The organism is Aeromonas sp. 3P, from assembly GCF_051919745.1.
Classification (GTDB): domain Bacteria; phylum Pseudomonadota; class Gammaproteobacteria; order Enterobacterales; family Aeromonadaceae; genus Aeromonas; species Aeromonas veronii.
Window position 1 is genome coordinate 3,362,501 of record NZ_JBQBED010000001.1, and the last position, 56,373, is coordinate 3,418,873.

Sequence of the window (56,373 nt, forward strand, 5' to 3'; positions counted from 1 at the left end):
GAAGGTTGAGTAACATCAACTGGAGGACCGAACCCACTAACGTTGCAAAGTTAGGGGATGACCTGTGGCTGGGGGTGAAAGGCCAATCAAACTCGGAGATAGCTGGTTCTCCCCGAAAGCTATTTAGGTAGCGCCTCGGACGAATACTACTGGGGGTAGAGCACTGTTTGGGCTAGGGGGTCATCCCGACTTACCAACCCCATGCAAACTCCGAATACCAGTAAGTAATATCCGGGAGACACACGGCGGGTGCTAACGTCCGTCGTGAAGAGGGAAACAACCCAGACCGCCGGCTAAGGTCCCAAAGTTCTGGTTAAGTGGGAAACGATGTGGGAAGGCTCAGACAGCTAGGATGTTGGCTTAGAAGCAGCCATCATTTAAAGAAAGCGTAATAGCTCACTAGTCGAGTCGGCCTGCGCGGAAGATGTAACGGGGCTCAAACCAGGCACCGAAGCCGCGGATTCACACTTATGTGTGAGTGGTAGGGGAGCGTTCTGTAAGTCTGCGAAGGTGTATCGAGAGGTATGCTGGAGATATCAGAAGTGCGAATGCTGACGTAAGTAACGATAAAGGGGGTGAAAAGCCTCCTCGCCGGAAGACCAAGGGTTCCTGTCCAACGTTAATCGGGGCAGGGTGAGTCGACCCCTAAGGCGAGGCCGAAAGGCGTAGTCGATGGGAAGCAGGTTAATATTCCTGCACGACTTGTAATTGCGATGGGGGGACGGAGAAGGCTAGGTGGGCCAGGCGACGGTTGTCCTGGTGAAAGTGCGTAGGTGGTGTTTCTAGGCAAATCCGGAGACACAACACTGAGACACGAGACGAACACACTACGGTGTGGAAGCCATTGATGCCCTGCTTCCAGGAAAAGCCTCTAAGCTTCAGATTACAAGTCATCGTACCCCAAACCGACACAGGTGGTCGGGTAGAGAATACCAAGGCGCTTGAGAGAACTCGGGTGAAGGAACTAGGCAAAATAGAACCGTAACTTCGGGAGAAGGTTCGCTCTTGACAGTGAAGTCCCTTGCGGATGGAGCAGTTGGGAGTCGCAGTGACCAGATGGCTGGGACTGTTTATCAAAAACACAGCACTCTGCAAACACGAAAGTGGACGTATAGGGTGTGACACCTGCCCGGTGCCGGAAGGTTAATTGATGGGGTTAGCGCAAGCGAAGCTCTTGATCGAAGCCCCGGTAAACGGCGGCCGTAACTATAACGGTCCTAAGGTAGCGAAATTCCTTGTCGGGTAAGTTCCGACCTGCACGAATGGTGTAACCATGGCCATGCTGTCTCCACCCGAGACTCAGTGAAATCGAATTCGCCGTGAAGATGCGGTGTACCCGCGGCTAGACGGAAAGACCCCGTGAACCTTTACTACAGCTTGGCACTGAACATTGAACCTACATGTGTAGGATAGGTGGGAGGCTTTGAAGGCGTGACGCCAGTTGCGCTGGAGCCGTCCTTGAAATACCACCCTTGTATGTTTGATGTTCTAACGCAGGGCCCTGAATCGGGCTCGCGGACAGTGCCTGGTGGGTAGTTTGACTGGGGCGGTCTCCTCCCAAAGAGTAACGGAGGAGCACGAAGGTTGGCTAATCCTGGTCGGACATCAGGAGGTTAGTGCAATGGCATAAGCCAGCTTAACTGCGAGACGGACAGGTCGAGCAGGTACGAAAGTAGGTCATAGTGATCCGGTGGTTCTGAATGGAAGGGCCATCGCTCAACGGATAAAAGGTACTCCGGGGATAACAGGCTGATACCGCCCAAGAGTTCATATCGACGGCGGTGTTTGGCACCTCGATGTCGGCTCATCACATCCTGGGGCTGAAGTCGGTCCCAAGGGTATGGCTGTTCGCCATTTAAAGTGGTACGCGAGCTGGGTTCAGAACGTCGTGAGACAGTTCGGTCCCTATCTGCCGTGGGCGTTGGATGATTGAAGGGAGTTGCTCCTAGTACGAGAGGACCGGAGTGAACGAACCTCTGGTGTTCGGGTTGTCACGCCAGTGGCACTGCCCGGTAGCTAAGTTCGGAATCGATAACCGCTGAAAGCATCTAAGCGGGAAGCGAGCCCTGAGATGAGTCATCCCTGACCCCTTGAGGGTCCTAAAGGGCCGTTGGAGACCACAACGTTGATAGGTGGGGTGTGTAAGCGCGGCGACGTGTTGAGCTAACCCATACTAATTACCCGTGAGGCTTAACCATACAACACCCAAGAAGTGTTCTAAGGCTTGTAGCAAATAGAACGAACTACTCAAATTCAGTGATAGTGACAAGCCAAGCGCAACATCACTACTCACGTCAGCTTTCTAGATTAAGAATTTGCCTGGCGGCCATAGCGCCGTGGAACCACCTGATCCCATGCCGAACTCAGAAGTGAAACGCGGTAGCGCCGATGGTAGTGTGGCATTCGCCATGCGAGAGTAGGACACTGCCAGGCACCCAATTAAACAGCGATGTGAAGAATCACGTCACTGGCTGCGAGGATGACACCTCAGAAGAAGCAGCAGAAAATTTAGCGAAAGCTAACCGAATGCGGAGCGGTAGTTCAGTCGGTTAGAATACCGGCCTGTCACGCCGGGGGTCGCGGGTTCGAGTCCCGTCCGCTCCGCCACTAATTTGAAGGCCTTCCCTGATGGGAAGGCCTTTTTGCTATGGGTGGTTTTGCTCATAAGACCTACATATTTGCACATCGGAACCAATACAAAGCCCGGCTTCACGACCGGGCTTTTGGATTTTTAGCGTGTTAAACAGCCAGTGTTAGCATTTATCTGCAGGAAGAGAACTAAAAAGCCTGTCATCTCCTCCATTTTCTATCTATATCAAGCTCTTATCTGATGGATTACTGGCCATTTTAACTGGTTTACTTTTGGCCAAACTCTGTTCATGGCGCGCGATTAGGGTTGTATCTCGCTTATAACTCGGTAGAGTAAGGACATCTTGAGTTTGCCTGTCCCGCGCCTAGCTTGCCGGGTTCCAGGTGTAACTTGGCCAGCTTTTATCAACCTTAAGTCAGTGGTATCGATATGGAACAAGTAAACAAGTCCACCTTCAGCGATGTACTGGAATATGTGCGTATGTCCCGTCGCCAGAACAAACTCAAGCGTGAAATTGCGGATAACGAGAAGAAGATCCGTGACAACCAGAAGCGCGTGCTGCTGCTCGACAACCTGAGCGACTATATCAAGCCGGGTATGAGCATTGATGATGTGCAGGCGATCATCGCCAACATGCGTGCCGACTATGAAGAGCGCGTGGATGATCACATCATCAAGAACGCCGAGCTCTCCAAAGAGCGTAAAGAGCTGAGCACCAAACTGAAGGGCATGAGCTCTCACAAATAAGCGTTGCGCTTTCGCTTAAGAGACACCGGCCACTGGCCGGTGTTTTGTTATCAGCTCGGATCTCTGCCACTCCTGCAACAATCGGCTCCCCTTTTTAGAATTGCCCTGTTACCATCACCACAAAGCGGTCAATAGTTTCAAGCCATTGACTTGAAAAGACTAAGCTTGAGTGAAACACAATAAATTGCGCAACCATGGTGGGGCTGATATGGCCGCATCAGAACAGACGGATTTGACACAAGTGGCATCTCAAGATTCATCTGTCCAGACCTCGGACGGGAACCCAAAGCGCAAGCGCCGTCCCTGGTGGCGTTGGCTGTTCTGTTTTCTCTTTTTATTGTGCCTGGGGGCGGTGATCGCTCTGGTTGGCTATGAGATGAAAACCTCTAAGCTGCAATCTCAGGAGATCTCCCGCTATGCCGCCAAGCTCACCTATCAGGTCGAGCCAGGCCAGAGCAAGCAGATCGCTTTCCCTGAGGATGGCCCGTTCGACAAGCGGCTCGGCTATGTGCAACTGCCGATGATGCAGGAGCGCCTGCTGCAGCGGGGCTATGAAGTCAGCAAGCAGGTGCATTTCTCCGACGCGCTCTATGACTACGCCAGTCGTGGCTTCTTCGTGCCCTATACCGAGAAGGTGCAGGCTGGCCTGACGTTGCACGATTGCCGCGCAGAACCTTTCTATCAATTCAAGTATCCGACCCATCACTATCCGGATTTTGACTCCATTCCGCCGCTCGTCATCCAGTCGCTGCTGTTTATCGAGAACCGCGACTTGCTGAGCAATGAAGAGCCGTTGGCCAACCCGGCGGTCGACTGGCCCCGTTTTGCCAAGGCGGCGCTCTCTCAGGTGGGCAAGGCGCTCGATATGCAGGATCAATCTGCCGGTGGCAGTACCTTGGCGACCCAGGTGGAGAAGTATCGCCACTCGCCGGATGGCCTGACCCTGTCGCCGACCGAGAAGATCCGTCAGATGGCCTCTGCCAGCGTGCGGGCTTATCGTCTCGGGCCGGAAACCCTCGAAGCGCGCAAACTGGTCGCCTGGGCCTACCTCAACTCGGTACCGCTCTCGGCTGCGCCGGGATATGGTGAAGTGCATGGTCTGGGAGATGGTCTCTGGGTCTGGTTTGGTGCCAATGTCGATGACGTGAACCGTCTGCTGGACCCCGCCCGCAACCAGAACGCACCACTGGCCGAGCAGGGGCTTGCCCTGCGTCAGGTTGTCTCTTTGATGATTGCGCACCGCCGTCCCTCTTACTATCTGGCTCAGGGGCGAGAGGCATTGGCTACCCTGACCGACAGCTACCTGCGCCTGTTTGTGCAGGAGGGAATGATCACGCCACCTCTGATGGAGGCGGCGCTCAAGGCCAAGATTACGTTCCGTGACTTCCTGCAGTCCCCGGCTATCACCCGGGTGAACAACAACAAGGGGTTGCAGGTTGCCCGTACTCGCCTGAGCCGTCAGCTCGGGGTGCAGCTCTATGACCTCGACCGGATGGATCTGACGGCCGATACCAGCCTCAACATGCCGCTGCAAAATGAAGTATCCCGTTATCTGCAGCAGTTGGCCGATCCGGCGTTTGCCGCCCAGGTAGGGCTGTTTGGCGAGCGCCTGCTCTCGCCTGAGAAGACGGGCGATGTGCGCTACAGCTTCACCCTGTTCGAGAAATCGCCGGAAGGGTTCAAGGTGCGGGTGCAGACCGACAACACCGATCAGCCGTTCGATATCAACGAAGGCTCCAAGCTGGAGTTGGGCTCAACCGCCAAGTTGCGGGTGCTGACCACCTATCTGGAGATCGTGGCCGAGTTGCACGACAACTATGCCGGGATGCCGGTCGAAAACCTGCGCAAGCTGGCTGCTGTCTCTCAGGACAACCTTAGCCGCTGGGCCATCTCCTATTTGATCACGGCTCAGGACAAGAGCCTGCCGGTCATGCTGGAAGCTGCGCTGGATCGCAAATACTCCGCCAGCCCCAACGAGGGGTTCTTTACCGGTGGCGGCATGCACACCTTCAACAACTTCCGTCGCGAGGATAACGGGCGTATTCCCCCCATCCGAGATGCGCTGCGCGAGTCCATCAACCTGCCCTTTGTGCGGCTGATGCGCGACATCGTGCGCTACAGCCTTTACAAGGAGGGTAACCGTGCCCAGTTGCTCAAGGATGACAAGGATCCCCGTCGTCAGGAGTATCTGGCCAAATTTGCTGACAAAGAGGGGCAGACCTATCTGCTGCGCTTCTGGCGCAAATATCGCGGCAAGACTCCAGAAGAGCAGCTCGACACCTTCCTCGATGGCCTCAAGCCGAGCGCTGTACGTTTGGCAGCGGTGCATCGCTATCTGATGCCGGAAGCAGATGAAGCGGCATTTGCTGCCTTCCTGGCCGAGCGGTTGCCGCGAGAGAAGCTGAGCGCGAAGCGGATCAACCAGCTCTATGTCAGTTATGGCCCGGGCAAGTATTCACTGCCGGATCAGGGCTACATTGCCCGGGTTCACCCGCTGGAGCTGTGGCTGTTGGCCTATCTCAAGGAGTTTGACAAGGCAACCTTTGCCGATGCCGTTGCTGCCAGCCGTGACGAACGCCAGGAGGTCTACAGCTGGTTGTTCAAGACCCGTCATCGCAGTGCTCGTGATAGCCGGATCCGCACCATGCTGGAGGTGGAAGCGTTTCTCGATATTCATCAGCGCTGGGCCAAGCTTGGTTATCCGTTCGACCATCTGGTGCCGTCCTTGGCGACCGCCTTGGGGAGCTCCGGTGATCGTCCGGCTGCACTGGCCGAGCTGATGGGCATAATCCAGAATGGTGGCATCCGTTCGCCGACCCTGCGGATCGAGCACCTCTCGTTTGCCAAGGGGACTCCCTTCGAGACCGAGTTTGAGCCACAACACACCGAGGGAACCCGAGTGATGCCGGCAGAGGTGGCGGCAGCCCTGCGCAGTGCGCTCTCCAAGGTGGTGGAAGGGGGCACAGCAAGACGTATCGCCGGTGCTTTTACTCTGCAGGACGGCACTGTGTTGCAGATGGGGGGCAAGACCGGCACCGGTGATAACCGGATTGAAACAGTAGGCCGTTATGGCAATGTGACCAGCTCGCTGGCGCGCAACCGAACCGCGACCTTCGTTTTCTATCTGGGGGATGATCACTTCGGTACCCTGACCGCCTATGTACCGGGTAGCCAGTCCGACAAGTTCCGCTTCACATCTGCACTGCCGGTGCAGGTGCTCAAGGGCATGGCTCCCCTGCTGATGCCTTACCTGCAACCAGGTTCCCATACCCAGTGTCTGGCGAACCAGTGATACGAGCGAATTACCGCTCATCACGCAGATAACTGACCAGAAAAAACGGGGAGGCTGACAGCCTCCCCGTTTTTATTTCCTTATCGAGCGCAGCAGCGCTCGATTGCGATCAGGCGTTCAGTACGAACTGCTCGATCACTTGAGCCACGCCATCTTCATCGTTGCGGGCAGTGGTGTGCTGGGCGAGAGCCTTGATCTCGTCGGTGGCATTGCCCATCGCAACCCCGAGGCCTGCGTATTCGATCATGTGGCGATCGTTGCCCGCATCCCCGACGCAGATCACCTGAGCGGCGGTCAGGCCAAGGTGCTCGGCCAGTGCGGCCACGCCGGTTCCCTTGTTGCTCTGTTTGTTCATGAACTCGAGGAAGAAGGGGGCACTCTGTACCACGGTATAGCGCTCATAGAGCTCTGCAGGCAGTCGCTCGATGGCGCGGGAGAGCTGGGGCGGCTCGTCGATCATCATCACCTTCATGATCTGCTCGTCGGCAGGCAGGGTGGCGAAGTCGATCAGATTGATCGGCATGCCGATCAGGCGAGATTCGTGCTCGGTGTAGGTGCTGACACGGGGACTGATGAGGCCCTGGGTGACCGAGAAACCGTGAACGTTCACCTCCAGCTCGTCAGCCAGTTTGGCGACGGCGCTGGCGTCACTGCCGGTCAGCAGTTGGCTGCGGATGATCCGCTGATCGGCCACCTGTTGCACCAGGGCGCCGTTGTAGCAGATGACGTAGTCATGCTCTGTGGTGAGGCCGAGCTCTTCCAGATAGCGGCTCATCCCTTCCAGCGGGCGGCCGGAGGCCAGCACAACGGTTACCCCTTTGGCGCGCGCAGCGCTGATGGCGGCGTGGGTGCGGGGAGTAATCTGGCCCTGCGGGTTGAGCAGGGTGCCATCCATATCCAATGCGATCAGCTTGTACATCTCTCACTACCTGAGTCTGGGTGGCCCGCCCGGTGGGGCCAAGGAAGTGGCGAGTGTAGCGAAAATCGGCGGCGGGATCACGGCCGGTTCAGCGATGGGGCCGTGCCGCTTGAGCTATTTGTGCCCCTCGTAAGGGGTCATCTCCAGGGTTTCATCATGGATGGTCAGGCGGGTAGGGCCTCGGGTGATGGTAACCTTGCGTTTGAAGCTGGCCATCTCGACCTCGATGCCGGAGTAGAGGTGTTGGGTGGCAATGACCTCCATCTGAGCCATCAAGTTTCGCAGCTCCTCCTGGTTGGCGGTGAACTGCTCATCGAGCTGGGCCAGTTCGGCCAGCTGATGGTCCCGGATCGGTTTGAGCTTGCGCAGGGTATCCGGATTGCGCTTGTCGCCGGGTAGTTGCAGCAACTTCATGACCAGCTCCTTGATTTTCTCCAGCTGTGCCTGACACGCCTGCTGGCGCAGCTTGAGCTGGTGTTCCTGCTCCTTGTGGGTGAAGTAGCCGCCGAGGATCTGCAGTCGGGTATGGTTGGCGGCCTCGGCCCCCAGGCTGGGGGCCATGATCAGGCGATTGGCAATGCTGGTGCCCCCCAGCAGTGTGCCTTTGCGCATGTTGCTATCGCCCACCTTGATATCTTGTCCGCTGCGGGAGTAGCAGTGGCTGAGCTGGCTCTGGATCTGGATATCCCCCCCGCTTCCAGCTGGGCATACTGGGCGTAGCTGGCGTGGATCTCCCCTTGCGCATTGAGCTGGCAAAGGTATTCCCCCTGCTCGTTGCGGCGGCCAATGATGCCGTGGCGTACCGTGATGCTGCCCCCTGCCTCGATCCAGCCCCCTTCGATAAAGCCGCCAATCACGATGTCACCGCTGACCCGGATCTTCATACCCGGGTTGACGTCGCCGCTGACGATTAAGCCCCCTTCAAAATCAATATGGCCGTGGCGGGCATCCACCTGTTTGACGCTGAGCACCTCGTCCACCTTCATGCCCGCTTTCTCCTGACAGGGCAGGCCCGCCCGACCGGCAATCAGCAGGTCGGGATCGTCGGGGGAGATAAAGGTGCCCTCGCCAGCACTCATCGGGCTGTCTTTGCCATCCTTGGCGGGCAGATCCTGACCGGTCACGGTAAAACCGGGCACCCCGACGGTGGCTGGATGACGGCGCATCAGCGGAGCGCCGGCCTTGACGGTGACGATGGAGCCGAGATCCCGCAGGTCGACCTTGCCATGCCCCAACTCCTGTGGTTTGAGGATCCGTTCGGCCGGGGTCTCCACCAGCCGCTCATAGCGAGTGTCCTGACCATTGACGGCAGGCTGGCCGTTGGCAATCACCAGCTTGAGCTGACTGCCGGGGGCGGCCTCCTTGGCTGACTGGATGGCAGCGGTGAGCAGTTGCTCACTCACCCCCTGTTTGATTTCGCTGATGGCGATCGCCTCTTTCAACTGTTCCAGCGTCACATACTTGCCACCCCAGTCGGCAGTGATCTGGGCGATGGCGCTCATGCGATCCTTCTCCACTATTACGGCGAGTCGGGCATCCTGACGCTTGCCGACAGGGATGGGGTTGGCGGGAACGGGGGCGGCAGGGTTGGTGAGCAGGGTATTAAGCAGGCTGATAGCCTGTTTGATCCCCTCGGGCAGCGGCTGATAGCGGCGACAGTTGGAAGCGAGCAGCAGAGCCTGCACATCCTGTTCCGTGACAGGTTTGGTGAGACCGGCGGCAATCCGCAGGCAGACCAGTTCCATATCGCTTGATAGCAGCAACCACTCTTTGCTTAACACCGCATCTCCTTGCTGGATGAAAACGGAGCGATCGGCTCGCTCCTCTACTGTCATTTAATCTCTCAATGATTAATAAAGCGAGTCACCAACCCTGAGAGTGGGCAGTATTCAGATATTTCCTCTGAATGGTCAATGAATTGAAGTCAAATCGGTGATGGCGGCCAGATAAATGTGGGCGCTGTTTGGAAACGGAGTGAAAAGACGGATCGCAGCGCCAGCGACATAGGGTCGCTGGCAGGGGAATGGCCTTATCAGCTGCGCAGGGCTGTTCTGACCAGGGTGAGGTAATCGCCGAGCACCGGCTCACCCAGCATATGGCGGCGCAGCATGTCGAGGGCGGCAAAGGCGAGGATCTTGCGGCGACTCTCCGGGTCGGGGTGGCTGACCTTGACCGTCTGACCGATGTGCATGCCATCGGCGCTGAGCAGCAGTGGTACCCCCTCTGTGCCCTCTCGCCCTATGGTTAGTTGCAGGCCCGCATCGGTTGTCGGCAGTTGCGCCAGCTCATCGGCCAGTTGCGTACTGAAGTTGGCCTCCAGCCGGGGATGGCCGTGACAAAGCGTCAGCAGCGTGCCGCCACTCTCCCCCTCCAGCAGAGCGAGCGGTTTGCCTTGCAGCAGCGCCAGGATCTGCTGCGCCGGTTCCGTATCTCCGCTGCCAACCAGCCAGGGCTGGATCGTATCCAGCAGTCGGCGCTCTGCACTCTCCATGTCCGCGGTACTGGCGCCGTGGCCGATCAGTTTCAGCTCGATAAGGGGCATGGAGGAGCGGTAACCCAGCTCGATACCAGCTGGCCAGGGTTCGGCATCCAGCATATCGCTGAGCGCCGACTCCGAGACGCCGAAGGTGTAAAAGCGACGCAGCTCGGTGTCGATCTGTGCCCCGGCCAGCTGTTTGAGGCGCGGCAGAATTTGCTCACGCACCATCTGTTTGAACTCGAACGGCACGCCTGGGGTGAAGAAGAGCTGGCTCTGGCCACTTCGCACCACAAAGCCGCAGGCGGTGCCGACCGGGTTGTCGAGGATTGCGCTCCCCTGCGGCAACCAGGCCTGTTTGGCATTGCTTTGTGCCATGGGGCGGCCACGGCTGGCGTAGCGCGCTTCGATGGTAGCGAGCCAGTCGGGGAAGAGGGTGAGCGGTTGGTCAAAGGCCTCGGCGGCGGCCTGAGCGGTGAGGTCGTCGGCAGTGGGCCCGAGCCCGCCACACACCAGCACCACCTCGGCGCGGCTGGCACTCTCTTGCAGCACCGTTTTCAGGTCGGCGAGGTTGTCCCCTACCGTCAGGCGACGGCGCACCTGCCACCCCTGTTCCAGCAGCAGAGCACTGAGCCAGGCCGCGTTGGTATCCACCACCAGACCCGTCACTATTTCGTCTCCGGTACTGATGATCTCGATACGCATGGCAGGCTCCTTGGATTAAACGGGTGGCAGCGGTTGGCCTCGGGCCAACACAATCAGGCTTTGTTGTGCTCGAAGTAGTAGCTGATCCGGGTACGCGGATTGAGGTACTCGAACACGGCGGGCGGCAGCCGTTTGGGGTGGATCACCTTGGCGATCGACAGTTCGGCTTGCTGCAGGTCGATGATGGCCGCTTCCTGACGGGGAATGCGCGGATCGTAGACCAGCACCGAGGGGTAGAGCAGGCGGGAAGCGTTGACCGACATTACCAGCCCCACCTGACCGTTGGAGAGTTGCACCACGCTGCCGGGGGGATAGATCCCCATCAACCGGATCAGCATGCTGAGGTACTCCGGATTGAACTGCGCCTTGCGCTGCTTGTAGAGGCCGCTCAGGGCCGAGTAGGGCACCTTGGCCTGCATGTGGCAGAGGTTATCGTACTCGTTGATCAGCGACACCATCTGGGTCAGCGGATCGAGCTGGCCACCCTTGAGCCCTTCCGGCCCGCTGCCATCGAGATATTCGTGGTGATGTAGCACGATCCCCTTCGCCTCGGCCGGGAAATCCTTGGCCAGATTGAGCAGATCCAGCCCGTAGCGCGGGTGCTGGGCCATCAGGTTCTGCTCCGGCTTGGTCAGCGGCTCGGTCTTGCGCAGGATCTGGCTCGGGATCTTCAACTTGCCGATATCGTGGAACAGCGCCCCCATGCCGACCTGACGGATCTCGTCGGCCGTCATGCAGCACTCCTTGGCCAGCAGCATGCTGAGCACGCTCACATTGAGGGAGTGGAAGTAGAGGTTGTTGCCATCCTCGCTGTCGGAGACCAGATGGAGCACCATCTCGTCTACCGAGAGCAGCTGTTCTGTCATGGCGTTGACCAGCTCCTGCGCCTCGCCGATGGCATTGAGGGGGCGGGACTGGATCTTGCTCATCACGCTGCGCACCTGCGCCAGCGACTGTTGGAACTGTTTCTCGCACTGCTGCAGGTTGCGGCGATAGAGTTGCAACTGCTCGATGCGGCGATCCTTCTCCTGCTGCATCTGGGCCTGGCGCTGGGCGGCGTCTGCGCTCTCTTGTTGCTGAGGCTGTACCTGATTGAGAGGCTTGGGCGGAACGTCGCTCTTGTCGGGAATGATGGTGACCAGTTTCAGGCCGAGACGGCGGATCAGCTCGATCTCTTCTTCACTTTTGATCTTGAAGCTGGAAAACAGGAACGGGTGTTCGCGCCACCCCAGTGGCAGGGATACATAGTTGCCGACTTGCAGTCGATCTACGGAAATCTTGATACCGGTCATTATCTTGGAAGCAGGAGACACACTGAGCCGTATGCTAGTCAAAGGCGGGGGTGAATACAAAAGGTATCTGATGACAGGGCTGGAGCTTTATTATAGGCTTCTGGATGTCCAGACATATTTACTGATGCAGTACAGGGAGTAAGCATGCCGATCAAGATCCCGGATCAGTTACCCGCCGCCGAAGTGCTGGGGCAGGAGAACATCTTCGTGATGACGGAATCCCGGGCCGTCACCCAGAACATCCGCCCGCTGCGGGTGCTCATCCTCAACCTGATGCCAAAGAAGATTGAGACCGAGATCCAGCTGATGCGGATGCTCTCCAACTCGCCGCTGCAGGTGGATGTGGATCTGCTGCGCATTGATGACAGGGAGTCAAAGAACACGCCGCAGGCCCATCTGGAGAACTTCTATCACGACTTCGAGCAGGTGCGTGGCAATAACTACGACGGCATGATCATTACCGGGGCGCCGCTCGGGCTGGTGGAGTTCGAGGAGGTGGTCTACTGGCCGCGCATCGTCGAGATCATCGAGTGGTCCCATCAGCATGTCACCTCCACCCTGTTCCTCTGCTGGGCGGTGCAGGCGGCGCTGAAAGCCTTGTATGGCATGGAGAAGCAGACCCACGGCGAGAAGCTCTCCGGGGTTTATCGCCACCATCGTCTCGATGAGCACGAGCCGCTGCTGCGCGGTTTCGATGACGAGTTCGTCGCCCCCCACTCCCGCTACGCGGCGTTTGATGGCGATCTGATCCGTGCCCAGACCGACTTGCAGATTTTTGCCGAGTCAGAAGAGGCGGGAGTCTATCTGGCGGCCACCAAGGATTGTCGTCAGGTGTTTGTCACCGGCCACCCGGAGTACGATGCCCTGACGCTGGACGGGGAGTATCAGCGGGATCTGGCGGCAGGGCTCGACCCGGCCATTCCGGTCAACTACTACCCGAATAATGATCCGGGCAAGACCCCGCGCGCCAGCTGGCGCAGCCACGGTCATCTGCTGTTTGCCAACTGGCTCAACTACTACGTTTATCAGCTCACCAGTTATCGGGTGGAGGATATCGGCAAGGTCTTCACCTACGACCAGGGGGGCAAGTAGTCAGTCGCCCTGCTCCAGCCGCTCGGCCAGCTGGTCGAGCCATTGGCGGTGGCAGGCTAACGCGAATGCCTTGGGTCTGTGGGCCTTGATGGCGGCCATCGCTTCTTGCTGCGGCTGGCCGAGGGTCATCAGTAGCGCGGCGGCGACCAGCCCGGTACGACCGCTGCCCCCTTTGCAATGGATGACCAGATGCTTGCCATCCCCCAGCAGCTCGCGCAGCTGTGGCAGCGCCTGTTGCCAGGCAGCTTCGAAGGCGGCATCGGGGGCCAGATCATCCTCGATGGGCAGATGGAACCAGCGCATCCCTTCGTGCTCGACCTGCTGGCCGAGCTGCGCCAGTTCGAGTCGGATTAACTCGGCGCTTGTCATCAGGGTCACCACTCCGTGGGCACCGGCCAACCGCAGTTGATCGAGCGCCAGAGTCAGCGGCACCTGCTGGGTGCCGGGGCAGGGGGTCAGCAGCAGCTGACCGTCGACACGGGGAACTTCAAGGCTCCAGAAGGGGTGATACGGGTGCATGGCGGATCCTCGCGTGGTGGCCGCAGGGTTGCGGCCGGTGAATGGCGCCAAGGATAGGCGGGGCAGGGGGGATGTCAATGGCCGTTGTGTTTGCCCCGGTTTACGGGCAGAGTCTAAAAAATTGAGCGGTTCAAGGAGTTAAGATGAGAAACCTGGATCAACTGGATTTGGATATCCTGGCCCATCTGTTTCGGGATGCGGGCATGACCAACAAGGATCTGGCCGCGCTGGTGGGCGTTGCCCCCTCCACCTGTCTGGAGCGGGTGCGTAAGTTGCAGCAGGATGGCGTGCTCAAGGGAGCGCACTGTGAAGTGGATTATCAGGCCCTCGGGGGTCACATTCAGGCAATGGTCTCCCTGCAGCTGGCCCGCCACAGCCGCCAGATCATCGATGCTTTCCGCGATGCCATTCTGGCGCTGCCCGAAGTGATCAGCCTGTTCCACATGGGGGGCAAGGATGATTTTCTGGTGCACCTCTGTGTCTCCGATACCGAGCACCTGCGCAACTTCGTCTTCGATCACTTCACCTCCCGCGAAGAGGTGGTGCACCTCGAAACCTCGCTGGTATTCGAGCACAAGTTCAGCCGCTCCCTGCCCTGCTTTCCCCAGCCATAACGGCCTGTGGGCCGACGGTATGGATAGATGGAAAAAACCGCCAGCTGGCGGTTTTTTCTATTCTGCTATGGGTTGAAGCAGCACGAGCGGCTCAATTGGCGGCGGTGCGTTCATCCTTGGCCGTCTGATAGAGGCTCTTCTGATAGGCCATGCTGCCCCACAGGGCAAGACCGAGAGCATCCTCCTTCAAGGCGTCCGGCTGCGCCGCCAGAGTCAGCTTCTCGCTGGCATTGTCGTAGACATAGCCCTCTGCTGCCCGTTCCGGTTGCAGGATCACCACATCCTTGCCGCGCATCAGGGCGAAGTTCTTGTCGTACTGCATGATGGCGCGCCCCGGCCAGTCGGCGGGCATGCGCGTCAGATCCTTGCCGAGCATGGGGTAGTCGGCACTGATCCCCATCAGGGAGAGCAGGGTCGGCGCCATGTCGATCTGGCTGACGATTCGCGGATCCTTCCTCGGTGCAATGCCGTCACCCACAATGACGCCGGGGATATGGAAGCGGGGAATGGGCACCAGACTGGCGCCACCGACCCGGCTGTCGTGATCGGCGATGACCAGGAACAGGGTGTCCTTCCAGTATTCGGACTGTTTCGCCCTCTTGAAGAACTCGCCGATGGCGTAATCCGCATACTTGGCCGCGTTGTTGCGGGTCTGCTTGGGCTGCTCGAAGAGTTCGATGCGGTTGTCTGGGAATTCAAACGGATCGTGATTGCTGGAGCTGAACACCAGACTGAAGAAGGGTTTGCCCTCCTTGTGCAGCGCCTTGAAGGTCTCGTCGGCCTTGGCCATCAGATCCTCGTCGGAGGCGCCCCAGGAGCCCTTGAACACCGGATTGTCGAAATCCTTCTGTTCGACGATGGTGGTGAAGCCGTTGCCGAGGAAGAAACTGCGCATGTTGTCGAAGTGGCTCTCGCCGCCATAAATAAAGCTGGTGTCGTAACCCCGCTGCTTAAGCAGATCCGCGATGGTGAAGAAGTTGGTCTGGCTCTTGCCGAGTTTGACCACCGACTGTGCCGGGGTTGGCGTGAAGCCGGTCAGTACCGCCTCGATACCGCGCACCGAGCGGGTGCCAGTGGCGTAGAGCTGCTCGAAGGCCCAACCCTGCTGCGACAGGGCGTCGATGTTGGGGGTAAGCGGCAGGCCGCCGAGGGAGCCGACAAACTGGGCGCCCAGACTCTCCTGCAGCAGGATCACCAGATTCTTCGGTTTACCCTGGAAACTCGCCTCATTGAAGGTCTGGCTGGGCAGCAGCTCGGAGTTGAAATCACTGGCCGGACGGCCACTCTCCTTGCGCATGACCTCGAGCACCTTCTGCTCCGTCATCTCGCCGTAAAACTGGCCAGCATCCTCCTCGGCGCCCATCTGCTTGATGGCAAAGAAGAGGGAGTAGGCGGAGTTGACGGTGAGCGAGTTGACCAGCGGATCTTCGGCAAAGGCGACCATGGCCGGGTTCAGGGCGCGGTGGCCGAGACTGGAGCGGGCACCGAGAAAACCTATGGTCAGAATGAGCAGGGCGAAGGCCGGACGCAGATACCAGCGGGGGAAGCCGATGCCACGCACCAGACGGCCGCTCAACCACCAACCGCCGGTCAGCACGGCGCCACTGAAGAGTACAGCCAGCAGCAGTTCGGCTTTGCGGCCGCCCACAGCATAGCGAACACCTCTTTTGGATAGATGAGGTACTCCACATAGAGACGATTGGGGCGTAATCCGTACTCATTGATAAAGGAGGGGGTGGAGATTTCGAGAAACAGCATCAGCCAGAGTCCGACGGTCAGCCACACTCGCATCAGTTGCAGCCAGCCCCGGCCGATGGCATGTCGGCCTGCCAGCAGCAGAGTGAGCATGGCGGGGACACCCCAGACCCAGCAGAGGGTCGCAAAGTCGACCCGGATCCCTTGCAGCAGCATCTCCTGCCAACCGGCCACGGCATCCACCCGTTCCAGTTGCCAGAGACCGAGGGCGATTCGGCTGAAAGAGAGAGAGAAAAGCGCGAGCGCGCAGAAGACGGCGAAGGGCCAGAACGGGCCGAGTCGCTGTTTTAGATTTGTCATGTTTGTTCCTGAATGAGACTGTAAGCGCCTGTCCACAGACGTTTTTTACTTGTTGTGAGGTTATGACAGATCGAACTGGTTAAGGTTGCATTCAATTTTGTTAAAAGCAGGAATTAACACATTTATCATCTAAAAATGTGATGTCGCGCGCTTAATGAGCACAGCATAACCTGCTGGATAAAATGTGAGCCACAGCGCGTATGGATGGGGGATGGGTGTTTATAATTGCCGCGAATTATCTCAATCGGAGCCGAAGGGATGCCGGTCTTTATCGATGTCGAGTATGTGCGGGGATGGCGCCTGTTTCTGGTGTTATCGGATGGCACCACGGGGGTGCTGGATCTGACCCCCTGGCGAACCCAGCCGCTATTTGCAAAGCTGGAGAGCGAGCGTCATTGCGCCCGGGTCTTCATCAACCGTCACCACCAGCTGGAGTGGCCCGTCGGATGTACCTTGTCAGCCCATGAGGTCTATCACCTCATCTCTCCCATCGATGAGCGGGAAGCCTTTAGCTAATCCCCATTTTTTGTGAGCCAACGCCAGATTCCTGTTGCTGTAATGTTTGTCCGTTTGCCTTTCTGAGCCAACTTGGGTAAAACCTGCGCAACATTTTGCCAACTTGCCTTCGCTTCACCTGACAGAGGCTTGCCGCTTTCGCGCCGCAGGCCTTTTTTGCGGCCTGATGGCAAACCTTTCCCTTGCTGAAAGGTTTGGTTGGTTGAATGAAAATAACAAAATAAACAAATACATAAGGAAAATGTATGGCTTGTCATATGCGCACACCCCTTGCCCTGCTGGTGGGCGGGCTCGCCTGTCACGGCGCTGCCGGTCAGGAATCGGTGCAACAGCTGGATCCCATGGTGGTGGTGGCAACCCGCCCCGCCAGCACCCTGGAGGTGACACTGGATCCCAAGAAGCCCGGTTCCCCCATGCCCGCTGCCGACGGCGCCGGTTATCTGAAGAATGTCACCGGCATGAGCATGGTGCGCAAAGGGGGGCTCGGTGGCGACCCTGTGCTGCGGGGGATGGGGATGTCCCGCCTCAACGTGCAGATGGATGGCGGCATGCTGGCCGGTGGGTGTGGCGGCCGGATGGACCCGCCCACCGCCTATGTGTTCCCCCAATCCTTTGACCGGATCCGGGTGCTGAAGGGGCCGCAATCCCTCGAGCAGGGTGCCACCCTGGCGGGAACCGTACTGTTCGAGCGGGACAGGCCCGAGTTCACCGCACCGGGCCTCAAGGCCGATGCCTCGGCCCTCTATGGCAGCTTTGGCCGTGATGATCAGATGGTGGATATGACGGCGGGCTCGACCGACGGCTATCTGCGCGGTCAGTTCACCCACTCCGATAGCGACGATTACCGCGATGGTCACGGTAACAAGGTGCGATCTTTCTATCGCCGCGAGAACGGCACCGCCCAGCTGGGCTGGACGCCGAGGGAGCACACCTGGCTGGAACTGACCGCCGAGCGCAGCAACGCCCGCGCCGCCTATGCGGACCGCACCATGGATGGCCCCATGTTTGATCGCGAATCCTTCGGGCTGAAGCTCAAGCAGGAGCAGGTCACCACTCACTGGCAGCGCAGTGAGCTGACCCTGTGGGACAACTACATAGACCACATCATGGACAACTTCAGCCTGCGGCAAAACAGCGGCATGAAGATGCTCTCCAACCCGGATCGCCGCAATACCGGCGGGCGCTGGGCCAACGATATCGCCCTGCCTGCAGACTGGCTGCTGACCGCCGGGCTCGACAGCAACCGGGATCAGCACCGCAGTCGGAGTGGGGTCGACTATGCCACCAAGGATCGCCAGCGCACCCTGCGTTTCGAGCAGCAGGGCGGCTTCGCCGAACTGGGTCGTCAGCAGGGGGCTCACAGCTACAAGGGCGGTTACCGTCAGGATAGGGTCGAGACCACCCGCTATGGCGCCGGTGAACAGACCCTCTACAGCGATACCCTGAGTCTGAACAGCGGGTTTGGCCGCTACGAATATCAGTGGTCGCCACGCTGGTCCAGCTATCTGGCCTGGGGGCAGGCAGAGCGTGCGCCGGACTACTGGGAGCGCAGCAAGGACAGTACCCCGTTCACCCTCAACCCGGAGCGCAGTCGCCAGTGGGATGCTGGGTTGGCCCTGCGCAGTCGCGAGCTGGACCTGACCCTCTCCCTCTTTAGCGCCGATATCAAGGACTACCTGCTCTACAACAGCAAGTCGAACAAGGTGCGCAATATCGATGCCCAGACCCGGGGTGGCGAGCTGGAGGGGCGCTGGCAGTTTGCCGAGCAGTGGCGTCTCGATGGTGGTCTGGCGGTGGTCTACGGCGAAAACCAGAGCGACAACAAACCGCTGGCCCAGATGCCACCGCTCGATGGCAAACTGGCGCTGGGCTGGCAGCCGGACGAAGCGCTGAGTTTCACCCTGCTGGGCCGCGCCGTGGCGGCGCAGGATCGGGTAGACCTCTGGTCCGGTACCGTTGCAGGTCAGGATCAGGGGGAGACCCCGGGCTTCTTCACCATGAACCTGAGCGGCGCCTGGCAGTTTGCCAAGGGGTGGCAACTCTCGGCCGGGGTAGACAACCTGTTCGACACCTTCTACTACGAGCACCTCTCCAAGTCGGTGCACGCCAGTCAGGCCGGGCTTGGCTATGAGCAGAGCGGCCGCATCCCCGAGCCGGGTCGCTCGTACTGGCTCTCGGTCAACTACCGTTTTGCCTCGGCGGGAGCAATTTAAAAAATAGATTTTTACGAGTCGGCAGGAGGGATAGATCCTGCTTGCCATGCGAGAGAGGGCCCCATCGCGGGGCCCTCTCTGTCATTGTGGGCGACAAAGTCATGGCGGGGTTATGCCGCGCTCTGCCCCCGGTTTTCCAGCCGCTGGCGGAAGGCCCGGGCGAGGCGCTCGTAGAGGTCCTTTGCCTCTCTGTCCTCAATATCGCCACGTATCCAGGGATTGTCGATGATTTCCAGCAGCACGCAGTCACGCCCCTGCTGACGCAGGTCGACCCCGAACAGGCCGTTACCGAGCTGATGCACCGCACGGCGGGCGGTCTGCAGCACCCGTTCCGGCACCTCGTTGAGCGGCAGCGCCTCGATGCGGCTCATGTCGAGAGGGTGCTTGCGGCGGCGGATGCGGTTGCCGGGCTCGGGGCGGAAGCGGCGGCAGGCAAACAGCGGCGAGCCGTCGAGAAAGCCGATGCGCCAGTCGAACTCGGCGGGGATCCGGCTCTGCACCAGCAGCAGGGCGGAGCGGGCCAGCCCCTCATCCAGCAGGCGGGCCAGCTGCTGCTCGTCGCTGGCCATAGCGAGGTCGCGCCCCTGTGCCCCGTCGGGCACCTTCACCATCAGCGGCAGGCCGAGCCGCTGCACCAGTTCATCCACGTGGTGGCGGCCGCGGCGGGTCACCACCATGGTGAGCGGCATGGGCACGCCGCTGCGCACCATCAGCTCGTAGAGGTAGAGCTTGTTGCTGCAGGCGAGAATGGCGCGGGAGCTGTCGATCACCGGCATCTTGAGCTGCTCGGCGCGGCGGGCAAATTCGAAGGTGTAGTGGCCGACCGCCGTCTCGGAGCGCAGCCAGAGGGTGTCGAACTCCGGCAGCCGCTCGATGGCGGACGGCGCCAGGATCTCGGCCCGGATCCCCTGGGCGGCGGCAGCTCGGATAAAGCGTTCCAGTGCCAGCCCATCACTGCTGGCGCGGCCGTCATCGGGATCCACCAGAATGGCGAGCTGGTAGAGCGGCGCCGCTTGCTCCTCATCACCGGTGCCCACCAGCGCTTGGGCGTGGTGCAGCATCAACTCTTTCTCGCTTGGGCTCAGCTCCAGCGGCGACAGGCTCTGCTGCTGGCGCACCGACCAGCCGTGGCGGCCGCGCTTGAGGGTCAGCTCCTGCAGCGGCAACTGGCTCAGGCCATAGTAGTAGCGGGCTAGCCCCGCCAGCTCGCTCTGTTCACACTGGCCGAAGATGGCACGTACCCGGATCCGATCCTCGCTCTGCTGGGCCAGCCACCCCTGTGCCTTGCGCCACAGCTTGGCCGGTGGCTGCTGGGGTTGCAGTCGGCTGATGGCTTGCAGACCCGGCAGGCAGTGGTGGCCGCGGGCCTGGGCCAGCAGCGAGCAGTAGTAGCCTGCGCTCAGGTGCTCCAGATTGCGGCAGAGGTTGATGATGCGGGGTCGGCCGCCGGTGGTCGGCACGCCATGTTGTAGATAGGTGCGGGCGGTCAGCAGATAATCGGCATGGCAAGGCCAGTCGCCCAGCTCTTCGACGATGACATAGGTACTCATATTTTCGGCTCCACAGATCAGACTGCCTGAACAGGCAGGATCCCCAGTGGGCTTCGATGCACCGACAAGCACGACAATGGCGCGAGGGGAAACAAGAGGTTACAGTGCCTAATATGACGCCTTGGTAACTTGTGATACAAGTCGCATTTTTGGTGCTGAGGATAAATAACCGAACAAGGACTCCCCGTGTTGACCGTACGTGCGGCCCGAACCGATGATCTGGGCGCCATCGTTAATCTGGAACGCTACTGTTTTCCTCCCGAAGTCGCCTTTGGCCGCAGCCGCTGGCACTATCTGCTGGCCCACGCCAAGGGGCGCACCCTGTTGCTGCTTGATGAGAAACATCAGCTGATGGGCTATCTCTGCCTGCTGGAGCACAGAGGCTGGGATCGGCTGGTCATTCAGGCGCTGGCCATCCGCTGGACGGTGCGCCGTCTGGGCTGGGCCCGCCGTCTGCTGGAGCAGGTGATCTGCGAGGGCAAGGCCGCTGGCTGGGGGGCGATTCGCCTCGAAGTGGGGGACGCCAACGAAGAGGCGCTGGCGCTCTATCAGGGATTGGGATTTCGTCCCCAGCTGCGGCTGGCGGACTACTATGGCCGCGACCAGCACGCCCACCGGCTGGTGCTGCCGCTGGTGAGCGACGAGGAGCGTGAGCGGCGCAGAGTGGCTCGCACTCAGGCGCGCAAGCCCTCTGCGCAGGCCAACTGATCATGTTGAACGAGCAGAATCGAGGAGCAGGATGAGCTGCGACAACTGTCTTGCCACCGCCATCAGGGCCAAGCTGGGGCGCTGCCCGGTCTGTGCCATCCAGACCTTTGTCATCGGTCTGAGTGGCTGGCTGGTCTGGTGGTGGTGCGGCGCCGACACCTCGGTCAACGCCCTCACCGGCCTGCTGTTTGCGCTGGGTGGCTCGGGCTTGTTGCTGCTCCATCTGCTGGTGTTTGTCTGGCGCAAGGCGACCGGACGTGAATTGAGCGGCGAATGAATCTTAATAGATTCAAACAGATAAATAACAATATCGGTGTAGATATGGAGGTTCAGATGATTGCAATGGTAACGGGCGCCTCGTCCGGTTTTGGTGAAGCCATCAGTCGCCAGCTGGTGCAGGCGGGCTACAAGGTGATCGGCACCGGTCGCCGTGCCGAGCGGCTGGCAGCGCTGGCTGACGAGCTGGGCGAGCAGTTCCTGCCGCTGGCGTTCGACGTGCAGGACAAGGCGGCCACCCGCGCCGCCATCGCCGACCTGCCAGCCGCCTGGAGCGAGGTGGATCTGCTGGTCAACAACGCCGGTCTGGCGCTGGGGCTGGAGCCGGCCCACAAGGCGGATCTGGAAGATTGGGAGCAGATGATCGCCACCAACATCAGCGGCCTGACCCTGCTCACCCGATTGCTGCTGCCGGGCATGGTGGCGCGCAATCGCGGCCATGTCATCAACATCGGCTCCATCGCGGGTACCTACCCCTATCCGGGCGGCAACGTCTACGGCGCCACCAAGGCGTTCGTGAAGCAGTTCAGCCTCAACCTGCGCGCCGATCTGGCGGGCACCGCCATCCGCGTCACCAACGTGGAGCCGGGCCTGTGCGGCGGCACCGAGTTCTCCAACGTGCGCTTCCACGGTGACGATGCCAAGGCGGCTTCCGTCTATCAGGGGGTGGAGGCTATCCAGCCGGAAGATATCGCCAATACCGTGCTCTGGGTGAGCCAGCAACCGGCCCACGTCAACATCAACAGTATCGAGATCATGCCGGTGGCGCAGACCTTCGGCCCGCTCAATATCAGCCGTCGCTGATCGCTGGATTGGCTGAAACGAAAGAGGCTCCCTTGGGAGCCTCTTTGCGTTGGCGAGCCGGTCACAGGCTCATGATCTTCTTGAACTCCTCCGGCGAATACTTCTTCTCGCTGCGCTTGGTGAGATCCGTCATCAGCTTGTAGCGCAGCGTTTTGGCCATCTGATAGGTCTGCTCCAACTGGCCATAGGAGTAGTCGGCGGCCAGCCCGATGGCGGTAGCCTTGTCGCTGGCATAGGCCTGCTTAAGGCTCTTGTCGAGCAGCGCCACCTCCTTGTAGAGCTTGTGGCTCTCCTTGCTCCAGACGCCGCGCAGCAGCGGCAGGTATTTGTCCGGATCGGTGCTGGCCAGCGCTGTCAGGCTGCGGAACTGCCAGTAGGCGGAATCGTCGGAGTAGCTGTCGCTGCCGGTGCGATAGGGCAGGGGATAGTTTTCCAGGGTGTTGTAGAGCGGCACCATCACTGATTCGGCCAGCACGCCGTAGCTCTGCCAGATCAGTCCCTGCAGCTCTTTGGGCATCTCCTTGCGCAGCTGGATGACGTGGGATTCGAGCTGGCGATCGACGCGGATCGGCCGCTCCGCCTTGCCCGTGAGCGGCGTACCGTCATAGGTGGCGCTCAGCACCCTGGCCACGTCCGGCACGGCGATGGGGGCATCCGGCTTCATAAACAGTGGATATTGCGCCTGCCGGGTCGCCTGTTTGTGGGAGGCCGTCAGCATGTTCTGGCCGAGCCACTCCCGATCCACGTTGTAGGGGTCGGCAATCACTCCGAATGCCTTGGCGAAGTTGAAATCTTTCGGGTCGGCGTTATCCAGCAGTTTGTGCTCACGCACGAACTCCAGCAGCTTGGGCGAGTGCTGCACATCGGCGCTGTCGAGATTGACGCCGTGGATGCGCAGGCCGTTGGCCACCATGGCGTAGCTGTCGTCCGGCACCCGCACCGCGATCCAGTGGTGGCCGGAGCCAATCTCCATCAGCCAGGCCTCGCTCACATCCGCCAGATAGAGGCTGTTGCCCTCACCGGCGCCATATTGCTCCACATAGCGGCCGAGCAGCTCGACCCCCTCTTTGGCCGTCTTGGCCTGCGGCAGGATCAGGGTGGGGATGATGGCTTCAATCACTCCCTTCTCGATCAGCGGATCGGCTTTCCGGGCCTTGTCGTTGACCTCGGCACTGGTGGTGGCCGAGATGGCGACGTTGAACTCGTTGATGCCGCGCTCTTCATAATATTTGCCTGCCGGGTCGCTGGTGGTGGCATCCCAGTCGTGGATGGCGGAGTAGGCGAAAAATGCTTTGGGCATCGGCACTTCCAGCCCGTTGCCCAGTTTCCAGAGTTTGCCCTCGTTCTGCTGCGCGGGCCGGAAGGCGAGGTACTTGTTCCAGTTGTTGACGCCAAAATCCTCGTTTCTGGCGATCATCACGCTGCCATCGGCACTGGCGCCCTTGCCGACGATAAGGCCGGTACAGGCGTCGGCACTGGTGCCAAGCAGGGTGAGCAGGGTGGCAGAGAGAAGACTCAAGGTGTGTTTTTTCATAGGTGTACCCGAAGGGTTGCGGTGAGTGAGAGTCAGACGAGGGGATGAGGTGTGGGGAGGCTGCAACTCCGAACTGGCAGCGGAGTGAGCACGGCAGATTGATCTGCCTGTTATTGGTTTTTCGAACAGATCATCCATGACACGGCTGGCTGGTTGTGATGTGCGCCAAAATTGTATTCCTGAGTGGTTGTTTATTTTGTGATCGGGCTGCGGTTCCTGACTTTTCTCTGGCGTCGTGGTGCGCGGACGGCAAAATGTGCCAAAACAGTGTGAACTGGCAGCAGATGAGTCATGATTCTGACGCCAGTTTGCGTGGGGGACGTGGTGAGATCCGCCATATCTCTGGATCTCGCACTATCTGACAAGTTGGCCTGTAACTTGCTGGTTTAATTGATAATGGTGGGGCCTGACGCCCCATGTGACCGGATCAGCCTGTGCCCATTGCCGCAGATGCGCACCGAATTGGAGCCCCCATGGATATCAAACCCTACAGCCAGCAGCTTGCCCAGAGCGCATCCAACAACCGTGCCCTCGCTACCCTCAACAGTGCCAGTAGCGGCGGTCAGGGCGGTGGCTGGGAGGAGATGGTCAGCCTCTCCACCCAGCGCATGACCGGCCAGGCCCAGCAGGTGCTGACCTACGAACATCTGGCCAAGAACAACAAGTTGCCACCGGCGCTCGATATGAGCTCCGACAAGGGGGGCGTGGTGCAGCAGCTGGTGGACAAGGCGCTCGGTTTCGATCGCAAGAAGTTCAACGAGATCGAAGAGAAGCTCAAGACCATCGCCGATAACAAGAAGCTGACTCCGGAAGAGCGGGCGGAGCAGAGCAAGCCGCTCAACGAGCAGCGAGAGGCGATGCTCAAGGAGGCGATGGATCGCCTGACCGGCAAGAAGAGCTCATCCACAGATAAGGCCAAAACCGCCTGATCCCGTCACTGTTGTGTGAGATACCCGGTCGGCACCGATGGGCCAGTGTCGACCGCCGATGGGCAAGCTTCTGCCACCTCTTTTGACCTCACCTCCCCACAGGCGCACAATGTCCGCGCATTGAGCCAGTCGAGGAGTCCGCCGTGTACAACTTCCAATATGCCAATCCGACCCGTATCTGTTTCGGCGAGGGGCAGATCGCCAGCCTGCCCGAACTGATCCCGCCCGGCAGCCGGCTGCTGGTGCTCTACGGCGGCGGCAGCATCAAGCAAAACGGCGTCTATGAGCAGCTGACCCGGGCGCTGGAAGGGGTGACGTGGCAGGAGTTTTCCGGCATCGGCGCCAACCCCAGATTCGAGCTGTTGATGGAGGCGGTGGCGCAGGTTAAACGCGATCGCATCGACTTCTTGCTAGCCGTCGGAGGCGGCTCGGTAGTGGATGGCACCAAGTTTGTTGCGGCCGCCGCCTGCTACGAGGGGGATGATCCCTGGGATATCTGCGGTAAACAGGCGAGTGTGCACAAGGCGCTGCCGATGGGCTGTGTGCTGACCCTGCCAGCCACCGGCTCCGAGAGCAATCCCACCTCGGTGGTGAGCCGGGGGGATGTGAAGATCTCCTTCAGAAGCCCGCTGGTGCAGCCGCAATTTGCGGTGCTCGATCCGGCGACCACCTACAGTCTGCCGCCGCGCCAGACCGGTAACGGAGTGGTGGATGCCTTCGTCCATATTGCCGAGCAGTACCTCACCTTTCCGGTCGGCGGCGAGGTACAGGATCGGCTGGCGGAAGGTTTGCTGCAGGTGCTGGTGGAGAACGGCCCCAAGGCGCTGGCGGAGCCGACCAACTATCAGGTGCGGGCCAATCTGATGTGGGCGGCCAGTCTGGCGCTCAACGGGCTTATCGGTTGCGGAGTGCCGCAGGATTGGGCCTCTCACGCTATCGGCCATCAGCTGACGGCGCTCTACGGGCTGGATCATGGCCAGAGCTTGGCGGTGGTGCTCCCTTCGCTGCTGCGTGAGCGGGCGAGCCAGAAGCAGGACAAGCTGGCCCAGTTTGCTGAGCGGGTGTGGTATTCGACCCGCGAGGACAAGGCCCTGCGCATCGAGGAGGCGATCATCCGCACCGAGCAATTCTTCCAGAAGATGGGACTGGGGACCCGGCTTGCCGACTATGGCCTCAGCGAAAGCTGCATTCCGGCGGTCTGCTCCAACCTCAAGCGGGTGGGGCGCACCGCGCTCGGTGAGCAGCAGGATATCGACCCGGATCGGGTGGCACGCATTCTCGCCCGCGCGCTATAAGCCGGCGCCGGTTTGTGTCCCTGGCTGATTCATTTTCCCAATTAAAGAGGGCCGCTTGTTGCGGCCCTCTTGCATGAGGGTTAGCCGATCACTCGGTGCGCGCCTTCAGATAACCGGCGTAATCCGGGATCTGCACGCTGAACGCCTGCCGCATATGGGGGCTGTCCATGATGAAGTCGGCGGTCGCTTCGTTGGTGGCGACCGGGATGTTCCAGACCGCCGCAAGGCGCAGCAGCGCCTTCACGTCCGGATCGTGCGGCACCGCATTGAGGGGATCCCAGAAGAAGATCAGCACATCGATCTTCCCTTCGGCGATCAGGGCGCCGAGCTGCTGGTCGCCCCCCATGGGGCCGGAGAAGAGGCAGGTGATGGGCAGTTGCGCCTGCTTGCCGAGCATGGTGCCGGTGGTGCCGGTCGCATAGAGATGGTGGAGCTTGAGCTCCTCCTTGCGGCGCATCACCCAGTTCAGCAGAGGGGTCTTCATGTTGTCGTGAGCCACCAGAGCCACCCGCTTGTGGGGCGCCATCTCGCGTGCAATCTGTTCCATGGAAATCGTCCGTAGCATTGTTATTGGCAGAGAGTCGTATCCTAATCGAAAGCCATGACAGATGCTGTGTCGGGCGCATTAACTGTGATCCTGTCGAAAAGTTTTCGGGTCATGCAACTCAAATATGGCTGCCCAAATAAAGAGACCCGCGCTGGCGGGTCTCTTTGCTTGCTGGCCTGCTGGCTCAGGAGCCGTGGTGCAGTTGCGACTGCTGGTAGTTCTCCAGCCCGATGCGATCGATAAGATCGAGCTGGGTCTCCAGCCAGTCCACATGCTCCTCTTCATCCTCCAGGATCTCCTGGAACAGGTCGCGGCTGATGTAGTCCTGCACCGACTCGGCATAGGCGATGGCTACCTTGAGGTCGGGGATGGCATCCATCTCCAGCGAAAGGTCGCAGCGCAGCATCTCTTCGACGGTCTCGCCGATACGCAGCTTGCCCAGATCCTGCAAATTGGGCAGCCCTTCGAGAAACAGCACGCGCTTGACCAGCTCATCGGCGTGTTTCATCTCATCGATAGACTCGTGATACTCCTTGTGCCCGAGCGCCTTGAGGCCCCAGTCATCGTAGATGCGGGCGTGCAGGAAGTATTGGTTGATGGCAATCAGCTCATTGGCCAGCACCTTGTTGAGGTGGGCAATGATCTTGGGATCTCCTTTCATCGACAGTGCTCCTTGGTTCGTGCCTGAGGCTTCGATCGTTAGAGCTTAGTCCAGAAAAGTGACAACAAGGGGTTTGGCGAGCCAGCTCGCCTGAGAAAAGAGGTGACCCTGTTGGCGGGTCGCATCAGAAAAGAGGTGTCCGGATCAGGCCACTTCGTAGTAGAGCACGGGTTGATCCTGCTCCATCTTGTCGAGCTCGGCGGCGATGATCTCCATGGTCATGCGCACGCATTTTCCACATTGGGCGCCCACCTCGAGCGACTGCTTGAGCTGGCGGAATTCGCTTTTACCTGACTGCACTGCTTTGCGGATCTGGGTATCTGTGATGCCGCGGCACAAACAGACGTACATGATGGTCACCTCTTGTGGAATGAGATGAAATCTAAATGAGAATGGTTCGTAGTGCAAATAACCATTGGTAATAAGATCCCCTGCTTGCCACTGTGCAACCCCTTGGGGACAATGCTGGCAACCAGAGGAGATCACCATGCTCAAGAAACTGTTCAGCGCCCTGTTCGGGGGCGAGCCGACCAAGGTTGTGGAAGTGACCCCGACCGAATATGCCGGCTATCTCATCTATCCGGAACCCATGGCAGAAGGTGGCCAGTATCGGCTGGCGGGCCGCATCACCAAGGAGCTGGACGGCGTGCTGCAAATCCACCGTTTCATCCGCTCCGATCTGTTTGCCAATCCGGCCGATGCCGAGCGCTTCATGGTGCAGAAGGCCCACACCTTTATCGATCAGATGGGGGATCGCATGTTCGAGCCCCGCAAACCGGCTGACAGCCAGGCTTCATGACACTGCAAGAGGTCACCCTGCTGCGCGAGGCGCTGGCCCGCGCCGGTGAGCGACGCCTGATCTGGCTGGAGGGGGAGGAGGCCGACTGCATTGCCCGCGCTCAATCCCTGCTCGGCGAGACCGTCTTCTGGCTGGGCGCCGGGCCCGAGCATTATGCTCCGCAACCCGCCGCCAAGGCGCTGCAGCGGCTCGGTCAAGAGTGCGACATGCTGGTGTTCAACGCTTTCAGCGGCTTTCATCCCGACGCCTTCGGGGCGCTGGCAGGCACCCTGCGCGCCGGTGGCTTGCTGCTGCTGCTGACCCCGCCCAGAGCGCAGTGGCCCGCATGGCCGGATCCTGACCGGATCCGGCTGGTGGCCCAGCCGGAGGAGGCGAGCCGGGCCGGCCACGGCTTTATCGCCCGACTGGTTCGGTTGCTGGAAGGTGATCCAGCCCTCTTTCTGGAGCCGCCAGTTTGCTCGCAGCCGTGGCAACCGATTGGGCCCGAGCGCAGGCTGAGCAGCGATCAGGCACGGGCACTGCCCGCCATCCACAAGGTGTTGCAGGGCCATCGCCGCCGTCCGCTGGTGCTGAGCGCCGACCGCGGCCGTGGCAAGAGTGCGCTGCTGGGGCTGGCTGCCGCCGAGCTGCTGCGCCAGCAGCCAGGGCTGAACATCGTGGTGACGGCCCCCTCGCAGGCGACGGTCGCCACCCTGTTTGCCCACGCCGCTTGCGGGCTCGATTGCACGCCGGAACAGCTGACAGGGCTGAGCTACTGTTCGCCGGATCGGCTGGTGCACGAGGCGATGAATCCCGATCTGCTGCTGGTGGATGAAGCGGCCGCCATTCCGACCCCGCAGCTTGAAGCCATGCTGGCCCGCCACAGCCGCATTGTGTTTGCCACCACCGAGCACGGTTACGAAGGGACGGGGCGCGGTTTTCACCTGCGCTTCAAACGGGTGCTCGATAGCCAGACCCCGGAGTGGCAGGAGATCCACCTCTCTGAGCCCATTCGCTGGAGTGAGCGTGATCCGCTGGAGCCGCTGATCTTCCGCCTGCTCGGCCTCAATGCCGAAGTGGCAACTCCCTTGCCGCCTACCAGCCCGAGCTGGCGTCTGGTCAGTCAGGAGGCGCTGGCGAGCGACGAGGCGCTGCTCGACCAGCTCTTTGGCCTGCTGGTGCTGGCTCACTACCAGACTACGCCGAGCGATCTCAGGTCCCTGCTGGAGAGCCCGGATCTCGACATCCATCTGCTGGAGCAGGATGCGAGCCTGCTGGGTGTGGCGCTGGTGGCGCGGGAAGGGGAGATAGAGCCCGAACTGGCCGAGGCGATCTGGGCCGGTCGCCGCCGTCCGCGCGGCCATCTGCTGCCCCAATCGCTGCTGGCCCACGCCGGTTTTAAAACGGCGGGGGGCGCAGCTACGCCCGGGTGATGCGTATCGCCATCCATCCCGAGCTACACCGCCACGGGCTGGGTTCGCTGCTGCTTGGCAGGCTTGAAGAACATTATCGTCAGGCGGGGATCGATTACCTCGGTTCTGCCTTTTCGGCCAGCGCCGACCTGCTCCCCTTCTGGCGCAAGGCCGGACTGACGGTGCTGCGCATTGGTCTACAACGGGATGCCGCCAGCGGCTGCCACGCCGCCCTGCTGCTAAAGGCGCTGAAACCCGAGCATGAGCCCGAGCTGGATCAGTGGCAGCAGCGTTTCATTCGCCAGCTGCCGACCCTGCTGGCGGGTGAGTTGAAAGGATTGGAGCCCGAGCTGGTATGGCAATGCCTGCAAGGCAGCACCGTCACCGCAACTGAGCTTGGCGAGTTCGAGCGCGATGAGGTTGAGTGCTTTGCCCTGCATCACAAGCCGTTCGAACTGAGCCAATCCAGCTTGCAGCTGTGGCTGGCGCGCAATCTGGCTGTGCTGGGTTCACTGACCCCTGAAGAGCGTTATCTGCTGATCGCAGCCATCTGGCAATATGCCGACTGGGGAAGACTGGCTGCGAGGTTGCAACTGGCTGGCAAGCCCGCCGTGATCAAGAGGTTGCGGGCGCTGCTGGCGCGTCTCTTGAGTTCCCCTACCACTCGATAGGTTTGCCCTGCCAGTCGAGAAAGCTCAGCTCGCCATCCGGTTGCAGCCGGTTCATCAGGTTAATCAGATGGTCGGCTACCAGCTCGGGACTCTGCACATTTCCCGCCGGTACATTGGCGTGAAACGGGCGGGAGAGTTGGGTATCCACTGTGCCGGGATGGAAGGCCAGCAATTTGACGCCGGGGGCCCGCCGGGCCAGCTCGATGGCGGCACACTTGAGCAGCATGTTGAGGGCGGCCTTGGATGCGCGATAGCCATACCAGCCGCCTGCTCGGTTGTCGCCAATGCTGCCGACCCGGGCACTGAGAACGGCCAAGGTGCAAGGCTCGCGGCTAAACAGCGGTAACAACTGGCTGATCCAGCGCAGCGGCAGCAAGGCATTGGTCTGGTAGAAGCGGGTCATGGCATCCAGATTGATTGCTTCCAGCCGCTTCTCTGGCTGGATTTCCCCCTGATGCAGTATGCCATTGCAGATCACCACCCGATGTGGTCTAGGTGCCAACTCAGCGATGCGGGCTACCGCAGCTGCCATCTGCTCATCGCTGTAATCGCAACATAGCCAGTGCAGGGCTGGCGAAGAGGCGCCTGCTGGTGCGGGCTGACGGCTGATGGCAATGACTGGCCCGACACCCGCCGCCAACCAGTGTGTCACCAGAGCCGCCCCGATCCCGCCAGAAGCGCCAATCACGACGATACCTTCACTCATCTCAGGCTCCTTGTGAGTACATGATGGATTTCACCATCTGCCAATGTTGTCCTGAGTGGCACATACGATCGTGCCAGCCTGCGGGATCAAGCGGGTAACGGTGCAATCTTGCCGAGATCCGAGCCGTTGGGTGAAATCCATTCCTATACTGAGGGAAAACCGCAGCGGTCTGCTGCCCGCGCAACCAGAATGAGAGTCACCACGATGTCCAAAGATGGGGAAGAGCGTAAATCTATCCTGACCGAAAGTGGCACCAATGAGCTTGAGATCATCGAGTTTCACCTCAAGAAGCAGCTACCGGACGGCCGTGAAAAAACCGCTTATTACGGGATCAACGTCGCCAAGGTGCGCGAGGTGATCCGGGTACCGGAGACCACAGATTACCCCAATGCCCAGCGTCATATGGTGGGGGTATTCTCCCTGCGGGATCGGCTCATCCCGCTGGTGGATCTGGCGGGCTGGCTCGGCATCAAGACCAACCCGGACCCCAGCCACAAGGTGGTGATCGTCACCGACTTCAACAAGATGGCCAACGGTTTTCTGATCGACAGTGTCAGCAGGATCCACCGGGTCTCTTGGGAGGATGTGGAGTCCCCCAGCCAGTTTCTGGAGGCGGGGGAGAACGACTGCGTGGTGGCCGTGGTCAGGCGTGATGGCAATCTCATCATGATCCTCGATTTCGAGAAGATCATCGCCGACATCAACCCCGAGCTCAGCATGGAGAAGTACGACGTCACTCAGGATCGCAAAGTGCTTATCGACGATCGCATGATGGCGCTGCGCCAGGGCAAAACCATTCTGGTGGTGGATGACTCAGCCTTTATCCGCAAGATGATCGAAACCACCCTGCGCACCGCCGGTTACAACGTGATCACGGCCAAGGACGGGGGAGAGGGGCTGGAGATGATGACGGATTTCGATCGTCTGGCCCAGGAGGAGAGAATGCCGGTGACCGGCTTCGTCAATGCGGTGATCACCGATGTGGAGATGCCGCGCATGGATGGCATGCACCTGCTCAAGCGTCTGCGGGATACCCCCTCCTACAAGGAGATGCCCATCGTGATGTTCTCCTCCCTGATGAGCGATGATAACCGCCAGAAAGCACTGCAACTGGGGGCCAACGATACCATCACCAAGCCCGAGATAGGGCGCATGGTGGGGATGATGGATCACATGCTGCTGGGAATTGCCCCGCCTTCGCCCGCCAACAACATCTGACCTGCCATTAACTTCCAATTGGCCGGTCGAATTCACTGACCGGTTGCCTCAAGCGGCCACTCCTTGCCAAGGAGTGGCCGCGCTGTTTTGGCTGTTTACTGCGATCCCGACGCCCCTTGTCTCCCGGATATGATTTATGTAATGATAACTATTATCATTTGTTGGTGTGAAGCATATGACAGCAACCTGGGTGAAGGGGTGGGTCGAGTCGACCGAAGGTGGCAGCAGCATGAGTCACTGGAAACAGCAGACCCGAGAGGGCAACCGGCTGTTTGACTGCGGCGAGTATCATCAGGCGTTGGCTCATTATCAGCAGGCGCTCTGGCTGGCTCGTCAGCAGTTGGTGCAGTGGCATGACGCCGATGAGGCGGTGGCGGCGCTGGTGGTGGCTCACCACAATCTGGCGGATCTGCTGGTGGCCATGACTCTGCCCGATCGCGCCGCCGACCTGCTCTGCTATGTGCACGACTGCCTGTTGGCAACCTGTCACTCCCCCGCTTGCTCCTCTCGCCTGCGAGAGGCTGCTTTGCGCCATACCCGCACAACCCGTGCCGAGTTGCTGACGTTCGTACAGCGCCACGGCAGCCACGCCGGGATCATGCGTTCGCTCGGTCACTGCCTGTGTCAGAGCGAGCCCTCATCCCGGCTCCATTAATCCGAACAGAGGTCATCATGAGCCATACCCTGCCTGCCCTGAACTATGCCTACGACGCACTGGAACCCCATATCGATGCACTGACCATGGAGATCCACCATAGCCGTCATCACCAGACCTATATCAACAACCTCAACGCCGCACTGGAAACGGCGCCCGAGCTGGCCGCACTGCCGGTAGAGGAGCTGCTGCGCCGCTTCGATACTTTGCCCGCCACCTTGCAGGGTGCGGTACGCAACCATGGCGGCGGCCATGCCAATCACTCCCTGTTCTGGCTGGTGATGAGCCCGCAGGGGGGCGGTGAGCCGGGTGGTGAGCTGGCTCTGGCCATTGAGCGGGAATTGGGGGGATTCGATGCCTTCAAGCAGGCTTTCACTCAGGCGGCTCTGAGCCGCTTTGGTAGCGGCTGGGCCTGGCTGGTGGTGGACAAGGCGGGCAGATTGCAGGTGGAGAGCAGTGCCAATCAGGATAGTCCCCTGATGCATGGCCATACCCCGATCCTGGGACTGGATGTGTGGGAGCACGCCTACTATCTCAAGTACCAGAACAAGCGTCCTGACTATATCGCAGCCTTCTATCAGGTGGTGTATTGGGCCGAAGTGGCCCGCCGCTATCAGGCGGCGCGAGGCTGACCTGGTCGCTGGGTATGGGTGTGCAGGCTCACCGCCACAATCCGCGCTGTAATAACAAGACCCGCCAGTTGGCGGGTCGTCTGTTTATGGTGTGGCAGTGCTGACGCTGGCGGCTGAAGGGGTCATCGGCAATGTGGGCAAGGCCGCGCTGGGCATCTCGGCGGTGGTTTCTGCCGCGGGTTTAGCGGGAGTGACCGGCTCAGTGGCTACCGCTGCGGATAAAGCAGGAGTGACTTGTTCAGTCACGGCCGAGGCAGATGGAGTAGCCGACTCGGTGGCAACTGCGGCAGATACTGCCGCTGGCTTGGCCTCATCCACCGCCGGTTTGGGCTGTTTGAGGCAGGGTTGCAGGCTGCCGATGGTGCTCAGTGACTGGCAAGGCACTGGCAGACCGATGGGCACAGGAGCGCCGAGGAACTTGGGTCCCTTGTCCAGTACATAGAGGTCGAGCAGCCCCATCAGGCGGGCAAAGACTTCCCGCACTCGGGTGCGGATCCCCTGATAGGCGCTGGGATCCTCGGCATTGAAGCCGACCGCATCGATACCGAAATGGCGGGCGATGAAAATGGCCCGCTCGTTGTGAAAGCCCTGGGAGACCACGGTAAAGCGCTCCTGGCCGAACACCTCCTTGGCACGAACCACTGAGTCGAGGGTGCGGAATCCGGCGAAATCCATATAGATGGCGGAGGCGGGGATGCCCGCCTTGATCAGGGCGCGGCGCATCTGGCGCGGCTCGTTGTACTGCACGGTGGCGTTGTCACCGGAGACGATGATGAAGTCCACCTTGGCATTGTTGTAGAGCTCGGCCGCCGCCTTGATGCGGTATTTGAAGTAGTGGTTGGGGCCGCCACCGGAGAGATATTTGGAGGTACCCAGCACCACCGCAACCCGGTTGTAGGGCACCTTGTCCACCTGATCGTAGGTGTAGTGACGGGCATCCGAGACGATCCACTCGCTGTAGCCCAGCAGCATGGCAATCAGGGCCAGCAGCAAAACGAGGCAGGCGAGGAGGATCTTGGCAAACTTCTTCATGCGCGGTGCGGTCAGGGTCTGAAGTTGGGAGTGGCTATCGGCATTCTATTACAACTCGGCCGCTGGCGTCAGGCTTGATAACGGGCGGGCACCTCATTCGGGCAGAGGTTGTCGCAGCAGAGGCCGGGAGAGCGGGAGGATAAAGCGAGGGGCTGCGGTGGCAGCCCCTCTGGTCGGTGAAGGTCTATCAGTGGGCGGAGTCGTTACCCTTGCAGGCGTCTGACTCCTTGTTGGCTTGCCACCAGGGCAGCAGATCCCGGGCGAGCCACGCCTGATAGGCATCGCTGTCGTTGGCGATCAGCCGGTCCAGCTCCCCTTCGAAGTCGCTCATCGCCTGCTGCCGATCCGGATTGCGCAGCGCCTGTGCCAGCGCCAGCCAGCTGGCGCCGCGACCGGTATCGTTGAGGAAGCGGTGCACGGTATAGGACCAGGAGTAGACCATCTCGCCACCCTGGTTGTAGTCAAGGTGGAGGATCGCCGCCAGTGTCGGACGCTGGTTGGCGGGGCGGTTTGCCACGTTATCCAGACCCCGGGCAAAGCACTGGCCGTGGGCGATGTACTCTGCAATCCCCTCGGCCCACCAGGTGGTGCGGTTGAGCGGATAGTGGCCGAAGCTGCCGTACTGATTGAAGCGCCCATCCAGATAGTGAACGTACTCGTGGCGCAGGTTCCACACCTGGAAGGCAGGGCGTTTCCACTCCGCCTCATAGGCGAAGAAGCGGGCCTGATTGCCGGGGCGAGCCGGATCCCCCTCGATATAGATGCCGCCATTGTCGGTGGAGACACCAAACAGCGCGCTGCCGTAGCGGCCCCAGTCGGCGGAGGAGTTGAAGATCACCAGCTCCAGCGCCTCGTTGTGATCGTCGGCCACCGGTTGCTCGCCCGTTTCCATCTGCTGGTGGAAGCGCTGCTCTTCATCACCCAGCTCGCGGCAGATCCCTTCGGCCTGAGCCTGAGTCAGATCCTGGGCGCGCAGACGCAGGGTGGGTGAGCAGGTGTGCTCGAACGGCAGAATATCTTCCATGCGGATCGGTGTGCAAAGCCCGGCAAACTCGCCGCTGACACAAGCCTCGCTGGTGCGATCCGTGTAGGTGAGGTAGTAGCTGGAGAGGGTCAGGGAGACCTCTTCCAGCATGGCGGCCGGATGCTGGCCACCCGGGATCAGCCCCTGCTGGCGCATGATGGCGATGACATCGCGATCCAGCTGCTGGCGATAGGCGATCGCCTTATCCGGGCTGGTGTGATGGAGGTAGCGCATCATCTGGTAGAGGCGGCTGTGGGCATCGAGGATGTTGTTGAAGATAAACAGATCCCGTGAGCCGTCGCGCTGTTTCCAGAGGGCCAGCTCGCTCAGGCCCAGTTGCAGCAGGCTCTGGCGCAATGCCGCCTCCTGCTGCAGCACAGCTGCGCTGAAGTCAGCCTGCTGACCGTAAGAGGCGCTCTGATCGACCAGATTGAGCAGCTCGAACAGGCCATCGGCCCAGGGTTTGTGGCCATTGATCTGTGCCGCATGTTGCACCGCATAGCCGAGCGCCTGGTTGAGCTGGGCCAGCATGGGGGCGGCACTCTGGCGGAAGGCGGCTTGGCCAAGTTGTCCCTGCGCTGCCACGCTCCAGGCTTCCAGCACTGTGCCAGCCTGATCCTGCGGTTCAGCTCCCAGCAGCAATGGGTGGTTGAGCAGATCAATCATTACCCCGGCCAGTGCCCGGGCAGCCTGATCACTCTCTTTGCCAACGCCGCCGTGGTAGTTGTGGGCGCGCACATAGTAGAGCAGCTTGTCCATTGCCGGATGGGTCGGCTGGTTGGCCGCCAGTAGGGCACGCATGCCGCGCACCACCGCCATCAGCTTGGCGTCATCGTGGCCGTAATCCGCCTGCCAGGCAGGACTGTTCTGGCCGCTCACGTCGGCTACCAGTTTGGCGGCATCGCTGTCGAGCAGGTCCACATCGGGCTGCTCGGGTTCGGAGCAGAGACGACCGTTGGCACGGCGGCACTCCAGCTGCTCCTCCTTGCTGGCCAGCACGATGGGGCGATTGAGCACCCGGCTCTCCTGCCACTCTTTGCTCTCTGGCAGGGGTTGCCACTCGCCGCCGGCGACCGGGTATTGGTAGCCGCTATCTTGCAACGTTACCTGAACCTCGCTGCCAGCGGGGATCACCTGACGGCAGATGCGATAGCGGATGGTGTTGTTCCCCTCCTTGCGCTCCTGTGGCTCATCACACTCCTGCTGAGGCGTGAGTTGATCCAGCTGCCACTGATAGCGGCGCCAGACGTGGATCTCGCTGACCTGAGCGGCCGCCTGACTGCCTGCCACCGGTTGCAGACGGAAGAAGATCTGCTCCAACCGGCCATCCCGCTCACTCGGGGTCTCTTCAAGTACCTGCAACTGCTGCCAATCCTGCGGTTGATAGTGCCACTCCGACTCGGCGCAGCGGCCCTGCGGGTTGAGTTCGCAACGATCCAGCTCCCTTTCGCTCTGACCCAGGATGATGGCTTGTGGCAGTGGCAGACGATCCTGCCGTTGGGCGGTCGGCGTGCCCGCCAGTTGCTCCCAGCGACCCTGCTTGAGGCCATAACCGAAGTCATAACTGCTGGCCGGGATCAGCTTGCCCGCCGGAATCCGATCTTCACAGCGCACGAAGCGGACCTGCCAGCCCGCATCTACCTTGAGCTGCGGCTCGCCACACTGTTGCTCGGCCAGTGCGGCGAGAGCGCTGCTCTGCCAGTCGAAGCGACGGTAGACCCTGAGCTGCTGATAGGGGGCGTTGCTGCTGCGCGCCTTGAGCTCGTAGGTGATCTCGGTGATGCGAGCGGCCAGTTGCCGGCTCGATTCGCCAGTCAGCTGATACTGTCGCCAGTCATTGGGGGAGTAGTTGGCTTGCGCCGAGGATGTAGCCAAAAGCAGGGGGCCTGCCAGCAGCAGCCACCCGGTACCTGAACGGTTCATTTTTATCCCTTTGTTCTTGTTTGTGTATTGTCTTGCGAGTAATCGCAAGGCAATTTAAACAGTTCCAAAGGGATATCAATTGCCAATTAAAAATCAGATAAATCAATAAGATGGTGACTTTTTGAGTCTGATCGAATTATCGTGGGTTGGCGCCGCAGTAAGGACTCACATGTTTCTTTTTTGTTTTCAAAGAAGATCGGTAAATTGTGAGTCCGATCTCATTCAGCTTGTCGTGCCCGAGTGGTTTGTTGTCGGGCTACCTTGCCCAGCAGTTGGCGAGAGGGCTTGAGATTGCCGCCAAGATCGGGCCAGGGGAGCCAGTGGTCGGGGACCATAAAGCCGGGCAGGGCGCTACGGATCCAGGCTGCCAGTTCGGGGTAGGGCACCGGCTCGCCGTGCCAGTCGATAAAGGCGGCGGGGCGTTGCCCCCACTCGTCGCTCGGCACCGGCACCACCAGCGCCTGGGCGACAGCGGGATGATCTACCAGTCGCTGCTCGATGGTTTCGGGCTGGATGTTTTCGCCACCTGAGATAAAGAGGTTATCGAGCCGTCCCTCTACCAGCAGTTCCCCTGCCGCAGTGAACCTCCCCTTGTCGCGGGTATGAAACCAGCCCTCGTCATCGAGGGGTCGTTCCAGCTCGCCATCTCGGTAGTAACCGGCAAACAGGGTGGCGCCGCGCACGCAGATCTCCTGCTCCCTGATGCACACTTCCCGTCCCGGTAGCGGTTTGCCAACTACGCCTGCATCGCCGGGGATAGCGGTGCAGACCTGGCTCCCCATCTCGGAGAGACCATAACTCACCTTGGGTTCGAGCCCCATGGCGCAGAGGCGGCTCACCAGCGGCTGCGGGATGGCGGCGCCACCGAGCAGCAGCTCGCGCAGGCGGGTACGGGTGGGATCAAAGCCCTCTGCCAGCAGGCGCCAGAGTTGGGTAGGTACCAGAGACAAGTGAGTGATGGGTTGGCACTCCAGCCGCTCCTTGAGGGGGCGTTCACGTTGATCCAGTACCAGAGTCGCACCCGCCAGAAAGACCCGAAACAGGATGGCGTAGCCGCCCACATGGAACAGTGGCAGGGAGAGCAGCCAGCCGCAGGTCTCATCGAGGGGAATGAGGGTGGCAGAGCCGCGTGCCGAGGCAAGGTGGTTGCAGAGCCGGTGCGCCACCGCTTTCTGCGTACCGCTGGAGCCGGAGGTGAGGATCATGTTGTTGAGCTGAGTCGATTCCAGCGGCCACGCTTCCTCGCTTGCCGGCAGTTCGCGCGTGAAGTCGAGCTGCAAGGGCTGCCAGTTGTCTGCCGGGATCTCCCCTGCCGACCAGAAGGCATCGGCATCGAGTTGCACCGCCAGCTCGCGCTGCTTTTCGAGAGGAAAGGCGGGGTTGAGCGGGCAGAACACCACGCCGCTGCGTACGCAGGCCCACGCCAGCAGCACATCTTCCAGCGCACCGCGCACCACCGCCGCCAGATGAGCGCCACGACGCACTCCGGCTTGTTCCAGCTGTTGGCACAGGCTGTTGAGGCGAGCATCGAGCTGGCGATAACTGAGAGGCGAGGCGGTGTGGATGGCAATGCGGTTCGGGGCTGTGATTGCCCGGTGGCGTACCGGGCAAGGCGTCTGTTCGGGTGAACGGGAGGGGTCAATCACGGTAATACAGTTGCTCCAGTCGGCTCAGATCCGGTTTGCCATCTTCCCCCAGCAGATTGCCTGCCATCCAGCGGCGGGTATCCAGACCCGGCGCCTGTTCCGGCGCCCATTCGCCCGCCAGATGAAACAGCTGGTTCAGGCCCAGATCCGATTCGAAGCAGGAGGAGATGATCACCTTGAGCCGCAGTTCGCGGGCGCGGGCGATCAGCGCTTCGCAGTTGGCGAGTGAACCGAGCAGGGTAGGCTTGAGCACCAGCGCGCGCAGTTGCGGGATCGGCTCCCACGGCTTGCCTTGTGCCAGCAGTTCGTCCAGCGCCACCGGCATGCCGGTGCGGTTGGCGACAAAGGCGATATCGGCAAAGTCGGCGCAAGGGTCTTCCAGATACTCGATACGATTCGGGTCGAGGTGGCCGCAGAAGGTCCACGCCTCCTCGCGAGTCCAGCCCTGGTTGGCATCCAGCACCAGCTTGAGGGAGGGGAGGCGATCGCACAGCAGGCGGATCAGCGCCAGCTCGTCACGCATCGGGTAGCGCGCCACCTTAAGCTTGGCCTTGCCGGGCGTGCGGTGCAGCCACTCTTTCCAGTTGCGCAGCAGCTCCTGGGGGGAGCCTTGAATGAGGGGATAGGGCTCCGGCAGCGGGTTGCGCTGCTCGGGCCATGTCCGGCGCGCGCAGTCGAGGCCAAATTGCACCGACGGCAGCACGGGGTTCGGGGTGTCGCCGGCGGCCAAGGCTGCCAGCGTGGCAAGGGCTTCTGCCTCTGCCTGTTGCAGGCTCTCTTTCGAGAAGCCGGGCAGGGGGGCAATTTCCCCCCAGCCGTCGTTGATGCGCACCAACAGCCCCTCTCGCGCCACCTCCACCTTGCCGTGAAAGGTCAGTGGCTGGGTAAAAGGCAGTTGATAGCGATACAGGGCTAGTGTCATCAGGGGTTCCGCTTGTATTTGGAGAAGTCGGGGCGACGCTTTTCATTGAAAGCGTTGCGGCCTTCCTGACCCTCTTCGGTCATGTAGAAGAGCATGGTGGCATTGCCCGCCAGCTCCTGCAAGCCCGCCTGACCATCACAGTCAGCGTTGAGGGCGGCTTTCAGGCAACGCAGCGCCATCGGGCTGTTTTGCAGCATTTCACGGCACCAGCGCACGGTTTCGCGCTCCAGTTCTGCCAGCGGCACGACGGTGTTGACCAGACCCATGTCGAGGGCTTGCTGGGCATCGTACATGCGGCAGAGGAACCAGATTTCGCGGGCCTTCTTCTGGCCGACGATACGAGCCATGTAGGAAGCACCCCAACCGCCGTCGAAAGAGCCTACTTTCGGGCCGGTCTGGCCAAACTGGGCGTTGTCGGCGGCGATGGTCAGGTCACACATCATGTGCAGCACGTGGCCGCCACCGACTGCGTAACCGGCCACCATGGCAACAACAGGTTTCGGGCAGGTGCGGATGTCGCGCTGGAAGTCGAGCACGTTGAGGTGGTGAGTCCCCTCATCATCCCGGTATCCACCGTAGTCGCCACGGATCTTCTGGTCGCCGCCGGCGCAGAAGGCTTTCTCGCCAAAACCGGTCAGGATGATGGTACCGACCTGATCGTCATAACGGGCATCGGCCAGTGCCTGCAGCATCTCTTTGACGGTGCGGGGGCGGAAGGCGTTGCGCACCTGGGGACGGTTGATGGTGATCTTGGCAATGCCATCGTTGGACTTGTGATAGAGGATGTCCTCGTAACCGGCGGAGCAATCCTGCCACTCAACAGGAGCGTACAGTTCCGCTTCCGTCATTGCTTCAATCATGGTTTTTTTCCTTCTGATCTGGGAGAGTGCAGTTGAGCACCGAGTTGAACACTGAGTTGAGCAATCCCGGCATGTTGAACGGGTGCATACAGTTCAGCTTCCGTCATTGCTTCAATCATGACTCGTCTCTTCTTGTTGGTTGACCCACTCCGCGAGGAGTCGGGCAAAGTTATCAGGCTGATGGGCGTGCAGATTATGGCCGCCATCCAGCACCAAGTGGTTGATTCTGCGATCCTGGTTTGCCAGCTGGCAAGCCAGCTGATGGAATTTGTGATCCCGCTTGCCACTCACATAAGTAACCGGCAGCTGGCTCGCCATGAGCCAGGGGGCGAGATCCGGCTGCTTGCCTAGCGAGGTGGCGCGCAGCATGGTGGCGATGCCCTGACCGTCGTTGCCAAGGCGGCGGGCGATCTGGCTGGCCCGGGCCGCATCGTCAAGATCGGCAAACACCCCTTGCCGGTACCAGTCTGCAAGCACGTCAGCCAGGGGCTCATGCTCAAAGCGCTGCGCCCACTGTTCATCGTGCTGGATGCGGGCGGCCCGTTCACTGGCCGGTAGTCCCGGGTTGCAGTTCTCCAGCAGCAGCCCCTGCAGCCCGGCGGGCTCGCGGCTGGCGTGATAGAGGGCCAGTCGCCCACCCAGCGAGTAACCCGCCAGCAGATAGCGTTCAAGGTTGCGGCTGGCCAGCTCGGCGACCAGCCACTGGTGGCTCTGCTCAAAGTCGTTGACGTTGAGAGCGCTATGCTGACCATGACCCGGCAGATCGAGGGTGATGCATCGGATGGCGGGCAGCCGGTCGATCACCGGTTGCCAGTCGCCGCTATCCCCCAGCAGGCCGTGCAGTAGCACCAGTGGTACATTGGCATCTTTATTTGCCACGGATGGCGGCCCCCAGCGCCTTGAGATCATCGGCCACCTGCTCGCTCGGTACCCGGATCTCGATCAAGGTAACGCCATGTTGGAGGGCGGCGCTGTAATCGCGTTCGAACTCAGGCAGGGTGGTCGGCGCCCGATAGGCGAGACCAAACATGGCGGCAGCATGTTCAAAACTGAGGCCGTGGGGCAGCCGGTAGTAGCTCTCCAGCAGCTCCCCTTCGGTGGGCACCGGCAACATACGAAAGATGCTGCCGCCATCGTTGTTGAGCAGGATCACCACCAGCGGTCGACTCGCCTTGCTGAGCAGGGCGAGGCTGTTGAGGTCGTGCAGGGCGCTGAGATCCCCAAGCAGCAGGGTGGTGGGCTCATCACTGTCCTGCTCGATTGATTGGGCAAAACCGTAGGCGGTGGCGATCAGGCCATCGATGCCGGAGGCGCCGCGGTTGGTCATCACCCGGCTCGGCCCCTTGCCCGTTTCGCCGAGCATATCCATCAGTCGGGCTGGCATGCTGTTGCCGACAAACAGTTGCCCTTCGATCAGGCGGTTGAGGCGATGGCAGACCCCGAGCTCGGAGAAGTGCTCGCAGGCGGCGGTGATCTGCTGGCTGGCGTTATGTTGCAGCTCTGCCAATGTGTGCCAAGGGGCTTGTGTGGTGACCGGATGGGCCGCAGCAAAGGCGCTGGCACTGCAGAGCAGCCGGTTGCGCAGCCGGTAGTCGGGATCTAGCCGCGCCGGTTGCGGATCCACCAGCCAGTAATCCTGCCATGAATGGTGTTTTATGAACTGGCCAAGCCGCTTGGAGACAAGCCGCGCGCCAAATTGCAGCAGCACCTCGGCGCGGCCCAGCTCGGCGACGAATTCAGGGTCGTTGAGCGCCATATCCATATGGATGAGGTTGCGGCTATCGAAGCGGATCTGGCTCTGCAGGTCTGCCAGTAGCGGCCAGCCGAGTAGTTCTGCCAGTGTGGCGACGGCCTGTGCCTGATTCGGGTCTGTAATGCGGCCAGCTACAACGATGCCGCGCTGTTGTCGAAAGGTTTCCCACTCCGCCTGAGGAGGGCAAGTCGGTTCGCTCTGTTGCCACGGACTCCAGGGTGTCTGCGAGTTGAGCCAGTCACCGAGGGGGGCCAGATAGTCGGAGAAATCCTGATAGTGCTCGCCCGGGTAGAGGGGCTCGGGGTACATGCAGTTGAAGTGCACCACCCCGGGGGTGAGCACCTGCTTGGCCAAGGCTTGGTCCACCGAACTCAGCACAAACGCCGCCGGAATGGTCGGGGTGGGGCTCGGCAGGTTCTGCTGATAGACGGGGTAGCGGCCGAAGATCCCCTGCTGGTCGATCGCCTGATTGGCGCCGTTGTCGATAAGCTCGTGAGGGCGATCGGCGGAGAGAATAATCAGCGGCACGCCGGTGAGCTGGGCCTCTGCCACGGCGGGCCAGAGGTTGGCTACCGCGGTGCCCGAGGTCATGATCACCGCCACCGGCCGGTTGCTCCCCTTGGCCAGCCCGAGCGCCATAAAGCCGAGGCCGCGCTCGTCAAAGTGCAGGTGACGACGAAAGCCCTGATGGGCCGCGGCCGCCATGGTCAGCGGCGCAGAGCGGGAGCCGGGGGCCAGCGCGATGTCGCGCACCCCGAGGCGAAAGAGCTCCTCCAGCAAGAGGGAGGACCAGACGTGGTTGAAGGTGGCGTGCTGGTTCGAAAACGGGGGGCAGGCAAACTCTTCGCTGGCAGGCTCTTTACGGGTGGGCATAGGGGCTCTCGTAGCGTGAAAAGGGTGAATGACTATCCCAGCAGGGAGAGCACATTGGCGATCTTGTTGTCGAGCTCGGCCCACTCGGCGACAGGCTCGGAACCGGCGACAATGCCGGCACCGGCAAACAGGGTGACGCTGCCCGGCTGAATGCGGGCGCTGCGAATGGCGACCGAGAACTCCGAGGTCTCCCGGCTCAGCATGCCGCAAGCACCGGCGTACCAGCCCCGATTATAGGGTTCGAACTCGCGGATAAAGGCGAGCGCCGCTTCGCGCGGGGCACCGCCCACCGCAGGAGTCGGATGAAGGGCGTCGAGCAGGTGCCAGTCGCAGACCCCAGGTTTGAGCTCGGCTTCGATATCGCACTTGAGGTGCTGCAGCAGCCGCAGTTTGAGAATGCGCGGCTCGGTCAGGGTGGCATCGTGGGTCAGTGGCGCCAGACGGCTGAGGATGTCGGCATGTACCAGCCGGTTCTCCAGCCGGTTCTTGCTGTCGGCCAGCAGCTCGGCAGCCAGTTGGGCATCCACCTCTTCATCGCCGGAGCGGCGGATGGTGCCCGCCAGCGCCTCAGTAAAGAGGTGGCGATCTTCCCGGCGGTAGAGCCGCTCGGGGGAGCAGGCGATAAAGGCCTGCTCGGGGGAGAATTGAAAACCGAAGTGGAAGCAGTCCTGGGCGTGGCGGGCCCACTGGTCGAGCATGGCCCAGGGATTGATATCCGCATCATGGTTCGGACTGGTCAGCAGGCTCTCCCGCGACAGCACCACCTTGGGAGTGTGGGCCTGAAAATCGGGGGCAGTGACGCGCTCAACCAGCGTCTGCCACTGGGCGGGGCCGGGGCAATCCTGTCGCTGCCAAGGCTGCTTTTGCAGGGCGGGCAGCGGGGCTTCCGGGCGCAGGGCATCGAGGGCGGCGTCGGCCGCCTGCAGTTCGGCCTCGAGATTGTTTTCATCCAGCCAGAGGTTGAGGCAGAGACTGACGCACTCGCCACGGCGCACCAGCTCGATGCGGGGCAGCACGAAACGGCAGGGGCCAAACCCTTGCCAGCCGGACTGGGCCGGATCGAACGCCAGACCGCCATAGTAGCGGGGGCTGTCATCATGGGGCTCTGCCGTGTTGCTGCACACCTGACGGATATCTTCCGGCGCAGTCAGCTCCTGAATGGCGCCCAGCGCGACATATTCGGGGCTGCTCTGGCCACGGGCATGCCAATAGATACGCGGATAGAGGGTTTGCGCCGCGAGCCAGCCCAGAAAAGAGCGGATCTCGAACGTCACGCGCAGCCGCACGAAGCCGCTGGCCTTGCTGTGACGCAGGGCGTCCAGTTGTTGCTTGATATGGGTCTGAGCCAACATGGATTCTTTTCTGAGCCGGGTAGTAACGAGCGATCCGGTAGCTGGATGCCGTAGGTTTATGCCAAAGGGCGATGATTTCCTATATATTATCTGCCCATTCGTCCATGTAAATCGCCCGCGGGAGCTTCACTCTCCGGGGCCAAGTATACCCAAATCCGGTTCGATAACCCTTAACACGATCAATATCCGATTGTTTGGCCATCACAAAATGACAAATACCTTCTCTGTTTGGTTGCTGGCGGCGCGTTTGCGAACATTGCCGCTCGCCTGCTCTTCCATCCTGCTGGGCTCGGGGCTGGCTGCCAGTCGTGGTGCCTTCGATGGCGCCATCATGGCGCTCTCCCTGCTGACCGCCATCCTGCTGCAGATCCTCTCCAATCTGGCCAACGATTACGGCGATGCGGTCTCCGGCGCCGACAACGGCGAGCGGATCGGTCCGCAGCGGGCGGTGGTCTCCGGTCTTATCACCAAAAAGCAGATGTGCGTGGCGATGGGGCTGACCGCACTGGCGGCGGTGGCCAGTGGCCTGCTGTTGCTGGGCTGTGCCTTCGGCGGCCAGTGGCTGCAGATTTTGGCATTTGTGGTGCTGGGTGGCGCGGCCATCGTCGCGGCGGTGACCTACACCGTCGGCAAGACCCCTTACGGCTATCGCGGGTTTGGCGATATCTCTGTGTTCCTCTTCTTCGGCCTGCTCGGGGTGCTCGGCTCCTACTACCTCTTCACCAAGACGCTGGAGTGGGATCTGCTATTGCCTGCCACCGCCTGTGGCCTGCTGGCCACCGCCGTGCTCAATATCAACAATGTGCGCGACATCGAGACCGACGCCGCCAGCGGCAAGATCACCCTGGCGGTGCGCCTTGGCCGCCATCGCGCCATCGCCTATCACTGGGTACTGCTGGGGGCAGCGCTGCTGGCGACCATCGCCTTTATCCTGATCCAGCCCGCCAGTTTCTGGCCGTGGATCTTCCTGCCCGCCATGAAGCCTCTCAGCGATGCGGCCAAGACTCTTCGCGAAAGCTACGATGGCGAGGTGCTGACCGGTTCCCTCAAGAAGACCGCCATCAGCGCGTTTCTGTTCAGCCTGCTGCTCTCCATCGGGTTGGCGCTCTCCTGATGAACGACCGGCTTGTTGTTATGTGAAACGGGCTCCCGAGGCGGGAGCCCTTTTTGTGTGCCGATGCTACGCGTTGGTACTGAATCAGTCAGACAGGAAGACTGCCATGCGTGCATCACTCAAACAGAAAATCATTCAGGTATGCCAGCAGAAAATCGCCCAGAAGGGGGAGACGGTCGGGCTCTCCTTTTATGCTTTTTTTGCCAATCGCAATGACGATCCCGAGTTGTTGATGGAGGCGGCGACCTGGTGGATCCGGACCCACAAGCTCGATCACTTCGAGAAGGCCAAGAAAATTCTCTTGTTGGTCGAGCAGGAGTGATAGTCGGCGGCCATGAAACAGAGAGGGCTCCCAAGCGGGAGCCCTCTATGCTGGTTAATGATGTTATCGACTAGCTGGCGCGTGCCACCCTGAGAGGGCGGCGGGAGAAAATCAGGGTATCCAGCAGCCAGATGGCGACCATGGAGGCGCCCACCAGCGGGAAGGCGATCCCCAGCAGGATCAGCAGGGCGATGGCACCACGCATCGGCGGCAATTTGGCGGGCAATGGCGGCGCGGCGAGACGCCCTTGCGGGCGGCGGCACCACCAGATCCAGAGGCCGCTCACGGCGCTGGCCAGCACCATCAGGCAAATAAGCAGCATGGCGAGCTGATGGGGCCAGCCGTAGAGCTTGCCCATGTGCAGCATGACGCCGCTCTCCACCGTTTTGGCGACCGGGCCGTAATCCTGCCAGCGCACATCGGCCAGCACCTTGCCGCTGTATTGATCGATATGCAGGGTGGCGTCGTTGCGCGGATCGTCGGCAAACAGGGCGATGGTGTAGACGCAGGTGGCGCCGACCGGCGGTGTGATGCTGTAACCCGGTTGGACTCCCCGTTCATTAGCGATCTCGACCACCCGTTGCAGCGCAATGTGCTGGCTCGCCATCACCACTCCCTCGTGCTCGCCGTGGTTCATGGCACCGTGATCGTGCCCCTCATCGACCGGCTGCGAGCTGGGCATGGGGGTGTTCTCCACCGCCCAAGGGACGGTCTGCTCATGGGCCTGATTCAGGGTGCGGGCCAGCGGCGCCGATTTGGGCACCTCGTTCCACATGGCGGCCGGGAAGCGGTTCCAGACCGCGGCGAACTGATCGCCCCAGAAACCGGTCCAGGTCATGCCGCTCAACAGCAACAGCAGCAGGAAACCTGCGCCCCAGAAGCCGACCACGGCGTGCAGATCGCGCCACCAGAGGCGGCCACGCTGGCTCACTCTGGGCCAGAGAATACCGCCCACGCCAGGCCCCTTGCGCGGCCACCAGAGATAGAGTACGCTCAGCAGCAACACTATCCCCCAGCCGGCAGCCAGCTCGATCAGCCTATCTCCGGTGGTACCGAGCAGTAGCTCGGCGTGCAGAGCGCGAGCGACTGCCTGCAGATTCCACTTGTTATCCATGGTGCCGAGCAGGGCGCCGCTGGCGGGATCCATAAACAGAGTCAGCTCCTGTTCACCCCGATTGACGATGAACTGAGCGCTCAGGTCGGGAGCGGCAGGCGGCAGGTACTTACGCAGGCTGGCATCGGGCATGGTCATCATCGCCTTGGCCAGTAGCTGGTCGGCACTCAGGGTCTGGCTGGCGGGGGTGACCTTCATCAGCTCGGGGTACATCAGGTTGTCGAGCTGGGGTTTGAAGATAGACGATCCCGGTCAGTGACAGCAGGATCAGGAAAGGTGCGACAAAGAGACCGGCGTAGAAGTGCCAGCGCCAGATCCGTTGGTAATGACTCGAGTCCCTGTTTTTCATTGCACATCCTTGTTGAGGTGCCAAACCTTTCGGCTGGTGGAATGTTTGTGGCGGCGCGGATGATAGCAGTAACGTTTCGTTAACTGCAATCGCACATCTTGAGACCGATTCAGTGCGGGATGTGGGTAACATGAGGTGCCGACGGTTTGCTGGATAGGATGACCACGCTTTGGGGAAAGCCTGTTTGCTGCTGGACTTTTCCTTATAAATTATTACCTTGTGGTAACAATTTGCAGGCGATGGTGGTGGTAACGGAATGGGAGCAGTCATGCAGCCACATGGGCAATTCGACATGGAGCGCAGGGGCCAGATGCTGATCTGCCGCCCGAGTGGCCCCTTCAATTTGGCAGGTGCCATGGCCTATGAGGCGCGATTTCGTCACGAACTGGCCGGTCTGATGGATGGCCCCTGGGGGATTGTCGAGGTCGCAACCGAGTTTGAAGCGGCCGGGCCCGAGGTGCTGGCCTGTTTTCGTCGCCAGTTTGGCTGGTGTGCCGAGAGTGGCTGTCAGTTTCTGGCGGTGGTTTTCGTAGGGGGCTTCAAGCGCTATCTGGCGGATAACATCTTCAAGGGATTGCCCTTTCGGGCGGTACGTTACTTCGAGCAGGAGGCAGCGGCCATCCAGTGGCTGGGGGAGCAGCTCAACACCGCTCCCTGTGAACCTGCGAGCGCTTGACGACCCCGAATTCTGGTTGGCTCGGGTTTACTCCAGCTTGATAAACCACTTGTCCCGCTCGTCAACGCAGTCGGGTTCACCCATTTCGAATTCACGGCAGATCAGCGGTCGCACCTCGTAGATACGGCACATCATGGTGTTGCGGTCGAGGGCGGCGCACCAGCCATCGTCCAGCCGGCGCATGACCGGTATCTCGCCATCCCGTTCCAGTACATAACGGTCCGGCACGCCGGTATCGGTAAAGAGCATCACCTCGAGGCGGCAGCAGCAGGCTTCGCAGTTCTGGCAGCTCACTTCGGTTTGGATTGCTTGGGTCATGGTGCCTGTCTTGCCGCATGGCGGCATTGGAGATATGAAACAGGCGCCTGTCAGGCGCCTGTGGTCTGGCTAACGGCTTGCAAAGAACCTTAGCCCAGTTTGCGGGCGCGGTAGCTGCGACCCTTGATCTTGCCTTCCTGCAACCGCTTGAGGGCGGCGCTCGCCACGCTGCGCTTCACGGCGACGTAGGAGTACTGCTCGGAGATCTGGATCTTGCCGACGTCGGCGCCGGCAATGCCGCCTTCGCCCGTCAGGGCACCCAGAATGTCACCGGCCCGCACCTTGGTCTTGCGACCTGCATCGATGGAGAGGGTCACCATCTGCGGGGCGATCGGCTTGATGTCGCGGCCGATGCTGTCGAGATCACCCAGCGGCATCGGAGCCTGCTGGTACTCTTCGATAAAGTTGACGCGCTGGGCCTCGTTCGGCTGATAGAGACTCAGAGCCAGACCCTGCTGGCCGGCACGACCGGTACGACCGATGCGGTGCACGTGCACTTCCGGATCATAGGTCAGCTCGTAGTTGATGACGGCGCCCAGCTCCTTGATGTCGAGGCCGCGGGCCGCCACATCGGTGGCCACCAGAATGGTGGCACTGCCGTTGGCAAAGCGCACCAGCACCTGATCCCGCTCGCGCTGTTCCAGATCGCCATTCAGCGCCAGCGCCGAGAAGCCCTTGGCGGCCAGATGGTCGGCTACGTCGTTACAGGCGCGCTTGGTGTTGCAGAACACCACGCAGGAGCTGGGCTGGTAGTAGCTCAGCAGCCAGGTGAGGGCGTCGAGGCGCTGACCGGCAGGCACTTCGTAGAGCTTCTGTTCGATGGCGCTCCCCTCGTGCAGGGACTCCACGCTCACCTCGACCGGATTGCGCTGCACGCCGCGGCTCATCTGGGCGATCCCTTCCGGATAGGTCGCGGAGAAGAGCAGGGTCTGGCGCTGCTGGGGGGCATAGCTGATGACCCGGTTGATATCTTCGCCAAAGCCCATGTCCAGCATGCGATCCGCTTCATCCAGCACCAGCGTCTTGAGGCCGGATAGCTCCAGCGTGCCTTGCTCCAGATGCTTGAGAATACGACCCGGGGTGCCGACGGCAATGTGGGCACCAAAGCTCAGGGTGGCGGACTGCGGTGCGGTCGGGGTGCCGCCGCACAGGGTCACCAGCTTGACGTTGGGCAGGGCGCGCGCCAGACGACGGATCTCCTGAGCCACCTGGTCCGCCAGTTCGCGGGTCGGGCAGAGCACCAGCGCCTGCACTTCGAGGCGGTTGACGTTGAGCTTGGCCAGCAGGCCGAGGCCGAAGGCGGCGGTCTTGCCGCTGCCGGTTTTTGCCTTGGCGATCAGGTCTTTGCCATCGAGCACCAGGGGCAGGCTCTGGGCCTGGATCGGGGTCATCTGCAGGTAACCCAGGCTGGTGAGGTTCTCTTGCAGGGCGGGGGAGAGATTGAGGCTGCTAAATTCGCTGTTGTTCACAAAAGGACTCTATTTCGGAGAAAACGGGGATGCGCTAGCGCTAAGGCCGCGCATCATACCAGAATGTGGCACCGGATGTGGCGGATTTTTGAACGGCTGGTCACGAGGGGCCATGAAAGGTTCATTTGTTGCCAAACCGATCGCGGACGATCACCGACAATGCGATAAGGACTATTTTTCAAACACTCATCTAATTATTTATCATGGATAAACGTTTTCTATTTTCAGTATTTTAATATAATGACTGGAAAATATTCTGCGAGCAGTTACTGCGCCACAGGAAATGTTGCGAAAATGCTGATGAAATATTTTCAAAGAACATGAAAACGGCGCAAACCTTGCTCAGCATGATGTTTTTAAAGGAATTTATATTTTCCATGTTGCGCGATTAATATCAGTTCATTGCACAATTAATTTAAAAACGTTTGTATTATCCTGCCTCCATAATATTGCGCGGGATTGTGATGGCTATCTGATTTTTAAATGTGCAAATGTCTATGATGGCGCCGGTCAAAAATTACAATTTACTCAGGTGCTACAGGTATGGAATACGTTCACTTTGTGCTCGGACTGGTGATGGTCCTCGCTCTCTCTCTGCTGGCTAACCGCCACAACTGGAAACAGATCAAGCTGCGTTATATCGGCCAACTGCTGGTGGTCGAACTGGCGCTGGCCTGGTTCATGCTGAACTCCGAAGTGGGTCTGGCGGTGGTGGGGGGCTTTGCCGCCGGCTTCACCAAGCTGATGGAGTTTGCCAAACAGGGTACCGACTTCGTGTTCGGTGGTCTGGTCAACGAAGGGGCCTTCTCCTTCTTCCTGATGGTGCTGATGCCCATCGTCTTCATCTCCGTGCTGATCGGTATTCTGCAGTACATCCGCCTGCTGCCGCTGGTGATCCGCGGTATCGGTACCGTGCTGGCCAAGATCAATGGCATGGGCAAGCTGGAGTCTTTCAACGCCATCAGCTCGATGATCGTCGGTCAGTCCGAGAACTTCATTGCCCTCAAGAACATCCTGCCGCACCTGAACGAGAAGCAGATGTACACCCTGGCGGCGACGGCGATGTCTACCGTCTCCATGTCCATCGTCGGTGCCTACATGCAGCTGATCGAGCCGCGCTATGTGGTTGCCGCGCTGGTGCTCAACATGTTCAGTACCTTCGTGGTGCTGTCGCTGATCAACCCCTACGAGCCGGATAACTCCGTGACCGACATCAAGGCCATTGCCGAAGGTGACGAGCACCACACGCCGAAGAAAGAGAACTTCTTCGAGATGCTGGGCGAGTACATCATGGCCGGTTTCACCGTTGCCGTGATCGTGGGTGCCATGCTGGTGGGCTTCATCGCTCTGATCGCCCTCATCAACTACCTGTTCGAGATGGCATTTGGCGTGAACTTCCAGTTCGTCATGGGCTACCTCTTCTACCCGATCGCCTGGATCCTGGGCATCCCGAGTGGTGAAGCGCTGCAAGCTGGCTCCATCATGGCGACCAAGCTGGTGACCAACGAGTTTGTGGCGATGATGGATCTGGGCAAGGTGGCTGCCGAGCTCTCTCCGCGCACCGTCGGTATCCTCTCCATCTTCATGGTCTCCTTCGCCAACTTCAGCTCCATCGGCATCATCGCCGGTGCGGTAAAAGCGCTGAACGAAGAGAAGGGCAACATGGTTTCCCGCTTCGGTCTGAAGCTGGTCTACGGTTCTACCCTGGTCAGCCTGCTCTCTGCTGTTATCGCAGGCATCATGATCTGATCCTCTAGTGGTTCGCACCACGGCTTGGGCCCCTGACCTCGTCAGGGGCTTTTTTGTTTCTGGCTTACAGCTGCCAGCCGCACCACCAGCCGGCAACCAGCAGGGTGAGGGTGCAAAAGCCGGTTTCGATGGCACCGCCGCTGCGCAGCGGCCAGCCTGGCAGGCGGTAACGGCGTTTGATGGGCCAGAAGAGCGGAATGCCCGCCGGGGTGAGCCAGTCCCCCAGCAGATGGCTGAGGTAGCCGACGAGCAGGGCATCCTTGACCCCCATGGGCAGGGTGCCCGGCGGCAGGCTCTGGTTCAGCCCCCAGACGGCAGCGGCGACTGCCAGCAGACTGTGGGTGAAGCCGCGATGGCCGAACAGCCGCGACAGAGGTTTCGAGATCCACGGCAGGCGCTGCCCCAGCACCGATTTGGGGTGGTCGAGGTCGGGCAACAGGGCGCTGGCCAGCGCGGCAGGGATGGTCTGCCACAGGCTGGCATCGGCCAGCGCCGGAGTGAGCTGCAGTTTATGGGCGATCAGGGTGCAGGTAACGGAGAAGAGCAGGTGCCCTTGGGCGGTCATGATGATTACGGCGTGGACAAGATGGCGGCGCATCTTACCAGCCTGACGGTTGTGGTCAGCTCTTATTTTAAAAATCAGGATGTTACGGCGAAAAAGCGCCCATGTTGGGCGCCTTTAGGGTCTCTTTACAGCTTGCCTTTGACCAGCCACTTGTCGAGGGCGTTGGCGAAGCGCTGTTTGTCGGCAGCATTGAAGGGGGCCGGGCCGCCGGTCTGCACGCCAGCCGAGCGCAGCTCTTCCATAAAGTTGCGCATGCCGAGCCGCGCCTTGATGGTCTCGCGGGTGTAGATCTCGCCGCGGGGATTGAGCGCCTCGCCACCGGCATCGATCACCCAGGAGGCGAGAGGGATGTCGCCGGTGATCACCAGATCGCCGGGTTGAACCTGCTGGGCGATGACATGATCTGCCACATCGAATCCCTTCTCCACCTGCTGGGTTTTGATGAAAGGCGAGGGGGGCACCCGTAACCCCTGATTGGCCACCAGGGTGGTGACGACCTGGGCGCGGTGGGCGGCGCGGTAGAGGATCTCCTTGACCGGAATGGGGCAGGCATCGGCATCAACCCAGATGGGCATGGCATGGTTTCCTGTAGTTAAAGCGGATGGAAAACGAGAGCGGGCATGTTAACACAAGCCTCCCTTCCCGGCGCGGGGCTGAGTCGGCCCCGCCTTTGGTGTAAGCTGGGGCCAGCATATGAAACGAGAAGGAGACGAGATGGATCGGGTGCCCGGTGAAGTGATTTATGCCCTGACTCTGGATGGCAAGGGTGGCATGGCGCCGCTGACGGCGGGAAGCGAAGTCCCGGCGGCGCATCCCGGCTGGCTGCATCTGGATTACGGCAATCCCGATTCGGCGCGCTGGCTGTTGCAGACCCCCTTGCTCAGCGAGGCGGCCAGGGAGTCGCTGCTCGGCCAGAGCAATCGTCCCAAGCTGGTGCGGATGGGGGAGACGGTGCTGCTGATCCTGCGCGGCATCAACCACAACAAGGATCACAGGCCCGAAGAGATGGTGGCGCTGCGCATCTTCATCACCCCGGATCTCATCATCAGCAGCCGTCGTCGTCCGCTGCTCTCCGAGCAGGATGTGTTCAACCAGCTCAAGCTGGGGGGCGGCGCCGATACCCCGGCCGACTGGCTGGTGGAGATCTGCGATGCCCTGACCGATCGGGCGGGGGAGTTTGTCGAGGAGCTGCACGACAAGATCCTCGATCTGGAGGAGATGGTGCTGATGCGCGACATGCCCGCCAATGGCCGCTTGGCGCTGATCCGCAAGCAGCTCATCATGATCCGCCGCTACCTTTCCCCCCAGCGGGATCTGGTGGCACGGCTGGCCAACGAGAAGATCAGCTGGCTGGATGAGGATGACCGCCGTCGTCTGCTCGATATCGCCGACCGGCTGCGGCGCTGGCTCGATGACCTCGATGCCGGGGTGGCTCGCACCGCCGTGCTGGCAGACGAGATCAACAATCTGATGGCAGAGGCGACCAACCGCCGCGCCTACCAGATGTCGGTGATGGCGCTGCTCTTTTTACCTGCCAGCTTCCTGACCGGTCTGTTTGGCATCAACCTCGGCGGTATCCCCGGTGCCGAGAATCCGACCGCCTTCTGGGTCTTCTGCGGATCCTTGGTGGCGCTGGCAAGCGGGCTGGCTATCTGGCTCAAGCATCGGCGCTGGTGGTAAGGAGGCATAACCCATGTGGCAATCAATTGGTCTGACCCTGCTGCTGTTGCTGGGGCATACCCTGATCCGGCGGCTTATTCACAAGAGTCTGCTGGCGCTCGGCCAGAGCAGGCAGGTGAGCGAGAACCGGGTGCTCTACGTGGCCCATGTGTTCCACTTCCTGCTCGGCTGCGCCACCCTGCTGGTGCTGGCCGGGGTGTGGGGGCTCGACTTCTCCCGACTGGTGGTGCTCGCCTCCTCCTTCTTTGCAGTATTGGGGGTCGCCATGGTCGCCCAGTGGTCGATCCTCTCCAACATCACCGCCAGCATCACCATCTTCTTCGCCTTCCCCTACAAGATTGGCGACCGGATCCGCATCCTCGACAAAGATGATTCGGTCACCGGCGTCATCACCGAGATCGGCCTCTTCTATGTGCGGGTGCGTGATGACAACGGCGATCTGGTCACCTATCCGGCCAACCTGATCCTGCAAAAGCCGGTAAGAAAGCTGGAGGGCAAGGTGGCGGAACCGCTGCAACCGGAGTAGAAAGCAACCGGAATAACAAAAGGCTCCCTCGGGAGCCTTTTTACTGTGCGGTGGGTGGCGCTAGCGTTCGAAGAAGCGGTAGAGGTGCTCCACCTGAACCGGGCAGTCGGCCACCTGATGCAGATGTTCGCGGGCCTGCTCAACGGTGCCGAAACTGACCGGGCAGCCGAGGGTGTCGGTCAGCTCGTAGAGGGCGCCATCCTTGCCTCTGAATTCGATGAGCCAGCCGGGAATAGCCACATCGTGGAGTATTTCGGCCTCTTGCAGGATCTGTTGCTGATAGAGCTTACGAAGTTCACTGACTGTCATGATGCTCTCCTGTGGGGAATATCCAGCTCCAGTCTATGCCTGCCCTTTATATGCAGCAACGGGATCATCCCCGCAGGACCTCCCATGCCCAGCGGATGCGGACAAAAGTCTCGGCATTGCCGCCCCGATCCGGATGGTGCAGCAGTGCCAGCTCCCGCCAGCGGCGGCGGAGCGCCTCCTGACTTACCCCTTCATTCAACTCGAACAATGCCAGCGCCTCGGCTTTGTGCCCCTCACCGTCGTAAGCGCGCCAGAAGCGGTTGAGCAGGGCCTCCACTTCGGCACGGTCGGTCTGCCAGAACACCTGCCAGTCGAGATAGTAGCTACGCAGATTTTCGCCAAGGGCAAAGCCGTGGTTGGCCTCCAGGTTCCCAGCCAGCGGTTCGAGCCGGATATCCAGGGTGCTGATCACCAGCCACCAACCCTCTTCATAAAGCTCGGCCTGCAGCTGGTAGAGGGCGTTCATGATCAGGAAGTTGACCCGAAACAGCTGCAGCTGCTCGTCGTCGGCCAGCCGGGGGATCGCTCCCTGCTGGCGCAGAGCCGCCATCAGTTCATGCACCTTGTAGCTGCCCGCCGCCTGTTGCAGCAGCACCAGCAGAGGGGCGACCAGCGGATTGTGGTTGGCTTCGTTCATTCGGCGCCCTGCTCTCTGGGCGGCTGCAGGGCGATCAGCAGCTCACCCGCCTGCGGGGTGACGGGGCCGGTGACGATCCGGGGCTTGCCCTTGCCATCCATGATGAACAGCGGGATGGCGCCGGGATTGGCGGTCTGATACTGGGTCCAGTCGAATGCCTCGCTCAGGCGGGTAGCCTTGATCTGGCCGCCCCGGCTCAGCAGGCCGCTCAGCCGGGCATAGTTGATGTCGGGGCCGAACAGGTTCTGGCGAGCGCGAAAGGTGGCACTCTCCCGGTTGGCTTTGCCGTGCTGCTCGCTGGAGCGCAGGGAGTAGACCTGCTCCTCGCCGTAGAGGTGGGCAAAGTGCAGCACCCCGAGGGCGTTGTTGTGGCGGTTGGGGGAGAGTGCCAGCACGGTACTGATGCTGGTAAGCGGCAGGTGCAGCTCGGCATGTTCCGACTGGGGGTTGCCGAAATAGCAGGGGAGGTTGCTCATCCGCGCCTGTTTGCAGAACTCCCAGGCGGGATCGCAGAGCTGTACCGGCACCCCCTGATCTGCCAGCGCCTTGCCAATGGCCCGCGCCACCGAGTTGGCCCCTATGATGAGCCAGGTGTTGGGGGCGCTCTGGCGCATCTTGAGCAGGCTGGCCAGCGGTGCCGAGGTGAGGCTCTGCAACACCACGGTGGAGATGATCACCGCAAATACCAGCGGCACCAGCTTGTCGGCATCGGGGATCTCGGCCTGATGCAGGCTGATGGCAAACGAGGCACTGA

General features: G+C 60.8%; 48 protein-coding genes, 1 tRNA gene, 2 rRNA genes and 4 pseudogenes (2 of these 55 only partly in view). 25 read left to right on the top strand and 30 right to left on the bottom strand.

What is annotated here, in order from left to right; translation table 11 throughout:
* The 5 genes from ACTG19_RS15575 to ACTG19_RS15595 all read left to right on the top strand — a co-directional run.
* Positions 1-2,198: ribosomal RNA gene (locus tag ACTG19_RS15575) — 23S ribosomal RNA — on the top strand (it extends 692 nt beyond the left edge of the window).
* 120 nt (positions 2,199-2,318) lie between these two features.
* Positions 2,319-2,433: ribosomal RNA gene (gene rrf / locus ACTG19_RS15580) — 5S ribosomal RNA — on the top strand.
* A gap of 97 nt (positions 2,434-2,530) precedes the next feature.
* Positions 2,531-2,607: transfer RNA gene (locus tag ACTG19_RS15585), tRNA-Asp, on the top strand.
* A 412-nt stretch (positions 2,608-3,019) separates the two neighbouring features.
* Entirely contained in the window at positions 3,020-3,337 is a 318-nt protein-coding gene (gene tmaR / locus ACTG19_RS15590; protein WP_005336024.1) for a PTS system regulator TmaR, read from the top strand.
* 208 nt (positions 3,338-3,545) lie between these two features.
* A complete protein-coding gene (locus ACTG19_RS15595; RefSeq protein ID WP_439989244.1) occupies positions 3,546-6,629 on the top strand; it encodes a transglycosylase domain-containing protein in 3,084 nt (1,027 codons plus the stop codon).
* Between the two features lie 109 nt (positions 6,630-6,738).
* On the opposite strand, the gene yidA is transcribed toward ACTG19_RS15595, so the two are convergent.
* The 4 genes and pseudogenes from yidA to ACTG19_RS15615 all read right to left on the bottom strand — a co-directional run bounded on the left by yidA (position 6,739) and on the right by ACTG19_RS15615 (position 12,021).
* Entirely contained in the window at positions 6,739-7,548 is an 810-nt protein-coding gene (yidA, locus tag ACTG19_RS15600; protein ID WP_043825990.1) for a sugar-phosphatase, read from the bottom strand.
* A gap of 114 nt (positions 7,549-7,662) precedes the next feature.
* Positions 7,663-9,329: pseudogene (locus ACTG19_RS15605) on the bottom strand (DUF342 domain-containing protein).
* A gap of 251 nt (positions 9,330-9,580) precedes the next feature.
* Positions 9,581-10,729 (bottom strand): competence/damage-inducible protein A, encoded by a 1,149-nt coding sequence (locus tag ACTG19_RS15610; protein WP_439989245.1) that lies wholly within the window; start codon positions 10,727-10,729, stop codon positions 9,581-9,583.
* A 53-nt stretch (positions 10,730-10,782) separates the two neighbouring features.
* Positions 10,783-12,021 (bottom strand): HD-GYP domain-containing protein, encoded by a 1,239-nt coding sequence (locus tag ACTG19_RS15615; RefSeq protein ID WP_005336014.1) that lies wholly within the window; start codon positions 12,019-12,021, stop codon positions 10,783-10,785.
* A gap of 144 nt (positions 12,022-12,165) precedes the next feature.
* Here ACTG19_RS15615 and metA point away from each other — a divergent pair, with 144 nt between their 5' ends.
* A complete protein-coding gene (gene metA, locus ACTG19_RS15620; protein ID WP_019446225.1) occupies positions 12,166-13,113 on the top strand; it encodes a homoserine O-acetyltransferase MetA in 948 nt (315 codons plus the stop codon).
* Here metA and ACTG19_RS15625 read toward each other — a convergent pair whose 3' ends face one another.
* Complete coding sequence (locus ACTG19_RS15625) at positions 13,114-13,632, bottom strand: cyclin-dependent kinase inhibitor 3 family protein (RefSeq protein WP_439989246.1); 519 nt, start codon at positions 13,630-13,632, stop codon at positions 13,114-13,116.
* A gap of 143 nt (positions 13,633-13,775) precedes the next feature.
* Between ACTG19_RS15625 and ACTG19_RS15630 the strand changes: the two genes are divergently transcribed.
* Positions 13,776-14,246, top strand: coding sequence for an Lrp/AsnC family transcriptional regulator (locus ACTG19_RS15630; protein WP_005336001.1), 471 nt, complete (start codon positions 13,776-13,778; stop codon positions 14,244-14,246).
* Positions 14,247-14,337: 91 nt separating this feature from the next.
* Here ACTG19_RS15630 and ACTG19_RS15635 read toward each other — a convergent pair.
* A pseudogene (locus ACTG19_RS15635) lies at positions 14,338-16,301 on the bottom strand (LTA synthase family protein).
* Positions 16,302-16,559: 258 nt separating this feature from the next.
* On the opposite strand from ACTG19_RS15635, the gene ACTG19_RS15640 reads away from it, so the two are divergent.
* The gene (locus ACTG19_RS15640) at positions 16,560-16,817 is read left to right on the top strand and encodes a DUF2442 domain-containing protein (protein ID WP_005335997.1); all 258 of its coding nucleotides are present in this window, start codon (positions 16,560-16,562) and stop codon (positions 16,815-16,817) included.
* Here the strand turns inward: ACTG19_RS15640 and ACTG19_RS15645 are convergent.
* Positions 16,814-17,074, bottom strand: a complete 261-nt coding sequence (locus tag ACTG19_RS15645; RefSeq protein WP_162628415.1) for a hypothetical protein — start codon at positions 17,072-17,074, stop codon at positions 16,814-16,816. The genes ACTG19_RS15640 and ACTG19_RS15645 overlap by 4 nt on opposite strands.
* On the opposite strand from ACTG19_RS15645, the gene ACTG19_RS15650 reads away from it, so the two are divergent.
* Positions 17,063-19,030 carry a TonB-dependent copper receptor gene (locus ACTG19_RS15650; RefSeq protein WP_113739905.1) on the top strand — a complete coding sequence of 656 codons (1,968 nt, stop codon included), beginning with the start codon at positions 17,063-17,065 and terminating at the stop codon, positions 19,028-19,030. The genes ACTG19_RS15645 and ACTG19_RS15650 overlap by 12 nt on opposite strands.
* Before the next feature lie 110 nt (positions 19,031-19,140).
* On the opposite strand, the gene ACTG19_RS15655 is transcribed toward ACTG19_RS15650, so the two are convergent.
* Positions 19,141-20,580, bottom strand: a complete 1,440-nt coding sequence (locus ACTG19_RS15655) for a RimK family protein (protein WP_439989247.1) — start codon at positions 20,578-20,580, stop codon at positions 19,141-19,143.
* A 186-nt stretch (positions 20,581-20,766) separates the two neighbouring features.
* Between ACTG19_RS15655 and ACTG19_RS15660 the strand changes: the two genes are divergently transcribed.
* From ACTG19_RS15660 to ACTG19_RS15670, 3 genes are read left to right on the top strand one after another with little or no spacing between them, the layout of a single operon-like run.
* Positions 20,767-21,288 (top strand): N-acetyltransferase family protein, encoded by a 522-nt coding sequence (locus ACTG19_RS15660; RefSeq protein WP_439989248.1) that lies wholly within the window; start codon positions 20,767-20,769, stop codon positions 21,286-21,288.
* 31 nt (positions 21,289-21,319) lie between these two features.
* Positions 21,320-21,565 carry a DUF3624 family protein gene (locus tag ACTG19_RS15665; RefSeq protein WP_439989249.1) on the top strand — a complete coding sequence of 82 codons (246 nt, stop codon included), beginning with the start codon at positions 21,320-21,322 and terminating at the stop codon, positions 21,563-21,565.
* A 56-nt stretch (positions 21,566-21,621) separates the two neighbouring features.
* A complete protein-coding gene (locus tag ACTG19_RS15670; RefSeq protein ID WP_439989250.1) occupies positions 21,622-22,368 on the top strand; it encodes an SDR family oxidoreductase in 747 nt (248 codons plus the stop codon).
* Positions 22,369-22,429: 61 nt separating this feature from the next.
* On the opposite strand, the gene ACTG19_RS15675 is transcribed toward ACTG19_RS15670, so the two are convergent.
* Complete coding sequence (locus ACTG19_RS15675) at positions 22,430-23,902, bottom strand: C69 family dipeptidase (RefSeq protein ID WP_113739901.1); 1,473 nt, start codon at positions 23,900-23,902, stop codon at positions 22,430-22,432.
* Between the two features lie 473 nt (positions 23,903-24,375).
* Between ACTG19_RS15675 and ACTG19_RS15680 the strand changes: the two genes are divergently transcribed.
* Together ACTG19_RS15680 and ACTG19_RS15685 are read left to right on the top strand one after the other, a co-directional pair.
* The gene (locus ACTG19_RS15680) at positions 24,376-24,831 is read left to right on the top strand and encodes a hypothetical protein (protein WP_064341599.1); all 456 of its coding nucleotides are present in this window, start codon (positions 24,376-24,378) and stop codon (positions 24,829-24,831) included.
* 143 nt (positions 24,832-24,974) lie between these two features.
* Positions 24,975-26,126 carry an iron-containing alcohol dehydrogenase gene (locus tag ACTG19_RS15685; protein ID WP_162628414.1) on the top strand — a complete coding sequence of 384 codons (1,152 nt, stop codon included), beginning with the start codon at positions 24,975-24,977 and terminating at the stop codon, positions 26,124-26,126.
* A gap of 88 nt (positions 26,127-26,214) precedes the next feature.
* Here ACTG19_RS15685 and ACTG19_RS15690 read toward each other — a convergent pair whose 3' ends face one another.
* The 3 genes from ACTG19_RS15690 to ACTG19_RS15700 all read right to left on the bottom strand — a co-directional run bounded on the left by ACTG19_RS15690 (position 26,215) and on the right by ACTG19_RS15700 (position 27,685).
* Complete coding sequence (locus ACTG19_RS15690; RefSeq protein WP_005354960.1) at positions 26,215-26,673, bottom strand: methylglyoxal synthase; 459 nt, start codon at positions 26,671-26,673, stop codon at positions 26,215-26,217.
* A gap of 184 nt (positions 26,674-26,857) precedes the next feature.
* Positions 26,858-27,334: a bacterioferritin gene (gene bfr, locus ACTG19_RS15695; protein ID WP_005354959.1), complete on the bottom strand. Its 477-nt coding sequence runs from the start codon at positions 27,332-27,334 to the stop codon at positions 26,858-26,860.
* Positions 27,335-27,478: 144 nt separating this feature from the next.
* Positions 27,479-27,685: a bacterioferritin-associated ferredoxin gene (locus ACTG19_RS15700; RefSeq protein ID WP_047436593.1), complete on the bottom strand. Its 207-nt coding sequence runs from the start codon at positions 27,683-27,685 to the stop codon at positions 27,479-27,481.
* A gap of 136 nt (positions 27,686-27,821) precedes the next feature.
* Here ACTG19_RS15700 and ACTG19_RS15705 point away from each other — a divergent pair, with 136 nt between their 5' ends.
* Both ACTG19_RS15705 and ACTG19_RS15710 read left to right on the top strand, forming a co-directional pair.
* Positions 27,822-28,133: an HlyU family transcriptional regulator gene (locus ACTG19_RS15705; RefSeq protein WP_113739899.1), complete on the top strand. Its 312-nt coding sequence runs from the start codon at positions 27,822-27,824 to the stop codon at positions 28,131-28,133.
* Positions 28,130-30,195, top strand: a pseudogene (locus ACTG19_RS15710) (tRNA(Met) cytidine acetyltransferase TmcA). Before ACTG19_RS15705 ends, ACTG19_RS15710 begins: the two are co-directional and overlap by 4 nt.
* Here the strand turns inward: ACTG19_RS15710 and ACTG19_RS15715 are convergent.
* A complete protein-coding gene (locus tag ACTG19_RS15715; RefSeq protein ID WP_439989251.1) occupies positions 30,182-30,901 on the bottom strand; it encodes an SDR family NAD(P)-dependent oxidoreductase in 720 nt (239 codons plus the stop codon). The pseudogene ACTG19_RS15710 and the gene ACTG19_RS15715 sit on opposite strands and share 14 nt — an antisense overlap.
* A gap of 204 nt (positions 30,902-31,105) precedes the next feature.
* Between ACTG19_RS15715 and ACTG19_RS15720 the strand changes: the two genes are divergently transcribed.
* From ACTG19_RS15720 to ACTG19_RS15730, 3 genes are all read left to right on the top strand, one after another.
* Entirely contained in the window at positions 31,106-32,119 is a 1,014-nt protein-coding gene (locus tag ACTG19_RS15720) for a chemotaxis protein (protein ID WP_252655870.1), read from the top strand.
* Positions 32,120-32,294: 175 nt separating this feature from the next.
* Positions 32,295-32,774, top strand: coding sequence for a hypothetical protein (locus tag ACTG19_RS15725; protein WP_005354955.1), 480 nt, complete (start codon positions 32,295-32,297; stop codon positions 32,772-32,774).
* A gap of 17 nt (positions 32,775-32,791) precedes the next feature.
* Positions 32,792-33,406: a superoxide dismutase gene (locus tag ACTG19_RS15730; RefSeq protein ID WP_252655868.1), complete on the top strand. Its 615-nt coding sequence runs from the start codon at positions 32,792-32,794 to the stop codon at positions 33,404-33,406.
* Positions 33,407-33,490: 84 nt separating this feature from the next.
* On the opposite strand, the gene ACTG19_RS15735 is transcribed toward ACTG19_RS15730, so the two are convergent.
* From ACTG19_RS15735 to ACTG19_RS15775, 9 genes are all read right to left on the bottom strand, one after another.
* On the bottom strand, positions 33,491-34,438 hold the full coding sequence (locus ACTG19_RS15735) for a SanA/YdcF family protein (protein ID WP_113739894.1): 948 nt from the start codon (positions 34,436-34,438) through the stop codon (positions 33,491-33,493).
* Between the two features lie 187 nt (positions 34,439-34,625).
* Positions 34,626-37,385 (bottom strand): collagenase, encoded by a 2,760-nt coding sequence (locus tag ACTG19_RS15740; RefSeq protein ID WP_201989991.1) that lies wholly within the window; start codon positions 37,383-37,385, stop codon positions 34,626-34,628.
* A 218-nt stretch (positions 37,386-37,603) separates the two neighbouring features.
* On the bottom strand, positions 37,604-39,031 hold the full coding sequence (menE, locus tag ACTG19_RS15745; RefSeq protein WP_201989993.1) for an o-succinylbenzoate--CoA ligase: 1,428 nt from the start codon (positions 39,029-39,031) through the stop codon (positions 37,604-37,606).
* Positions 39,024-39,953 (bottom strand): o-succinylbenzoate synthase, encoded by a 930-nt coding sequence (gene menC, locus ACTG19_RS15750; protein WP_005335937.1) that lies wholly within the window; start codon positions 39,951-39,953, stop codon positions 39,024-39,026. Before menC ends, menE begins: the two co-directional genes overlap by 8 nt.
* Positions 39,953-40,813, bottom strand: a complete 861-nt coding sequence (gene menB / locus ACTG19_RS15755; protein ID WP_021231674.1) for a 1,4-dihydroxy-2-naphthoyl-CoA synthase — start codon at positions 40,811-40,813, stop codon at positions 39,953-39,955. The genes menC and menB overlap by 1 nt, the downstream gene beginning before the upstream one ends.
* The gene (locus ACTG19_RS15760) at positions 40,810-40,932 is read right to left on the bottom strand and encodes a hypothetical protein (RefSeq protein ID WP_265177483.1); all 123 of its coding nucleotides are present in this window, start codon (positions 40,930-40,932) and stop codon (positions 40,810-40,812) included. Before ACTG19_RS15760 ends, menB begins: the two co-directional genes overlap by 4 nt.
* Positions 40,925-41,722, bottom strand: coding sequence for a 2-succinyl-6-hydroxy-2,4-cyclohexadiene-1-carboxylate synthase (gene menH / locus ACTG19_RS15765; RefSeq protein ID WP_439989252.1), 798 nt, complete (start codon positions 41,720-41,722; stop codon positions 40,925-40,927). Before menH ends, ACTG19_RS15760 begins: the two co-directional genes overlap by 8 nt.
* Positions 41,682-43,439 (bottom strand): 2-succinyl-5-enolpyruvyl-6-hydroxy-3-cyclohexene-1-carboxylic-acid synthase, encoded by a 1,758-nt coding sequence (gene menD, locus ACTG19_RS15770; protein ID WP_439989253.1) that lies wholly within the window; start codon positions 43,437-43,439, stop codon positions 41,682-41,684. Before menD ends, menH begins: the two co-directional genes overlap by 41 nt.
* Positions 43,440-43,471: 32 nt before the next feature.
* Positions 43,472-44,791 carry an isochorismate synthase gene (locus ACTG19_RS15775; RefSeq protein WP_113739887.1) on the bottom strand — a complete coding sequence of 440 codons (1,320 nt, stop codon included), beginning with the start codon at positions 44,789-44,791 and terminating at the stop codon, positions 43,472-43,474.
* Between the two features lie 208 nt (positions 44,792-44,999).
* Between ACTG19_RS15775 and ACTG19_RS15780 the strand changes: the two genes are divergently transcribed.
* Both ACTG19_RS15780 and ACTG19_RS15785 read left to right on the top strand, forming a co-directional pair.
* Positions 45,000-45,905: a 1,4-dihydroxy-2-naphthoate polyprenyltransferase gene (locus tag ACTG19_RS15780; protein WP_162628413.1), complete on the top strand. Its 906-nt coding sequence runs from the start codon at positions 45,000-45,002 to the stop codon at positions 45,903-45,905.
* Positions 45,906-46,011: 106 nt separating this feature from the next.
* On the top strand, positions 46,012-46,227 hold the full coding sequence (locus tag ACTG19_RS15785) for a DUF6500 family protein (RefSeq protein ID WP_005363132.1): 216 nt from the start codon (positions 46,012-46,014) through the stop codon (positions 46,225-46,227).
* A 70-nt stretch (positions 46,228-46,297) separates the two neighbouring features.
* Here ACTG19_RS15785 and ACTG19_RS15790 read toward each other — a convergent pair.
* A pseudogene (locus tag ACTG19_RS15790) lies at positions 46,298-47,690 on the bottom strand (PepSY-associated TM helix domain-containing protein).
* Between the two features lie 268 nt (positions 47,691-47,958).
* On the opposite strand from ACTG19_RS15790, the gene ACTG19_RS15795 reads away from it, so the two are divergent.
* Positions 47,959-48,366, top strand: a complete 408-nt coding sequence (locus ACTG19_RS15795) for a hypothetical protein (protein ID WP_439989254.1) — start codon at positions 47,959-47,961, stop codon at positions 48,364-48,366.
* A gap of 27 nt (positions 48,367-48,393) precedes the next feature.
* Here the strand turns inward: ACTG19_RS15795 and ACTG19_RS15800 are convergent, their stop codons facing one another.
* A complete protein-coding gene (locus tag ACTG19_RS15800; RefSeq protein WP_113739883.1) occupies positions 48,394-48,684 on the bottom strand; it encodes a YkgJ family cysteine cluster protein in 291 nt (96 codons plus the stop codon).
* Positions 48,685-48,773: 89 nt separating this feature from the next.
* Positions 48,774-50,153: an ATP-dependent RNA helicase DbpA gene (dbpA, locus tag ACTG19_RS15805; RefSeq protein ID WP_040067082.1), complete on the bottom strand. Its 1,380-nt coding sequence runs from the start codon at positions 50,151-50,153 to the stop codon at positions 48,774-48,776.
* A 543-nt stretch (positions 50,154-50,696) separates the two neighbouring features.
* Here dbpA and ACTG19_RS15810 point away from each other — a divergent pair.
* A complete protein-coding gene (locus tag ACTG19_RS15810; RefSeq protein WP_005363118.1) occupies positions 50,697-51,902 on the top strand; it encodes a NupC/NupG family nucleoside CNT transporter in 1,206 nt (401 codons plus the stop codon).
* Between the two features lie 64 nt (positions 51,903-51,966).
* Here ACTG19_RS15810 and ACTG19_RS15815 read toward each other — a convergent pair whose 3' ends face one another.
* Positions 51,967-52,467: a metal-dependent hydrolase gene (locus ACTG19_RS15815; RefSeq protein ID WP_439989607.1), complete on the bottom strand. Its 501-nt coding sequence runs from the start codon at positions 52,465-52,467 to the stop codon at positions 51,967-51,969.
* Between the two features lie 125 nt (positions 52,468-52,592).
* Positions 52,593-53,042: a YaiI/YqxD family protein gene (locus tag ACTG19_RS15820; RefSeq protein WP_005335916.1), complete on the bottom strand. Its 450-nt coding sequence runs from the start codon at positions 53,040-53,042 to the stop codon at positions 52,593-52,595.
* A 139-nt stretch (positions 53,043-53,181) separates the two neighbouring features.
* Between ACTG19_RS15820 and zntB the strand changes: the two genes are divergently transcribed.
* Entirely contained in the window at positions 53,182-54,147 is a 966-nt protein-coding gene (gene zntB / locus ACTG19_RS15825) for a zinc transporter ZntB (RefSeq protein WP_005341467.1), read from the top strand.
* Between the two features lie 13 nt (positions 54,148-54,160).
* Entirely contained in the window at positions 54,161-54,673 is a 513-nt protein-coding gene (locus ACTG19_RS15830; RefSeq protein WP_005354921.1) for a mechanosensitive ion channel domain-containing protein, read from the top strand.
* A 60-nt stretch (positions 54,674-54,733) separates the two neighbouring features.
* Here the strand turns inward: ACTG19_RS15830 and ACTG19_RS15835 are convergent, their stop codons facing one another.
* From ACTG19_RS15835 to ACTG19_RS15845, 3 genes are all read right to left on the bottom strand, one after another.
* Complete coding sequence (locus tag ACTG19_RS15835) at positions 54,734-54,982, bottom strand: hypothetical protein (RefSeq protein WP_005363113.1); 249 nt, start codon at positions 54,980-54,982, stop codon at positions 54,734-54,736.
* 64 nt (positions 54,983-55,046) lie between these two features.
* On the bottom strand, positions 55,047-55,619 hold the full coding sequence (locus ACTG19_RS15840) for a DNA-J related domain-containing protein (RefSeq protein WP_047436908.1): 573 nt from the start codon (positions 55,617-55,619) through the stop codon (positions 55,047-55,049).
* Positions 55,616-56,373, bottom strand: partial view of a cation:proton antiporter gene (locus tag ACTG19_RS15845; protein WP_257686730.1) — the 3' end only. It continues 1,030 nt past the right edge of the window; only the last 758 of its 1,788 coding nucleotides appear in the window; its start codon lies off the right edge, out of view; it ends in the stop codon at positions 55,616-55,618. Before ACTG19_RS15845 ends, ACTG19_RS15840 begins: the two co-directional genes overlap by 4 nt.

Bases quoted from the DNA above. Each gene is read 5' to 3' on its own strand.
- tmaR (WP_005336024.1), top strand. From the start codon at position 3,020: ATGGAACAAGTAAACAAGTCCACCTTCAGCGATGTACTGGAATATGTG.
- ACTG19_RS15595 (WP_439989244.1), top strand. From the start codon at position 3,546: ATGGCCGCATCAGAACAGACGGATTTGACACAAGTGGCATCTCAAGAT.
- yidA (WP_043825990.1), bottom strand. From the start codon at position 7,548: ATGTACAAGCTGATCGCATTGGATATGGATGGCACCCTGCTCAACCCG.
- ACTG19_RS15610 (WP_439989245.1), bottom strand. From the start codon at position 10,729: ATGCGTATCGAGATCATCAGTACCGGAGACGAAATAGTGACGGGTCTG.
- ACTG19_RS15615 (WP_005336014.1), bottom strand. From the start codon at position 12,021: ATGACCGGTATCAAGATTTCCGTAGATCGACTGCAAGTCGGCAACTAT.
- metA (WP_019446225.1), top strand. From the start codon at position 12,166: ATGCCGATCAAGATCCCGGATCAGTTACCCGCCGCCGAAGTGCTGGGG.
- ACTG19_RS15625 (WP_439989246.1), bottom strand. From the start codon at position 13,632: ATGCACCCGTATCACCCCTTCTGGAGCCTTGAAGTTCCCCGTGTCGAC.
- ACTG19_RS15630 (WP_005336001.1), top strand. From the start codon at position 13,776: ATGAGAAACCTGGATCAACTGGATTTGGATATCCTGGCCCATCTGTTT.
- ACTG19_RS15640 (WP_005335997.1), top strand. From the start codon at position 16,560: ATGCCGGTCTTTATCGATGTCGAGTATGTGCGGGGATGGCGCCTGTTT.
- ACTG19_RS15650 (WP_113739905.1), top strand. From the start codon at position 17,063: ATGGCTTGTCATATGCGCACACCCCTTGCCCTGCTGGTGGGCGGGCTC.
- ACTG19_RS15645 (WP_162628415.1), bottom strand. From the start codon at position 17,074: ATGACAAGCCATACATTTTCCTTATGTATTTGTTTATTTTGTTATTTT.
- ACTG19_RS15655 (WP_439989247.1), bottom strand. From the start codon at position 20,580: ATGAGTACCTATGTCATCGTCGAAGAGCTGGGCGACTGGCCTTGCCAT.
- ACTG19_RS15665 (WP_439989249.1), top strand. From the start codon at position 21,320: ATGAGCTGCGACAACTGTCTTGCCACCGCCATCAGGGCCAAGCTGGGG.
- ACTG19_RS15670 (WP_439989250.1), top strand. From the start codon at position 21,622: ATGATTGCAATGGTAACGGGCGCCTCGTCCGGTTTTGGTGAAGCCATC.
- ACTG19_RS15675 (WP_113739901.1), bottom strand. From the start codon at position 23,902: ATGAAAAAACACACCTTGAGTCTTCTCTCTGCCACCCTGCTCACCCTG.
- ACTG19_RS15680 (WP_064341599.1), top strand. From the start codon at position 24,376: ATGGATATCAAACCCTACAGCCAGCAGCTTGCCCAGAGCGCATCCAAC.
- ACTG19_RS15690 (WP_005354960.1), bottom strand. From the start codon at position 26,673: ATGGAACAGATTGCACGCGAGATGGCGCCCCACAAGCGGGTGGCTCTG.
- bfr (WP_005354959.1), bottom strand. From the start codon at position 27,334: ATGAAAGGAGATCCCAAGATCATTGCCCACCTCAACAAGGTGCTGGCC.
- ACTG19_RS15700 (WP_047436593.1), bottom strand. From the start codon at position 27,685: ATGTACGTCTGTTTGTGCCGCGGCATCACAGATACCCAGATCCGCAAA.
- ACTG19_RS15705 (WP_113739899.1), top strand. From the start codon at position 27,822: ATGCTCAAGAAACTGTTCAGCGCCCTGTTCGGGGGCGAGCCGACCAAG.
- ACTG19_RS15715 (WP_439989251.1), bottom strand. From the start codon at position 30,901: ATGAGTGAAGGTATCGTCGTGATTGGCGCTTCTGGCGGGATCGGGGCG.
- ACTG19_RS15720 (WP_252655870.1), top strand. From the start codon at position 31,106: ATGTCCAAAGATGGGGAAGAGCGTAAATCTATCCTGACCGAAAGTGGC.
- ACTG19_RS15725 (WP_005354955.1), top strand. From the start codon at position 32,295: ATGACAGCAACCTGGGTGAAGGGGTGGGTCGAGTCGACCGAAGGTGGC.
- ACTG19_RS15730 (WP_252655868.1), top strand. From the start codon at position 32,792: ATGAGCCATACCCTGCCTGCCCTGAACTATGCCTACGACGCACTGGAA.
- ACTG19_RS15735 (WP_113739894.1), bottom strand. From the start codon at position 34,438: ATGAAGAAGTTTGCCAAGATCCTCCTCGCCTGCCTCGTTTTGCTGCTG.
- ACTG19_RS15740 (WP_201989991.1), bottom strand. From the start codon at position 37,385: ATGAACCGTTCAGGTACCGGGTGGCTGCTGCTGGCAGGCCCCCTGCTT.
- menC (WP_005335937.1), bottom strand. From the start codon at position 39,953: ATGACACTAGCCCTGTATCGCTATCAACTGCCTTTTACCCAGCCACTG.
- menB (WP_021231674.1), bottom strand. From the start codon at position 40,813: ATGATTGAAGCAATGACGGAAGCGGAACTGTACGCTCCTGTTGAGTGG.
- ACTG19_RS15760 (WP_265177483.1), bottom strand. From the start codon at position 40,932: ATGATTGAAGCAATGACGGAAGCTGAACTGTATGCACCCGTTCAACAT.
- menH (WP_439989252.1), bottom strand. From the start codon at position 41,722: ATGATCTCAAGGCGCTGGGGGCCGCCATCCGTGGCAAATAAAGATGCC.
- menD (WP_439989253.1), bottom strand. From the start codon at position 43,439: ATGCCCACCCGTAAAGAGCCTGCCAGCGAAGAGTTTGCCTGCCCCCCG.
- ACTG19_RS15775 (WP_113739887.1), bottom strand. From the start codon at position 44,791: ATGTTGGCTCAGACCCATATCAAGCAACAACTGGACGCCCTGCGTCAC.
- ACTG19_RS15780 (WP_162628413.1), top strand. From the start codon at position 45,000: ATGACAAATACCTTCTCTGTTTGGTTGCTGGCGGCGCGTTTGCGAACA.
- ACTG19_RS15785 (WP_005363132.1), top strand. From the start codon at position 46,012: ATGCGTGCATCACTCAAACAGAAAATCATTCAGGTATGCCAGCAGAAA.
- ACTG19_RS15795 (WP_439989254.1), top strand. From the start codon at position 47,959: ATGCAGCCACATGGGCAATTCGACATGGAGCGCAGGGGCCAGATGCTG.
- ACTG19_RS15800 (WP_113739883.1), bottom strand. From the start codon at position 48,684: ATGACCCAAGCAATCCAAACCGAAGTGAGCTGCCAGAACTGCGAAGCC.
- ACTG19_RS15810 (WP_005363118.1), top strand. From the start codon at position 50,697: ATGGAATACGTTCACTTTGTGCTCGGACTGGTGATGGTCCTCGCTCTC.
- ACTG19_RS15815 (WP_439989607.1), bottom strand. From the start codon at position 52,467: ATGACCGCCCAAGGGCACCTGCTCTTCTCCGTTACCTGCACCCTGATC.
- ACTG19_RS15820 (WP_005335916.1), bottom strand. From the start codon at position 53,042: ATGCCCATCTGGGTTGATGCCGATGCCTGCCCCATTCCGGTCAAGGAG.
- zntB (WP_005341467.1), top strand. From the start codon at position 53,182: ATGGATCGGGTGCCCGGTGAAGTGATTTATGCCCTGACTCTGGATGGC.
- ACTG19_RS15830 (WP_005354921.1), top strand. From the start codon at position 54,161: ATGTGGCAATCAATTGGTCTGACCCTGCTGCTGTTGCTGGGGCATACC.
- ACTG19_RS15835 (WP_005363113.1), bottom strand. From the start codon at position 54,982: ATGACAGTCAGTGAACTTCGTAAGCTCTATCAGCAACAGATCCTGCAA.
- ACTG19_RS15840 (WP_047436908.1), bottom strand. From the start codon at position 55,619: ATGAACGAAGCCAACCACAATCCGCTGGTCGCCCCTCTGCTGGTGCTG.